The organism is Flavobacterium sp. PL12 (assembly GCF_039123485.1).
Lineage (GTDB): Bacteria > Bacteroidota > Bacteroidia > Flavobacteriales > Flavobacteriaceae > Flavobacterium > Flavobacterium weaverense.
Window position 1 is genome coordinate 1 of the sequence record NZ_JBANDI010000022.1, and the last position, 57,671, is coordinate 57,671.

The 57,671-nt window shown below is 32.4% G+C and carries 59 protein-coding genes (1 of these 59 running past the window's edge); 27 read left to right on the forward strand and 32 right to left on the reverse strand.

Annotated features, from left to right (window positions below; translation table 11 throughout):
* Window positions 1-159 precede the first annotated feature (159 nt).
* Genes rlmH through RCH19_RS10860 form a run of 4 tightly spaced genes read right to left on the reverse strand, consistent with a single transcriptional unit; the run spans window position 160 to window position 2,893 of the window.
* A complete protein-coding gene (gene rlmH, locus RCH19_RS10845; protein WP_343023237.1) occupies window positions 160-633 on the reverse strand; it encodes a 23S rRNA (pseudouridine(1915)-N(3))-methyltransferase RlmH in 474 nt (157 codons plus the stop codon).
* Between the two features lie 36 nt (window positions 634-669).
* Window positions 670-1,908, reverse strand: a complete 1,239-nt coding sequence (locus RCH19_RS10850) for an ATP-binding cassette domain-containing protein (protein ID WP_343023238.1) — start codon at window positions 1,906-1,908, stop codon at window positions 670-672.
* A gap of 27 nt (window positions 1,909-1,935) precedes the next feature.
* Window positions 1,936-2,427, reverse strand: coding sequence for a CIA30 family protein (locus RCH19_RS10855; protein ID WP_343023239.1), 492 nt, complete (start codon window positions 2,425-2,427; stop codon window positions 1,936-1,938).
* 34 nt (window positions 2,428-2,461) lie between these two features.
* Window positions 2,462-2,893 carry a hypothetical protein gene (locus RCH19_RS10860; RefSeq protein ID WP_343023240.1) on the reverse strand — a complete coding sequence of 144 codons (432 nt, stop codon included), beginning with the start codon at window positions 2,891-2,893 and terminating at the stop codon, window positions 2,462-2,464.
* A gap of 237 nt (window positions 2,894-3,130) precedes the next feature.
* Between RCH19_RS10860 and nadC the strand changes: the two genes are divergently transcribed.
* The 4 genes from nadC to priA all read left to right on the forward strand — a co-directional run bounded on the left by nadC (window position 3,131) and on the right by priA (window position 7,934).
* Window positions 3,131-3,988 carry a carboxylating nicotinate-nucleotide diphosphorylase gene (nadC, locus tag RCH19_RS10865; protein WP_343023241.1) on the forward strand — a complete coding sequence of 286 codons (858 nt, stop codon included), beginning with the start codon at window positions 3,131-3,133 and terminating at the stop codon, window positions 3,986-3,988.
* Entirely contained in the window at window positions 3,985-4,896 is a 912-nt protein-coding gene (locus RCH19_RS10870; protein WP_121925375.1) for a YihY/virulence factor BrkB family protein, read from the forward strand. Before nadC ends, RCH19_RS10870 begins: the two co-directional genes overlap by 4 nt.
* An 83-nt stretch (window positions 4,897-4,979) precedes the next feature.
* On the forward strand, window positions 4,980-5,408 hold the full coding sequence (locus RCH19_RS10875; protein WP_121925374.1) for a DUF2147 domain-containing protein: 429 nt from the start codon (window positions 4,980-4,982) through the stop codon (window positions 5,406-5,408).
* Window positions 5,409-5,483: 75 nt separating this feature from the next.
* Entirely contained in the window at window positions 5,484-7,934 is a 2,451-nt protein-coding gene (gene priA, locus RCH19_RS10880) for a primosomal protein N' (protein ID WP_343023242.1), read from the forward strand.
* A 146-nt stretch (window positions 7,935-8,080) separates the two neighbouring features.
* Here priA and RCH19_RS10885 read toward each other — a convergent pair whose 3' ends face one another.
* Complete coding sequence (locus tag RCH19_RS10885) at window positions 8,081-8,776, reverse strand: LytTR family DNA-binding domain-containing protein (RefSeq protein WP_121925372.1); 696 nt, start codon at window positions 8,774-8,776, stop codon at window positions 8,081-8,083.
* Window positions 8,777-8,941: 165 nt separating this feature from the next.
* Here RCH19_RS10885 and rpsF point away from each other — a divergent pair, with 165 nt between their 5' ends.
* From rpsF to RCH19_RS10915, 6 genes are all read left to right on the forward strand, one after another.
* The gene (gene rpsF, locus RCH19_RS10890) at window positions 8,942-9,283 is read left to right on the forward strand and encodes a 30S ribosomal protein S6 (protein ID WP_121925371.1); all 342 of its coding nucleotides are present in this window, start codon (window positions 8,942-8,944) and stop codon (window positions 9,281-9,283) included.
* 2 nt (window positions 9,284-9,285) lie between these two features.
* A complete protein-coding gene (rpsR, locus tag RCH19_RS10895; RefSeq protein ID WP_066077030.1) occupies window positions 9,286-9,582 on the forward strand; it encodes a 30S ribosomal protein S18 in 297 nt (98 codons plus the stop codon).
* Between the two features lie 66 nt (window positions 9,583-9,648).
* Window positions 9,649-10,092, forward strand: coding sequence for a 50S ribosomal protein L9 (rplI, locus tag RCH19_RS10900; RefSeq protein WP_121925370.1), 444 nt, complete (start codon window positions 9,649-9,651; stop codon window positions 10,090-10,092).
* Window positions 10,093-10,249: 157 nt separating this feature from the next.
* Complete coding sequence (locus RCH19_RS10905; protein ID WP_121925369.1) at window positions 10,250-10,723, forward strand: DUF6495 family protein; 474 nt, start codon at window positions 10,250-10,252, stop codon at window positions 10,721-10,723.
* A gap of 77 nt (window positions 10,724-10,800) precedes the next feature.
* Window positions 10,801-12,798, forward strand: coding sequence for an NAD-dependent DNA ligase LigA (ligA, locus tag RCH19_RS10910; protein ID WP_343023243.1), 1,998 nt, complete (start codon window positions 10,801-10,803; stop codon window positions 12,796-12,798).
* A 95-nt stretch (window positions 12,799-12,893) separates the two neighbouring features.
* Entirely contained in the window at window positions 12,894-13,607 is a 714-nt protein-coding gene (locus RCH19_RS10915) for a hypothetical protein (RefSeq protein ID WP_343023244.1), read from the forward strand.
* Here RCH19_RS10915 and RCH19_RS10920 read toward each other — a convergent pair.
* Complete coding sequence (locus tag RCH19_RS10920; protein ID WP_343023245.1) at window positions 13,593-14,504, reverse strand: metallophosphatase; 912 nt, start codon at window positions 14,502-14,504, stop codon at window positions 13,593-13,595. The two genes, RCH19_RS10915 and RCH19_RS10920, sit on opposite strands and share 15 nt — an antisense overlap.
* Window positions 14,505-14,659: 155 nt before the next feature.
* Window positions 14,660-15,436 carry a 5'-nucleotidase gene (locus RCH19_RS10925; protein ID WP_343023246.1) on the reverse strand — a complete coding sequence of 259 codons (777 nt, stop codon included), beginning with the start codon at window positions 15,434-15,436 and terminating at the stop codon, window positions 14,660-14,662.
* 110 nt (window positions 15,437-15,546) lie between these two features.
* Between RCH19_RS10925 and RCH19_RS10930 the strand changes: the two genes are divergently transcribed.
* From RCH19_RS10930 to RCH19_RS10985, 12 genes are all read left to right on the forward strand, one after another.
* Window positions 15,547-16,002, forward strand: a complete 456-nt coding sequence (locus RCH19_RS10930) for a hypothetical protein (protein ID WP_343023247.1) — start codon at window positions 15,547-15,549, stop codon at window positions 16,000-16,002.
* An 8-nt stretch (window positions 16,003-16,010) separates the two neighbouring features.
* On the forward strand, window positions 16,011-16,898 hold the full coding sequence (dapA, locus tag RCH19_RS10935; protein WP_343023248.1) for a 4-hydroxy-tetrahydrodipicolinate synthase: 888 nt from the start codon (window positions 16,011-16,013) through the stop codon (window positions 16,896-16,898).
* A gap of 128 nt (window positions 16,899-17,026) precedes the next feature.
* Window positions 17,027-17,821, forward strand: coding sequence for an outer membrane protein assembly factor BamD (bamD, locus tag RCH19_RS10940; protein ID WP_121925688.1), 795 nt, complete (start codon window positions 17,027-17,029; stop codon window positions 17,819-17,821).
* A gap of 8 nt (window positions 17,822-17,829) precedes the next feature.
* Window positions 17,830-18,147 carry a DNA-directed RNA polymerase subunit omega gene (locus RCH19_RS10945; protein ID WP_026709525.1) on the forward strand — a complete coding sequence of 106 codons (318 nt, stop codon included), beginning with the start codon at window positions 17,830-17,832 and terminating at the stop codon, window positions 18,145-18,147.
* Between the two features lie 7 nt (window positions 18,148-18,154).
* Window positions 18,155-19,369, forward strand: coding sequence for a bifunctional phosphopantothenoylcysteine decarboxylase/phosphopantothenate--cysteine ligase CoaBC (gene coaBC / locus RCH19_RS10950; RefSeq protein WP_343023249.1), 1,215 nt, complete (start codon window positions 18,155-18,157; stop codon window positions 19,367-19,369).
* A 75-nt stretch (window positions 19,370-19,444) separates the two neighbouring features.
* Window positions 19,445-20,329, forward strand: a complete 885-nt coding sequence (locus RCH19_RS10955; protein ID WP_343023250.1) for a DUF4835 family protein — start codon at window positions 19,445-19,447, stop codon at window positions 20,327-20,329.
* Between the two features lie 54 nt (window positions 20,330-20,383).
* On the forward strand, window positions 20,384-22,036 hold the full coding sequence (recN, locus tag RCH19_RS10960; RefSeq protein ID WP_343023251.1) for a DNA repair protein RecN: 1,653 nt from the start codon (window positions 20,384-20,386) through the stop codon (window positions 22,034-22,036).
* Window positions 22,037-22,125: 89 nt separating this feature from the next.
* Window positions 22,126-23,316, forward strand: a complete 1,191-nt coding sequence (gene fabV / locus RCH19_RS10965) for an enoyl-ACP reductase FabV (RefSeq protein ID WP_343023252.1) — start codon at window positions 22,126-22,128, stop codon at window positions 23,314-23,316.
* Window positions 23,317-23,467: 151 nt separating this feature from the next.
* Window positions 23,468-24,469, forward strand: a complete 1,002-nt coding sequence (locus RCH19_RS10970; protein ID WP_343023253.1) for a glycosyltransferase — start codon at window positions 23,468-23,470, stop codon at window positions 24,467-24,469.
* A gap of 2 nt (window positions 24,470-24,471) precedes the next feature.
* Window positions 24,472-25,059 carry a dephospho-CoA kinase gene (gene coaE / locus RCH19_RS10975; protein ID WP_343023254.1) on the forward strand — a complete coding sequence of 196 codons (588 nt, stop codon included), beginning with the start codon at window positions 24,472-24,474 and terminating at the stop codon, window positions 25,057-25,059.
* 68 nt (window positions 25,060-25,127) lie between these two features.
* Entirely contained in the window at window positions 25,128-26,711 is a 1,584-nt protein-coding gene (locus RCH19_RS10980) for a HAMP domain-containing sensor histidine kinase (RefSeq protein WP_121925357.1), read from the forward strand.
* Window positions 26,712-26,714: 3 nt separating this feature from the next.
* Window positions 26,715-27,431, forward strand: coding sequence for a response regulator transcription factor (locus tag RCH19_RS10985; RefSeq protein WP_343023255.1), 717 nt, complete (start codon window positions 26,715-26,717; stop codon window positions 27,429-27,431).
* A 146-nt stretch (window positions 27,432-27,577) separates the two neighbouring features.
* On the opposite strand, the gene RCH19_RS10990 is transcribed toward RCH19_RS10985, so the two are convergent.
* The 8 genes from RCH19_RS10990 to RCH19_RS11025 all read right to left on the reverse strand — a co-directional run bounded on the left by RCH19_RS10990 (window position 27,578) and on the right by RCH19_RS11025 (window position 35,660).
* On the reverse strand, window positions 27,578-28,318 hold the full coding sequence (locus tag RCH19_RS10990; protein WP_343023256.1) for an acyl-ACP thioesterase domain-containing protein: 741 nt from the start codon (window positions 28,316-28,318) through the stop codon (window positions 27,578-27,580).
* Between the two features lie 44 nt (window positions 28,319-28,362).
* On the reverse strand, window positions 28,363-29,280 hold the full coding sequence (gene miaA / locus RCH19_RS10995) for a tRNA (adenosine(37)-N6)-dimethylallyltransferase MiaA (protein ID WP_343023257.1): 918 nt from the start codon (window positions 29,278-29,280) through the stop codon (window positions 28,363-28,365).
* 157 nt (window positions 29,281-29,437) lie between these two features.
* Window positions 29,438-30,268, reverse strand: a complete 831-nt coding sequence (locus RCH19_RS11000; RefSeq protein ID WP_343023258.1) for an ion transporter — start codon at window positions 30,266-30,268, stop codon at window positions 29,438-29,440.
* A gap of 25 nt (window positions 30,269-30,293) precedes the next feature.
* Complete coding sequence (locus tag RCH19_RS11005; protein ID WP_343023259.1) at window positions 30,294-31,655, reverse strand: exonuclease domain-containing protein; 1,362 nt, start codon at window positions 31,653-31,655, stop codon at window positions 30,294-30,296.
* A 120-nt stretch (window positions 31,656-31,775) separates the two neighbouring features.
* On the reverse strand, window positions 31,776-32,438 hold the full coding sequence (locus RCH19_RS11010; RefSeq protein ID WP_343023260.1) for a YggS family pyridoxal phosphate-dependent enzyme: 663 nt from the start codon (window positions 32,436-32,438) through the stop codon (window positions 31,776-31,778).
* Between the two features lie 34 nt (window positions 32,439-32,472).
* Window positions 32,473-33,687: a DUF1015 domain-containing protein gene (locus RCH19_RS11015; protein WP_343023261.1), complete on the reverse strand. Its 1,215-nt coding sequence runs from the start codon at window positions 33,685-33,687 to the stop codon at window positions 32,473-32,475.
* A 79-nt stretch (window positions 33,688-33,766) separates the two neighbouring features.
* Window positions 33,767-34,654 carry a 3-hydroxybutyryl-CoA dehydrogenase gene (locus RCH19_RS11020; protein WP_343023262.1) on the reverse strand — a complete coding sequence of 296 codons (888 nt, stop codon included), beginning with the start codon at window positions 34,652-34,654 and terminating at the stop codon, window positions 33,767-33,769.
* 40 nt (window positions 34,655-34,694) lie between these two features.
* Complete coding sequence (locus RCH19_RS11025) at window positions 34,695-35,660, reverse strand: Gfo/Idh/MocA family oxidoreductase (protein WP_343023263.1); 966 nt, start codon at window positions 35,658-35,660, stop codon at window positions 34,695-34,697.
* Between the two features lie 154 nt (window positions 35,661-35,814).
* Here RCH19_RS11025 and RCH19_RS11030 point away from each other — a divergent pair, with 154 nt between their 5' ends.
* The gene (locus RCH19_RS11030) at window positions 35,815-36,456 is read left to right on the forward strand and encodes a protein-L-isoaspartate(D-aspartate) O-methyltransferase (RefSeq protein WP_343023264.1); all 642 of its coding nucleotides are present in this window, start codon (window positions 35,815-35,817) and stop codon (window positions 36,454-36,456) included.
* A 48-nt stretch (window positions 36,457-36,504) separates the two neighbouring features.
* Here RCH19_RS11030 and RCH19_RS11035 read toward each other — a convergent pair whose 3' ends face one another.
* The 3 genes from RCH19_RS11035 to RCH19_RS11045 form a co-directional block, all read right to left on the reverse strand.
* Window positions 36,505-37,554, reverse strand: a complete 1,050-nt coding sequence (locus RCH19_RS11035) for a Fic family protein (protein WP_343023265.1) — start codon at window positions 37,552-37,554, stop codon at window positions 36,505-36,507.
* 82 nt (window positions 37,555-37,636) lie between these two features.
* Window positions 37,637-38,089 (reverse strand): SsrA-binding protein SmpB, encoded by a 453-nt coding sequence (smpB, locus tag RCH19_RS11040; RefSeq protein WP_073017636.1) that lies wholly within the window; start codon window positions 38,087-38,089, stop codon window positions 37,637-37,639.
* A 92-nt stretch (window positions 38,090-38,181) separates the two neighbouring features.
* Window positions 38,182-38,661: a phosphoglycerate mutase family protein gene (locus RCH19_RS11045; protein ID WP_343023266.1), complete on the reverse strand. Its 480-nt coding sequence runs from the start codon at window positions 38,659-38,661 to the stop codon at window positions 38,182-38,184.
* 49 nt (window positions 38,662-38,710) lie between these two features.
* Between RCH19_RS11045 and RCH19_RS11050 the strand changes: the two genes are divergently transcribed.
* Complete coding sequence (locus tag RCH19_RS11050) at window positions 38,711-38,938, forward strand: VF530 family protein (RefSeq protein WP_121925343.1); 228 nt, start codon at window positions 38,711-38,713, stop codon at window positions 38,936-38,938.
* Here the strand turns inward: RCH19_RS11050 and RCH19_RS11055 are convergent.
* The 3 genes from RCH19_RS11055 to RCH19_RS11065 all read right to left on the reverse strand — a co-directional run bounded on the left by RCH19_RS11055 (window position 38,935) and on the right by RCH19_RS11065 (window position 40,970).
* Window positions 38,935-39,486, reverse strand: a complete 552-nt coding sequence (locus tag RCH19_RS11055) for a DUF3575 domain-containing protein (RefSeq protein ID WP_343023267.1) — start codon at window positions 39,484-39,486, stop codon at window positions 38,935-38,937. The genes RCH19_RS11050 and RCH19_RS11055 overlap by 4 nt on opposite strands.
* A 70-nt stretch (window positions 39,487-39,556) precedes the next feature.
* Window positions 39,557-40,108, reverse strand: coding sequence for a GNAT family N-acetyltransferase (locus tag RCH19_RS11060; protein WP_343023268.1), 552 nt, complete (start codon window positions 40,106-40,108; stop codon window positions 39,557-39,559).
* A gap of 7 nt (window positions 40,109-40,115) precedes the next feature.
* Window positions 40,116-40,970 carry an aldose 1-epimerase family protein gene (locus tag RCH19_RS11065; RefSeq protein ID WP_343023269.1) on the reverse strand — a complete coding sequence of 285 codons (855 nt, stop codon included), beginning with the start codon at window positions 40,968-40,970 and terminating at the stop codon, window positions 40,116-40,118.
* A 179-nt stretch (window positions 40,971-41,149) separates the two neighbouring features.
* Here RCH19_RS11065 and RCH19_RS11070 point away from each other — a divergent pair, with 179 nt between their 5' ends.
* Complete coding sequence (locus RCH19_RS11070; protein ID WP_343023270.1) at window positions 41,150-43,417, forward strand: M1 family metallopeptidase; 2,268 nt, start codon at window positions 41,150-41,152, stop codon at window positions 43,415-43,417.
* An 85-nt stretch (window positions 43,418-43,502) separates the two neighbouring features.
* On the opposite strand, the gene RCH19_RS11075 is transcribed toward RCH19_RS11070, so the two are convergent.
* Entirely contained in the window at window positions 43,503-44,543 is a 1,041-nt protein-coding gene (locus RCH19_RS11075) for an agmatine deiminase family protein (protein WP_343023271.1), read from the reverse strand.
* 2 nt (window positions 44,544-44,545) lie between these two features.
* The gene (locus tag RCH19_RS11080) at window positions 44,546-45,433 is read right to left on the reverse strand and encodes a carbon-nitrogen hydrolase (protein WP_343023272.1); all 888 of its coding nucleotides are present in this window, start codon (window positions 45,431-45,433) and stop codon (window positions 44,546-44,548) included.
* A gap of 309 nt (window positions 45,434-45,742) precedes the next feature.
* Between RCH19_RS11080 and RCH19_RS11085 the strand changes: the two genes are divergently transcribed.
* On the forward strand, window positions 45,743-46,024 hold the full coding sequence (locus tag RCH19_RS11085) for a hypothetical protein (protein ID WP_121925336.1): 282 nt from the start codon (window positions 45,743-45,745) through the stop codon (window positions 46,022-46,024).
* Between the two features lie 99 nt (window positions 46,025-46,123).
* Here the strand turns inward: RCH19_RS11085 and clpB are convergent, their stop codons facing one another.
* Window positions 46,124-48,727 carry an ATP-dependent chaperone ClpB gene (gene clpB / locus RCH19_RS11090; protein WP_343023273.1) on the reverse strand — a complete coding sequence of 868 codons (2,604 nt, stop codon included), beginning with the start codon at window positions 48,725-48,727 and terminating at the stop codon, window positions 46,124-46,126.
* A gap of 145 nt (window positions 48,728-48,872) precedes the next feature.
* Between clpB and ytxJ the strand changes: the two genes are divergently transcribed.
* Entirely contained in the window at window positions 48,873-49,262 is a 390-nt protein-coding gene (gene ytxJ / locus RCH19_RS11095) for a bacillithiol system redox-active protein YtxJ (RefSeq protein ID WP_343023274.1), read from the forward strand.
* Window positions 49,263-49,323: 61 nt separating this feature from the next.
* Here the strand turns inward: ytxJ and RCH19_RS11100 are convergent, their stop codons facing one another.
* The 8 genes from RCH19_RS11100 to RCH19_RS11135 all read right to left on the reverse strand — a co-directional run.
* Window positions 49,324-50,487 (reverse strand): hypothetical protein, encoded by a 1,164-nt coding sequence (locus RCH19_RS11100; protein WP_343023275.1) that lies wholly within the window; start codon window positions 50,485-50,487, stop codon window positions 49,324-49,326.
* Window positions 50,484-51,473, reverse strand: coding sequence for a DUF2157 domain-containing protein (locus RCH19_RS11105; protein WP_343023276.1), 990 nt, complete (start codon window positions 51,471-51,473; stop codon window positions 50,484-50,486). Before RCH19_RS11105 ends, RCH19_RS11100 begins: the two co-directional genes overlap by 4 nt.
* Window positions 51,474-51,564: 91 nt before the next feature.
* Window positions 51,565-52,845 (reverse strand): argininosuccinate lyase, encoded by a 1,281-nt coding sequence (argH, locus tag RCH19_RS11110; RefSeq protein WP_343023277.1) that lies wholly within the window; start codon window positions 52,843-52,845, stop codon window positions 51,565-51,567.
* A 191-nt stretch (window positions 52,846-53,036) separates the two neighbouring features.
* Window positions 53,037-54,107, reverse strand: a complete 1,071-nt coding sequence (locus tag RCH19_RS11115; protein ID WP_343023278.1) for a M20 family metallo-hydrolase — start codon at window positions 54,105-54,107, stop codon at window positions 53,037-53,039.
* Between the two features lie 99 nt (window positions 54,108-54,206).
* Window positions 54,207-55,001 carry an acetylglutamate kinase gene (gene argB / locus RCH19_RS11120; protein WP_343023293.1) on the reverse strand — a complete coding sequence of 265 codons (795 nt, stop codon included), beginning with the start codon at window positions 54,999-55,001 and terminating at the stop codon, window positions 54,207-54,209.
* An 83-nt stretch (window positions 55,002-55,084) separates the two neighbouring features.
* Window positions 55,085-56,074 carry an N-acetylornithine carbamoyltransferase gene (locus RCH19_RS11125; protein ID WP_343023279.1) on the reverse strand — a complete coding sequence of 330 codons (990 nt, stop codon included), beginning with the start codon at window positions 56,072-56,074 and terminating at the stop codon, window positions 55,085-55,087.
* An 8-nt stretch (window positions 56,075-56,082) separates the two neighbouring features.
* Window positions 56,083-56,844 carry a glutamate 5-kinase gene (gene proB / locus RCH19_RS11130; RefSeq protein WP_343023280.1) on the reverse strand — a complete coding sequence of 254 codons (762 nt, stop codon included), beginning with the start codon at window positions 56,842-56,844 and terminating at the stop codon, window positions 56,083-56,085.
* A 131-nt stretch (window positions 56,845-56,975) separates the two neighbouring features.
* Window positions 56,976-57,671, reverse strand: the 3' portion of a protein-coding gene (locus RCH19_RS11135) for a glutamate-5-semialdehyde dehydrogenase (RefSeq protein WP_343023281.1). The gene runs 501 nt beyond the window's last position; the window shows 696 of its 1,197 coding nt (coding positions 502-1,197); the start codon falls outside the window, past its right edge; its stop codon occupies window positions 56,976-56,978.

Sequence of the window (57,671 nt, forward strand, 5' to 3'; positions counted from 1 at the left end):
TGGTTGTTTAGCGACTTCAAGATACTGAATTTCAGTATCTTGACCAATATCTAAGTCATTTATTTTACTTTAAATAATTACACCCAACGGGTTTAAAGAAATAAAAATGATACCAATTTATTGTGTTTGCTTTATGTAGTAATTCGAATGTAAAGCGTTTTATTGATGATGATACGGTTCGTTTTTCAAAATAGTAAAGCCTCTATATAATTGTTCGATAAAAAACAAGCGCACCATTTGATGTGAAAAAGTCATTAAAGAAAGTGAAATTTTTCCTTGCGCTTTTGCATAAACTGTATCTGAAAAACCATAAGGTCCACCGATTGTAAATACTAAAGTTTTAACTCCTGAATTCATTTTTTTTTGAAGTTCCTCTGAAAAAGCGACGCTAGAAAATGTTTTCCCGTTTTCATCCAATAAAATTAGTTGATCCGTGGGAGTTATCTTTGCTAATATCAGTTCGCCCTCTTTTTCTTTTTGTTGACTTTCTGATAAGTTTTTTACGTTTTTGATATCTGGAATTATATCCAAATCAAATTTGATATAAAAAGAGAGGCGTTTTGTATAATCGTCTATTAAAGTTTGAAGAGCTTTATTATCCGTTTTACCAATAGCAATTAATTTGATATTCATCAGTTCGTTTTTCAATAAGAATACAAAGATAGTAAACTAGTTTTGGAATTTAATTCGGCCTTCTGAACCGGTCGGTTTTGGAGTTAATTCGAAAATTAAATTTGGTGATAATAAGTCTTCTTTTCGATGAGAAACAAAAATAATAGCGATAGAAGTTTCCTTAGCTAGCGCAGAAATAAGCTGCGTAACTAACGAGACATTTTCATCATCTAAACCTTCAGTAGGTTCGTCTAAAATTAATAAAGGTGGATGTTTTAAAACGGCTCGCACGATCATGATAACTCGCTGTTGACCCGCAGAAAGATGAATGAATGCCGTTTTTTTCAAGTGACTCATGCTGAGAAATTCTAACCACTCATTCATAAGCTTTATTTGCAATGTGCTAGGTTGAAGATAAAGCCCGACTGAGTCAAAAAAACCAGAAAGAATCATTTGTTCTACTGTATGGCTCTTTTGAAATAAGTCTATCATTGCCGTTGAAAACTGACCAATATTTTTCTTGATGTCCCAAATAGTTTCGCCAGTTCCTTTTTTTCTTCCAAATAAATACAATTCTTGTCCGTAGCCTTTTGCGTTATCACCTGTAATCAGCGAAAGTATTGTGCTTTTACCAGAGCCATTCGGACCTATAAGTTGCCAAAATTCTCCTTTTTTAATCGTCCAATTAATATCTTTTAATATTGCTTTTTCATCATAGCTTACATTGAGATTTATCATCTCAACTAAATTTGATTCAGGAAGATTGATCTTATCAAGTGGTTGTGGAATTGACTTTAGTGAAAAGAGTTCTACTGCTGGCAACTCTGTAAAAGGAATTAATTTAAAAGAGTTTTCTAGAATTTGTCTCCTGTTAATTACAAAAGGAAATATATCTACACTTCGATTTACAATTTGAATTAGACTAACTTTTTTAGAAAGCTGTTCCAATTCAATATGCAACTGTACTCTTGAATTGTAGTCTAAATGATCTAAAGCATTATCTAGAATTATATAATCAGTATTCTGACTGATACAATATCTTAAAAACGCTTTTTTACGTTCACCAGAGGAAAAAGTGCGCAATTGTCTTTTAGTTTCTGGAGCTGCTTCAATTGAATCGTATTGGTATTCTTTCTCTATAAAATCTTCAATTGCTAAGTCAGAAAACAAGATGCCTTTTTGATTGTTGAAAATATTTAGTTCAATAGGAGCTTCGCGATTAAGAATTTTATCAATAAATTTCTTTTTAGCGACCTGATTGCTGAGAAGTATGGCCCAATGACTACTATTTTGCATTTTAAAATTTTAAGAAGATCAAAATTATTATTTGGCTTCAATTTTTGAAATTAACAACTGAAATTTTTCTTCTTGCTTATTTCCTATTAAAAATGCGACTTCTTCGAGATTTGAGCCATCATAATTGGGTAAATCTAATTTTTTTCCTCTAAAAGATGGATGCAATTGTATAATAGGAATTTCAATATCTTCCCAGTTTCCAGATGTTTGAAAATGATAAATATAGGAGTGCGAATCGTCTTTTTTAGATTTTACTCTAAATTGATATTCTTTTCCATCACCTTTCAATCGAATGGTAAACGCATTGCTATTTGATAAATCTAAAGCTTTTGCGTCCATCTTTACCGAGCAAAACCCACCATTGTTCTTCAGCGAAACTGCGCCTTCAAATATTCCATTTCCTTCAGCATCTAAATGGAAGGTGCTCTGCGATTTTCCTCCCATTACCCCGTCGTTCACAACGATCCAAGCACTAGAATTAGCATTCGAACTAGAATCAAAAATTTCTATTGTATTCATAATTATATTTTTTTATGCTGAATTTAGAAAATGATTAGGGCGTTAATGGCGCACCTACAGCAATATCGCATCTATGATTAGCTTGACCATGAGGTGGATTCATTCCTTCGGATGTAACAACTGTTTCAGCTGGAGCTGCAGTGGTTGTCACTGTTGGAGTTGGCGCTGCTACTTTTTGTGGCATATTTGACGGCGCAGCTCCGTTTAAAGGTGCACCAACAGGAATTTCGCAGCGATGAGCGGGTTGTCCGTGAGCAGGATTCATTCCTGCAGCAACAGCCGATGGATTCATATTTTGTGAATTTTGATCTGTTGTTGCTGATTGTGACTGCGCTTTCATTTGGTTACCGACTTCTGTAAAGGGAACCACAGTGCCACGAACGTTGCTATTTTTTTCTTCAGTACCGTTTTTACAAGAAGTAATTAATAATGACGATGCGAAGAGGAGGCTTATATAATATTTCATAAAAGTGTATTTATTTTAGTATTTTCAAATATATGATTTTAAATAGCAAAGCCAAAACTAATGATATTCATTTCTGATCTTCTACCGGTCGTTAAAGATTAGATTACGCAATTTGATCATTATTTTATTTTTGCAAAGGCGTACATTTTTTGGATTCAGAATCGTGAATTACATAATAACAAATTTTCAAATCCATAAAATATACATTACTTTAGCATTCCATAAATTTTTTATAAAATGATTAGCGATATACAATTCCAAAAGGAACTAGATTTAATTATTGAAAATGCGATTAGGGAAGATGTTGGTCCTGGCGATTATAGTTCGTTAGCATGTATTCCTGATTCTGCGCAAGGAAAAGCGAAATTGCTTGTAAAAGAAGATGGTATAATTGCTGGCGTAGTTTTTGCTAAAATGGTGTTTAAGTACGTAGATGCTAATTTGGAAATAGAGACTTTCATCGAAGATGGGACTCAAGTTAAGAAAGGCGATATAGTTTTTCACGTTTCTGGAAGTTCTCAATCCATTTTGAAAGCAGAACGATTAGTGTTGAATTCAATGCAGCGAATGTCAGCCATTGCGACAAAGACAAATAAATACGTTCAGCTTTTAGAGGGTACAAACACTAAAGTTTTAGATACTAGAAAAACCACTCCGGGTTTTAGAGCTTGTGAAAAATGGGCTGTAAAAATAGGTGGTGGAGAAAACCATCGTTTTGCCTTATATGATATGATTATGTTAAAAGATAATCACAATGATTTTGCAGGCGGAATTACTTTGGCTATAGCCAAAACAAAAGCATATTTAAAAAAAAACAATCTTGATTTAAAAATCATCATCGAAGCTAGAAACTTAGACGAGATACAAGAGATTTTAAAAAGCGATGGAATTTATCGAATTTTAATTGACAATTTTAATTTTGAAGATACTAGGAAAGCAGTTGAACTTATAGGTTCTAAATGTTTAACAGAATCTTCTGGAAATATTAATGAAAGTACAATACGGAGTTATGCGGAATGTGGTGTTGATTATATTTCATCTGGTGCGTTAACACATTCAGTTTACAACATGGATTTGAGCTTAAAAGCAATATGAGTAAAGAAATTGAAGCGAAACTAGAGAGAATTCCTATTGTAAGGAATCTAGTTCACGGTTTACAAAAGATAAAACTTCCGTGGTTAGAAGGATTATCTTTATATGATCTGCTAGAGCTTTATGGTTTAGGAATCGTAGAAAGTGCATTAACTTATCACGCAAGTGCTATTGCATTTAGCTTTTTTATGGCACTTTTTCCATTTGCTTTATTTATCTTAAATCTTATTCCATTTATACCAATTGTAGGATTTCAAGAGGATTTCCTGATGTTTGTTAAAGATGGCGTTCCACCTAATACGTATGACGCTATTTACCAAATCATAACAGACATTCTTAATAATAGTGATTCCGGTTTGCTGTCTTCCGGTTTTATGTTGTCTATATTTTTAATGGCAAATGGATTAAATGGAATTTTAGGTGGATTTGAAACATCGAGACATGTTCTAATAAAACGAGGTTTTATCAATCAATATTTAGTCGCGTTAGCAATGTCAATGTTGCTATCTTTATTGTTAATAGTAACGGTATCGATAATTGTAGTTTTTGAAGTGATATTACAAATGACCGTTTTTAGTGATCAAGTTCAGCTAATTGTGATTGGACGTTATGCATTCGTTATTTTAATGATTTTGATAACGACTTCAGTACTATTTAAATTTGGTACAAAACATGATAAAAACCGAGCATTTATTTCAATTGGATCTGTATTTACAACGATTTTGATCGTGCTAGATTCTTACTTTTTTGGAATATGGGTAACAAAGTTTTCACAGTACAATGAATTATATGGGTCGATAGGAACATTATTGGTTTTGATGTTTTATATTTGGATCAATTGTATGATACTTTTATTAGGTTTCGAATTGAATGCAACAGTAAATAAATTAAAGGCAAAAAATAGTATTTGATTAAATAAAATCAAGCGATATAAGTCCTTGAAAGCAATATTTTTAATCATAATCATAATCAAAAACAAAAAAAAACAAATAATATGAAAAACACACTAACAATTCTCGCCTTATTTATTTCAATGGCATTTTATGCACAAGGAAATTCAGTTATTGGAAAATGGAAAACTATCGATGATGAAACAGGTAAACCAAAATCGGTTGTGGAGATATATGAAAATTCAGGTAAAATTTACGGAAAAGTGGTTGATATTTTAGATGCCGATAAGAAGAAGAATCTTTGTACTAATTGTCCAGGAGCTGACAAGAATAAACCAGTAATGGGGCTTGTTATCATAAAAGGACTTAAGAAAGATGGTTCTGAGTATAACGGTGGAAAAATCATTGATCCAGTAAGTGGGAAAACATACAAATGCTTTCTAGCATTAGACGGAAACGATAAATTAAATGTGCGTGGTTACATAGGTCTTTCTTTATTTGGAAGAACACAAACTTGGCAAAGAGTAAAATAATAGTAAATTGTGAGTTATGAGTTCAGAGTAAAGATCCAAATCATAACTCAAATCATAACTCATAATTAATTTAAGATGTATTTCGTCGAAGTAATTTTACCACTTTCTTTATCCAAAACATTTACATACAGTATATCTGAAGCTGAGTTTTTTTATATAAAACCAGGAATGCGTGTTGCAGTCCCTTTTGGCAAAAGTAAAATTTATACTGCATTAGTTATAGAAATTCATCGAAATCAACCCACTTTATACGAGGCTAAAGAAATTCATCAAATCTTAGATGAAAATCCTATTGTCACATTAATACAAATTGCCCATTGGCAATGGATTGCTTCTTACTATATGTGCGCCATAGGCGATGTTTATAGAGGAGCTATGCCTAGTGCACTTTTATTAGAAAGTGAAACTTTAATTTCTCAAAAAACTGATATTTTTGTAGATTCTTCTCTTCTTAGTGATGAAGAGTTTCTCGTTTACGAAGCACTCCAACAGCAAAGTTCATTAAAGGTTCAAGATATTATTGCCATCTTAAACAAGAAAAATATATTTCCTGTTATCCAGAAATTAATTGATAAAAACATCTTGGTTCTACAAGAGGAAATTCAAGAGACTTACAAACCAAAGTTAGTTCGATATGTTCGTTTGCACGAAAAGTATAATTCGAATCAAGGTCTAAGTGAATTATTAGAAATCTTAAAAAGCGCTGCCAAACAAAAGGAAATTGTTATGCGCTACTTTCAGTTAAGCGCGTCAGAAAAAAAACCTATAACAGTTAAAAAGTTGATTGAAGAAGCAAACTCTTCATCAGCGATTGTAAAAGCTTTAATTGAGAAAGAGATTTTTGAAGATTATTTACTGCAAGAAGATCGCGTAAATTTTGACGGTAACTTTCTCAACAAAGAATTGAAATTAAGTGAAGCGCAGAACGAAGCATTTGTTGCAATTAAAGATAATTTTGATAGTAAGGAAGTTTGCTTGCTTCATGGCGTTACATCCAGCGGGAAAACCGAAATCTACATAAAGCTTATTGAAGAGCATCTTGCGACAGGAAAGCAAATTTTATATTTATTGCCTGAGATCGCTTTGACGACACAATTAGTTGGACGTTTAAGTGCTTATTTTGGAAATAAAGTAGCTGTTTTTCATTCGAAATATAATAATAATGAACGTATTGAGGTTTGGAACCAAGTGTTGCAGAACTCTGAAAAAGCGCAAGTAGTAATAGGGGCAAGGTCTGCTTTGTTTTTACCTTTTAATAGTCTTGGACTAATCATTGTTGATGAAGAACATGAGCAAACATTCAAACAAGCTGATCCTGCACCAAGATATCATGCCCGTGATGCGGCAATAGTTTTAGCGTATTCTCATAAAGCTAAAGTTTTACTAGGATCTGCCACACCAAGTATTGAAACCTATTTTAATGCTAAATCAGAAAAATTTGGTTTAGTTGAAATTACTAAGCGATATGGAAATGTATTGATGCCTGCAATTGAGCTTGTAGATTTGAAAGATAAATACTTTCGAAAAAAGATGACAGGACATTTCAGTGATATTTTGATAGCTGAAATGACCAGCGCGTTATCCTTAGGAGAGCAAGTTATTTTATTTCAAAATAGAAGAGGTTATTCTCCTATAATAGAATGTCTCACTTGCGGACACGTGCCTCAATGTCAGCAATGCGATGTAAGTTTGACGTATCATAAACATAAAAATCAGTTACGCTGTCACTATTGTGGTTACAGCATGGCAAAGCCAACAAATTGTCACGCCTGCTCAAGTGTAGATTTAACGACAAAGGGTTTTGGAACTGAGCAAATTGAGCAAGAATTAGTAAGTATATTTCCAAGTTCGAAAATAGGACGGATGGATCAAGATACAACTCGAGGGAAATTTGGTTTCGAAAAAATAATTGACAGTTTTAAAAATAGAGAAATTGACATATTAGTAGGAACTCAAATGTTGGCAAAAGGATTAGATTTTGATAACGTAAGTTTAGTAGGTGTGATGAATGCTGACAATATGTTGTATCATCCCGATTTTAGGGCCTTTGAGAGAAGTTTCCAAATGTTAACACAGGTTGCTGGAAGAGCAGGAAGATCTGAGAAACAAGGAAAAGTGATTATTCAAACGTATAATCCTAATCATAATACAATACAACAAGTTACTAATAATGATTACCTAGGAATGTACAACGAGCAATTGTATGATAGGCAAATTTATAAATATCCTCCCTATTTCAGAATTATAAAGATAACATTGAAGCAACGCGATTACGATAAGTTGAAAAGCGGTTCGATGTGGCTGTATCAAGTAATGAGTCAGAACTTGCAAATGCCAGTATTAGGTCCTGAAGAGCCACTTATAAGTAGAATTAGGAATGAATACATTCGTACGATCATTATTAAAATTCCTCAAAATGTACATATAGGAAATACTAAAGACGCTATTCAAAAAATGCTAAATAGTTTTGAAGCTGTAGCTCAATTTAGAGCGATAAAAGTAACTCTTAATGTAGATTTTTATTAAGGATAATTTATTATGTGTATTTATTCGAAAAACAAATAGTATAAAAATTGAAATTCCTATTTATCCACTTACTTAAAAAGTAGTGGATAGATAGGAATTCTTGTAAAGCGCCAAACTCTAATTAAATTTTATTTTAGAAAAAGTATTTATGAAAACGCTAGTGCCTTAACTAAGTCTTCTTTTTTATGTCGGCTTAATGGAATTTTAGTCATTCCAATTTCAGCATATTTACTGTTAAAACGTTCTACTTTATCAATGTTGATGATGTACGACTTGTGTACTCTAACAAATTTCTCTTTTGACAAATCATTTTCAAAAGACTTCATAGTTGATAGTACTAGATTACTATCATCCTCTGTAACCACTCTTACATAGTCACCAAAAGCCTCAATCCACTTTATTTTAGAAGTAAAGATTTTCAATTTCTTTAAATTGCTCTTGATAAAGATATGCTCGCCTTCTTCCTCCTTACTGTCTTTCTTTAATAAATGAAAGTCGATTGCTCTTTTAACAGAAGCATTAAAACGATCAATTGCTATTGGTTTTTGAAGATAATCCGTAGCGTCATAATCAAAAGCTTTCATAGCATATTCGGCCTTTGATGTAATAAAAATAATTTGTGGTTTTATTTTTAATCCATCAAGGAAATCAAATCCATTAATAACAGGCATTTCAATGTCAAGAAAAATTAAATCTACATTATGCAAAGACATGCAACTTTTAGCTTCGATAGCATTGGAAAAATCTCCTATTAAGTTCAAATTTTGATGATTATTGACTAATTTAGCAATTATCATTCTCTGGATAGAACTATCATCCACGACAACACAGTTGAGTTTCATAAATAAAAGAATTTAGATTTGGCTACGTAAACATACTTTTTTTATTTGAAAAAAAACTACTTAATGGCTTTTTTTTTGTCATTCGTCGAATAAAAGGAGTTTAGCATTGTTTGTTCAGAATTAATGTTTACTTTTGCACCCAAATTAACATTAAATACATTTTTTATGAATCATTATGAAACTGTTTTCATTTTAAATCCCGTTTTATCTGACACACAGGTAAAGGAAACAGTAAGCAAATTTGAAGATTTTCTTACTAGTAGAGGAGCAGAAATGGTGTCTAAAGAAGATTGGGGCCTTAAAAAAATGGCTTACGAAATTCAAAACAAAAAATCTGGTTTTTACCATTTATTCGAATTCAAAGTATCTGGAGAAGTTCTTATTGCTTTTGAAACTGAATTTAGACGTGACGAGAGAATTATGCGTTTCTTAACTGTAAGTTTAGATAAACACGCAATTTCTTGGGCTGAGAGAAGAAGAACTAAATTAAAAGCAACAAAAGCATAATCATGGCTACACTACAACAATCGGCTTCAGGAAAAAAAGACGGAGATATCAGATATCTTACGCCTTTAAACATAGAGACAAATAAACAAAAAAAGTATTGTCGTTTCAAAAAATCAGGTATCAAATATATTGATTATAAAGATGCTGATTTCTTATTGAAATTCGTAAACGAACAAGGGAAAATTCTTCCTCGTCGTTTAACAGGAACTTCATTAAAATACCAAAGAAAAGTTTCAGTTGCTGTGAAAAGAGCACGTCACTTAGCTTTAATGCCATACGTGGCGGATTTACTAAAATAATATTTAACAAAGTTTGTTGGTTTTCTGAAATATGAAACCTAACTTCTATAATACAAGGACAACAACATGGAACTTATTTTAAGACAAGATGTTCAAAATTTAGGATTTAAAGATGATATCGTTACGGTAAAAAATGGTTACGGTCGTAACTTTTTGATCCCAACTGGTCAAGCACATTTAGCTACTTCTTCTGCAAAGAAAGTATTAGCTGAAAACCTAAAACAAAGAGCACACAAAGAAGCTAAAGTAGTTGCAGATGCAAAAGCATTAGCAGAAGCTTTAAAAGCTATCGAAATTAAAATCTTTGCAAAAGCAGGTGGTGAAAAATTATTCGGTTCAATCACGAATATTGATATCGCTGAAGCTTTAGCTAAAGGTGGACAAACAATCGAAAGAAAATTCATCACTAGCGGAATTGTTAAACGTACTGGTAAATATACTGCTAGCGTTCGTTTACACAGAGATGTTATAGTTGAATTAGATTATGAAATCGTTGCTGAAAACGCATAATTTCTATCTAAATAGATCTAAATCCCGATGTAAGTCGGGATTTTTTTTGTTTAATGTCATTGCGAGGGACGAAGCAATCACATTAAAATGAAAACATAAATACAAGTCATAAAAAATTGCTTTACGCTTTAGTGCGTTAGCTGCAAAATTTACTATTATGAAATATTCAAGATTAACTAAGGAGCAGTTTGAAGAGCTACATCAGGAATTCAGCACATTTCTGGCTACTCAAACGATTGACAAAGCGGAATGGGATACCATAAAAAGAGAGAAGCCTGAAGTTGCTGAGCAAGAGCTAGATGTATTCTCTGATTTAGTATGGGAAGGAGTCCTAGGAAAAGCGGAATTTTTAGAGCACTTTTCTAAAAATCATATTTTTCTCTTTCATTGTTTTGAAACTTACGTTCATTCAATTGTTTTGAAATCTTTAGTTCCAGAAACTGATTTTCTTTCTAGAGAAGGATTACAATGGTTAAGCGATAATATGTTTACTGATACAATCGAAATGAAAGTTGGTAAAAAGGAATTTACAGAAGAGCGCAATACTTCGATATTTGCATTAATTCAGCAAGGTGCCTTTTTAAGCGATGGTCTTTTATACAACCAAATAAATTCAATTATTGAATCGTAAAATTTATTGTTATTACTTTTTAATTGGTTATTTTAGTACTCTTTTACAGAAACTAAAATAGCCAATTTTTATTTTATATGAATATTCAAAATACAATTCAAGTTTTAAGAGAGGAATTAAATCAGCACAACTATAATTACTACGTGTTAGATACACCCACAATTTCTGATTATGAATTTGATTTGAAATTAAAAGAACTTCAAACACTTGAAGATCAAAATCCTGAATATTTTGACGAAAGTTCTCCTACGCAAAGAGTGGGCGGAACAATTACTAAAAATTTCCAAACTGTTCCGCATGAATACCGAATGTATTCTCTCGACAATTCTTATTCAAAAGAGGAGTTAATCGAGTGGGAGAAACGTGTTCAGAAAGTATTAGGTGATATGCCTTTAGAATACACTTGCGAATTAAAATACGATGGTGCTTCAATTAGTATTGCTTATGAAAATGGAGTTCTTAAACGTGCTGTAACGCGCGGTGATGGATTCCAGGGTGATGATGTAACGAGCAACATTAAAACTATTAAATCTGTCCCACTTAAATTAAAAGGTAATTTCCCTTCTAAATTTGATATTCGTGGAGAGATTATTTTGCCGTTTGCAGGTTTTGAGAAAATGAATCAGGATTTGATAGAAATAGGTGAAGCACCATATTCGAATCCCAGGAATACAGCATCAGGAAGTTTAAAGTTACAAGATAGTGCTGAAGTAGCTAAACGTCCACTTGATTGTTTGCTTTACTTTATAGTGGGTAGTAATTTGCCTTTCACATCGCAGTTTGAAGGATTAGAAACGGCTAGGAGTTGGGGGTTTAAAGCACCTAAAGAAGCAAAATTAGCTCATAATTTAGAGGGAGTCTTTGAATTTATTGATTATTGGGATGTTCATAGGCATAATCTACCTTATGAGACTGACGGAGTAGTAGTGAAGGTAAATTCTTTTTATCATCAAGATGAATTGGGTTTTACTGCTAAATCACCACGTTGGGCTATCGCATACAAATTTAAATCTGAGCAAGTTTCAACAATTCTAAATTCAATTTCTTATCAAGTAGGACGTACCGGCGCTATAACTCCAGTTGCAAATTTAGAAGCGGTACAACTTGCTGGTACTATTGTAAAAAGGGCTTCACTGCACAATGCAGACCAAATTGAGAAATTAGATATCCGTGTTGGTGATACTGTTTTCGTAGAAAAAGGTGGTGAAATTATCCCAAAAATTATAGCTGTAGATGTCACAAAGCGTCCTAAGAACTCAGAACCAACGCAGTACATCACTAATTGTCCAGAATGTCAAACATTGCTTATTCGGAATGAAGGGGAAGCCAATCATTATTGTCCCAATTTTTATGGATGTCCTCCACAAATTATAGGTAGGATCCAACATTACATTTCGAGGAAAGCCATGGATATTGAAGGTTTAGGAGGAGAAACAGTTGCACTCTTATTCAATAATGGATTGGTTCATAATTATGCAGATCTATATGATTTGACTGTAGAGCAAATTCTTCCTTTAGAACGAATGGCGCTAAAATCTGCTGAAAATTTAGTTACAGGTGTTCGTAATTCTACTAAAATTCCATTCGAGAGTGTTCTATTTGCATTGGGTATTCGATTCGTGGGAGAAACTGTGGCTAAAAAATTAGCAAAACATTACAGAAATGTTGACGCACTGAGTAAAGCAAGTTTGGCTGATCTGATTTTAGTGGATGAGATAGGTGATCGAATTGCTAAAAGTGTTATCGAGTTTTTTGACAATGAAGAAAATAGAAGGAGTATTGAAAGACTGAAAAGTTATGGTGTTCAATTTGAAATCATTGAAAAAATAAATCTCGATGCTACTGATAAATTAAAAGGAAAAATCTTCGTCGTTTCTGGTATTTTTGAAAAATTTTCGAGAGATGATTTGAAAAAAGCTATTGAAGATAATGGTGCTAAGGTAGGTAGTTCAATTTCTGCTAAAACAGATTATGTAGTTGCAGGAGATAATATGGGTCCAGCTAAGTTAGAAAAAGCAAGTAAACTTAATATTCCTATTATATCTGAAACTGATTTTATGAAACTAATCGAATAAGGAAATTTATAATTGCGATTTATTATTTTTCTTGTGTAAAATGAAGTTTGTCACTCTCAATGTAAATCTATTTAAGTAATTAAAAGATAAAAATTATGCTAACACTTAAATATGAAAATAATGTTGGTCGATGGCTAATTGCATTCTTTTTCGTTACCGTTATCATTGAGATTACATCAGAAGTGCTTCTAGATCATTTGCTGTTATTTATATTTAAGCCATTAATATCGATCGGTATAATGGCACTTTATTGGAACGCATCTACGGAGCGAACAATATTATTTTTTGTAGTCCTGAGTTTATCTTTGGTAACGAACTTGTTTTTTATATCAAAAGTGGAAAATTTGCTACTAATAGGATTGTTGGTTTTCTTAGTACATCGGCTACTAATAATTTATTACGTAGCGCGATTAATAAAACTTACAGATTATGTACCTGTGTTAATCGCTATGACTCCTTTTTTATTTATTTTTTCGTACTTATTACTGATTACTACAGAAATCAATACTAGCAGTTATGTTATTTTAATTTTCCAGAACTTGTTGATTTCAGTAATAGGAGGACTCACTTTGTCGGCTTACGTTATGAATTATAACAAAACAAATTCGTGGTTATTTATATTTGGTTTGCTGTCAGTAATGCAATACTTTATTGTATTTATTGAAAAATACTATCTGTTAAATATGGCGCCAATTGCCTTTAGACCTTTGGCGATGCTACTAAACGCTGGTGTTTATTACACTTTTTATAGATTTGTAATTGATGTAGAAACTAAACCTGTTAAAGGAATTGTGCTAAACAACAATTGATCTTCCATCGTGAATTTTATTTTTATCAGAGTCAAAAAACACATCTATTCTTCCAAGATTTATACCGTAGCATCCTACCTGATTCACTAAAACATCTTTTCCGTCCAAGTTTTTAACAACGGTAGGTTTATCGAGAAAAGTGTGCGTGTGTCCTCCTAGAATCATATCAATATCCTTAGTTAAAGTTGCTAATTTCAAGTCACAAATTTTCTCTGGCTCATTTCTATAATTATATCCTATATGCGATAGGCAAATTACTATATCACATTTTTGCTCTTGTTTCAAAATCCTGACCATGTCTTGAGTCGTTTCAACAGGATCATTGTAAACTGTTTCTCCATACATCTTTTTATCTACTAGACCTTGCAGCTCAACTCCTAATCCAAAAATCCCAACCTTAATTCCGTTTTTATTGAAAATTTTGTACGGCTTTACATGTCCGTCCATTACTGTATTTTTAAAATCGTAATTGGCCGAAACAAAGTCAAAGCTAGCGTGCGGAAGTTGTGCATATAAACCTTGTAGACCATTGTCAAAATCGTGGTTACCAATTGTTGCAAGATCATATTTCATCATACTCATCAATTTGAATTCTAATTCTCCTCCGTAGTAGTTGAAGTAGGGTGTACCTTGAAAAATATCTCCTGCGTCTAAAAGTAAAACGTTTGGATTTTCTTCTCGTATTTTTTCGATTAATGATGCTCTTCTAGCCACACCGCCCATATTAGCGTTTCTAGGGTGATCCGCTGGAAATGGATCAATATAACTATGCACATCATTAGTGTGTAAAATAGTTAATTGTTGAGTTTTTACTGTTTCAAAACTACTTAGTGACAATCCTAGGCTCAATAATGCTGAACCTGCAGCTGTTTTTTCTATAAATTCTCTTCTTTTCATTTTTATTTTTTTTAAACTAATTCTTATAATAAAAATTAGGATCTATTTCCTGCTTAATGAAGATGATACTTACAACTCAAAAGCTATTTCTTTGCTGTTTTATGACAGATAGGATTTCTATTAACGATGAATATATTATTATTTATAGCAATTACTTATTCTACAGTAATTCTAATATCTTTTATAACAGGAATGGTATCTACTTGTTTAAAATAATCAATAAGGATATTTCGTAATTTGTAGTCCAGATCAAATTTTTGAATTCCTTTTTTGAAAAAATTCATGTTGTCTCCTCCGTCAGATAAGTAATCATTTGTTCCTACATAATAAATAGTTTCTTTTTGAATCGGTTTTCCCTGAACTAAAACATTCTTTGATTTATTACTTTTATCAATAGTGAAAGTTATTCCTGATAATGGATGCGATTTTTTATCCGCTATTAAAAAGTCTACCATTTCATTAATTTGTTCTCCTTTTAAGGCGATTACAACCATACTATTTTCAAAGGGCATAATCTCAAATGCATTTCTTGCAGTTATATTTCCTTTGGGAAGTATTGAGCGTATTCCACCACTATTCAGTAAGCATATATCAATTTTTTTCTTCTCTCTAGCTTCAAATACTAGATTACCGCGAATCAAAGAAACATCAGCCATAAGATTTCCAATTGTAGATTGCCATTGGCCACTTTTATCTAAAGTGGTAGGACAGTAGGCTAAAATACTATCTAAATCATTGTTGATATGTTCGCGATAAGGTTTAATAAAATTCTCAATCTGAGCGACTTGATTTTCCTTTTCAGTTATAGGAATTCTTTTACCCTCTATCTTTGTAATGTTGTAGTTCTGTTTGCCACAGGAAACAACAATTAATAATGTTAAGAATATAACAAAAAGTTTAAAAACGTCATTATACTTTTTTAGATTTACCATTTTAAATGCAACTTAATTAATTAATTTTGTAACCAAGTAAAAGTAATATGTTTTTAAATTATATAAAGGATTTTATTGTAAAAAAAACATTAAAACGGAACTTGAAAGATTTGAATACTATTTTTTCAGATAATCTAATTGTTAAGGTTGGATTATTAGTCGACGCAAGTAATTTTTTAGACACTGATAAATTGATTAGTATTTTGATAAGCAATGGAATAAAGCGCGAGAGCATAACGACCATTATTTACTTTGACAATAATAGAAAAGACAATTTGAAAACTGGAAATTCGTTCAGTTATTCATCTCTAAATTGGAAGGGACAAATTGTGGAACCAATGGTAAATGATTTCATCGCAGAAAAATTTGATTTATTAATCAATTATTATGAAGTTGAGAAAGCGATATTAATACAAATAACTAAAGATTCTCAAGCAGAATTTAAAGTTGGTTTTGCGTCGGTGGATAAGAGATTAAATCACTTTATAATCAAAACAGATGCTAATACTCCAGCTGTTTTTACAGATGAATTATTTAAATATTTAAAATTATTAAACAAAATATAACGCTAACTATGCAAGCATTAATAGGAACAGGTGTCGCTCTGGTTACTCCATTTAAAGTGGATTTTTCTGTTGACACAGAAGCATTAAAAAGAATTGTAAATTTCTCTATCGATGGGGGAATTGAGTACTTAGTTGTGATGGGTACAACTGCTGAGAACGCTACTTTGTCTTCCAATGAAAAGGAGTTAGTAATTAAGACTGTTATAGAAGCGAATAATAATCGACTACCTTTAGTTTTAGGAGTGGGTGGGAACAATACTATGGAAATAGTAGAAGAACTAAAAACTAGAGATTTGTCGGCTTTTGTCGCTATATTATCAGTTTCACCTTATTACAACAAACCAACACAGGAAGGAATTTACCAGCATTTTAAAGCGATTGCACAAGCTTCGCCAATCCCAGTTATTTTATATAACGTTCCTGGACGAACTGGTAGTAATATGTTGCCTTCAACAGTATTGCGTTTAGCAAATGATTTTAAGAACGTTGTAGGTATAAAAGAGGCGGCCGGAGATATTGTGCAAGCAATGCAGTTGCTAAAAAATAAACCATCTGATTTTCTTGTAATTTCGGGTGATGATATGATTGCTTTACCAATGGTTTTAGCAGGAGGAGCGGGTGTAATTTCAGTAATAGGACAAGGTTTTCCGAAAGAGTTTTCAGAAATGATTCGTTTAGGCCTTAATAGAAAGGTAGATGAAGCTTTTAAATATCAATATCTTCTATCTGATTCTATTGATATGATTTTCGAACAAGGAAATCCAGCTGGTATCAAGCAAGTCTTTCTATCACAAGGGATTTCAGAAAATGTTGTTCGTTTACCCTTAGTAAAAGTCGACGATTCTCTAGCAGAACGATTAGATCTATTTGTAAAAAAAATTAATACTTTAGCTTAAAAAAGCAGTCTTTTTTTAAACAAAAAATATATTTTGAAGTCGCTAAATTAATAACTAAATTTGCCACCGAAACTTCGGTATGATTTCGTAGGTTGTTCCAACTAAGAAATCATCAAAAAAGTAAAAAAATGAAAAAAATAATATCTCTATTACTTCTTATCGCTGTTTTTAGTTCTTGTAATGAGTATCAAAAAGCATTAAAAACTGAAGATGTCGCTGTTAAATTTGAAATGGCAACTAAATTATACGACGCAGGAAAATATTCGAAAGCAATTCGAATTTTTGAACAGATAGCTCCGGCCTATAGAGGAAAGCCTCAAGCAGAGAAACTGTTCTATATGTTTTCACAGTCTTACTATAAAACAAAACAATATTATTTAGCAGGTTACCAATTTGAAAGCTTTGTTTCAGGTTACCCAAAAAGCGAAAAATTACAAGAAGCAGCTTATTTAGGAGCTAAAAGTTACTCGATGCTTTCTCCTGTTTATAGTTTAGATCAAACAGATACGTATAAAGCATTAGATAAATTGCAAACATTTATTGACAATTATCCTAATTCTCAATATTTGGCAGAAGCTAATACTGCTGTAAAAGCATTGAGCGATAAAATTGAAAAGAAAGTTTATGAAAATGCTAAAGGATACAACACCATATCTGATTACAAAGCAGCCATTGTAGCTTTAGATAACTTTATATCAGATTATCCAGGAACTCCATACAAAGAAGACGCATTATTTTACAAGTTTGATTCAGCGTATCAATTAGGTATCAATAGTGTTCCTGCAAAAATGGAAGAGAGATTACTTGTTGCTAAAACTGCTCAGTCAAATTTGATGAAGTTTAATGCTGAAACAAAATACAAAAAAGTAGCTAACGAAATGTTAGTACGAATAGAAAAAGATTTACAAAAATTTACTAAATAAATAAAGCCATGGATTTAAAAAAGACGAATGCTCCAGTAAATACAATAACGTACAACAAAACAGTTATTGAAGAACCTACTGGTAATGTGTATGAAGCGATAACCATTATGGCTAAAAGAGCAAACCAAATCAATTCTGAAATTAAAAAAGAACTGACTGAAAAGTTGGAAGAGTTTGCTACATATAATGACAGTCTAGAAGAAGTTTTTGAAAATAAAGAACAAATTGAGGTTTCTAAATTTTACGAAAAACTACCTAAACCGCACGCTTTAGCAGTTCAAGAATGGTTAGATGGTAAAATTTACCATAGAGATTCTAACAAATAATAGTACGATGTCAGTTTTAAATGGTAAGAAAATTTTACTAGGAATTTCTGGTGGAATTGCAGCCTATAAAACAGCCTCATTAGTCCGACTCTTTATAAAAGCAGGTGCACATGTCCAAGTGATAATGACACCTGCTTCTAAGGATTTTATAACGCCGCTTACGTTATCTACTTTATCAAAAAATCCTGTATTTTCTAGTTTCTATAATGAAGAAAACGAAAATGAAAAATGGAATAATCATGTAGAATTAGCTCTTTGGGCCGATTTGATGGTTATTGCTCCCGCTACAGCAAATACATTATCTAAAATGGTAAATGGAACTTGCGACAACTTATTACTTGCAGCATACTTATCAGCTAAATGTCCTGTTTATTTTGCTCCCGCAATGGATTTAGATATGTACAAGCATTCTTCTACGATTAATAATTTTACTTCCTTAAATCATTTTGGAAACATTATAATTCCCGCTGAAAACGGTGAACTAGCTAGTGGTTTATCTGGCGAAGGAAGAATGGCTGAACCTTCAACAATAGTTTCTTTTATCGAAGCTGATTTAGAAAGTAAACTTCCTTTAAAAGGAAAAAAAATATTAATTACCGCCGGACCTACTTATGAAGCAATCGATCCCGTGCGTTTCATTGGAAATCATTCGTCTGGAAAAATGGGTTTTGATATTGCTAATAGTGCTGCCAACTTAGGAGCATCAGTAACTTTAGTATCTGGACCTACGCACTGTAAAGTGTCAAATCCTTTAATACATTTAATTGAAGTAGTTTCTGCCGAGGAAATGTATAATGCTTGTCACGACCTTTACGATGATGTTGATGTAATGATTGCAGCAGCAGCCGTTGCTGATTACAGACCAAAGTATGTTGCGGAGCAAAAGATTAAAAAGGCAGCCGATAGTTTTGTCATCGAATTAGAAAAAACAAAAGACATTTTAGCTTCTCTAGGATCCCAAAAGAAAAATCAATTTCTCATTGGTTTTGCTTTGGAAACTGAAAATGAAATTGAAAATGCAAAGTTGAAAATTCAGAAAAAAAACTTAGATTTGATAGTTCTGAATTCTTTACAAGATGAAGGTGCTGGTTTTGGTAAAGAAACAAATAAAGTAACTTTTATAGATAATTCTTTTCGCATCGAAGCCATGGAATTAAAGTCTAAACAAGCGGTTGCAGATGATATTTTGAAAAAAGTAATAGCTCATTTTGGAATTAAATAGTAATAAAGTATTTAAAACTAAGCTCAAATTATTTGCCATTTCTAGGATGTACAACTGAAAAACAAAAAACGTAAAATGAATAAAATAGTTACTTTTCTAATTTTCTTAACAGTTGGATTTGCTCAAGCTCAGCAATTGAATTGTACTGTGACTGTCGATTCGCAAAGATTGAGTGTTACTAATCAGCAAGTTTTTAAAACTTTAGAAACATCCATAACTGAATTTGTCAATAAAACGGATTGGACAGGAGTTGCTTTTAAACAAAATGAAAAAGTGAATTGTTCGATGTACATTACGATCAACTCGAACGCTTCTGATCAGTTTACAGCGACTATCCAAGTTCAATCAGCAAGACCAATTTATAATTCCTCGTATTCTTCTCCTGTTTTAAATTTTAATGATAAAGATTTTAATTTTAGATATACAGAATTTGAAAGCTTAACAATTAACCCTACGACATTTGACTCGAACTTAGTTTCAGTGCTTGCTTTTTACAGCTATGTTATATTGGGGCTGGATTCAGATACTTTCGCATTGCAATCAGGAGACAGTAGTTTAGAAATTGCGCAGAATATTGCAAATGTTGCACAGCAAAGCGGTTCAAAAGGTTGGGGACAAGGTGATGGAAATCAAACACGTTTCTTTTTAATAAACGATCTTCTATCTCCAACATTTAAACAAGTTAGACAAACAATGTTTGATTATCATACTGGGATGGATTTAATGACTAAGGATTTGAAAGCTTCAAAAGAAAAGATAAAAACAGCTTTTGTTAACCTATCAAAACTAAATGCCACAAGGCCGAACGCTTTTTTAACCAGGGTATTTTTTGATGCTAAATCAGATGAAATCGTCAATGTTTTCTCAGGTGGACCAAGTATAGCGATTTCTGATTTAACTGATAATTTGAATAGAATATCTCCTTTGAACACGAGTAAATGGTCATCAATTACTTTTTAATTGATTTCAAGAAATTCTTATAAATCCACTGTTCATTTCAATAAAAAAATATAAATGATAACGTCACTTTCGATTAAGAACTATGCTTTAATAGAAAAGCTTAGCATTGATTTTTCCAAGGGCTTCTCTACTATTACAGGAGAAACAGGTGCGGGAAAATCTATAATTTTAGGCGCAATAGGGTTAGTTTTAGGAAAAAGAGCTGATTTGACTTCGCTAAAGAATAAGGAAGAAAAATGTATTATTGAAGCGCATTTTGATATTGCAAAATATAATTTGGAATCCTTTTTTGAAACCAATGATTTAGATTATGAAAATGATACTATTATAAGACGTGAAATTTTACCTTCAGGTAAGTCGCGAGCTTTTATCAATGACAGTCCCGTAAATCTTCAGGAATTGCAGGAGTTAAGTTTATTTCTAATTGATATTCATTCGCAGCAGCAAACTCAAGAATTATCTGATGAGAATGTACAATTTAAAATAATTGATGCTGTTGCTAATAATAAAGAAACCATTAGTGACTACCAATTGATTTTAAAAAGTTTTAAAGCCGATAAAGCTAAATTAAATGGATTTATTAAAAGACAGGCTGAATCACAAAAAGAGCAAGATTACAATAATTTCTTATTAGATGAATTAGTTGCAGCGCAATTGAAAGTGGGTGAGCAAGAAATTTTAGAATCAGAATTTGAGAAATTAAATAACGTTGAAATTATTAAAGAGTCTATTGATAAAGCTTTGGCTGTTGCCAATGAGGAACAAATAGGCGTCAGTAATAATTTGAAGGAAATTAAGGTTGCGCTACAAAAAATCGCGGCATTTTCTTCTGATTATAGTTCGCTATTAGAGCGAATCACGAGCTTAACAATTGAGTTTGATGACATCTCACAAGAAATGAATCGTTGTTGTGAAAAGTTAGTCAATGATCCAGAACAACTTGACTTAATTAGTCAAAAGCTGCAAGTTATTTTTACATTACAAAAAAAGCACCAAGTTGCAACTGTAGAAGGTCTTATCGAAATTCAAACTAATCTTGAAAATTCGGTTTTAGAATTGGGAAATATTGAAGAAGAAATTTTAAAGTTGACCATTACAATTGAAAAACACGGAAGTAAATTAGATAAGTTAGCTGATACAATTCATAATAATAGAATTAAATTTATTCCAGTTTTATCTGAAAAACTAATATCTATTTTGGCGACTCTAGGAATGCCAAATGTTCGATTCCAAATTGATATAACGCAAAGCGAAAGTTATTATAATAATGGAAAAGATGAACTTCAGTTTTTATTTTCAGCTAATAAAGGAACTGATTTTGGAATATTAAAAAAAGTAGCTTCAGGAGGAGAGATGTCTCGAATAATGTTAGCTGTGAAGGCAATATTAGCTAAATATTCGAAACTCCCTACACTTATTTTTGACGAAATTGACACTGGAGTTTCTGGCGAAATTGCGATACGAATGGGTGAAATAATGAAGGAAATGAGTAAAGAAATGCAGATTTTTGCTATTACGCATTTACCACAAATTGCGGCTAAAGGTGACGCTCATTATAAAGTTTCTAAGTCTACTATAGGTGATGATACACAATCAGAATTAAAGTTGCTGAATGATGATGATAGAATAGTCGAAATTGCACAAATGTTGTCTGGAACTGTTGTTTCCGCCTCCGCCTTAAATCACGCAAAAGCCTTGCTCAACTAATATTTTACTTTATATTTGTTTCCTATTGGCAAAAAAAATATAAGAATTTAAAAATACATATAAAATATTAAATTTAAAGAATACCAAATATGATTATAGAACCTAGAATGAGAGGATTTATTTGTACGACATCTCACCCAGACGGATGCGCACAAAATGTTAAAAATCAGATAGAATATATAAAATCAAAGGGTGCTATTGATGGCGCAAAAAAAGTATTGGTAATTGGAGCGTCAACAGGTTTTGGATTAGCATCTAGAATCACAAGTGCTTTTGGTTGTGATGCTGCTACAATTGGTGTGTTCTTTGAAAAAGAACCATCAGAAGGAAAAACTGCTTCTCCAGGTTGGTACAATTCTGCTGCATTTGAAACTGAAGCTCACAAAGCAGGTTTGTATGCTAAAAGTATAAATGGAGATGCTTTTTCACATGAAATTAAAAAACAAACATTAGATTTAATAAAAGCTGATCTAGGACAAGTAGACTTAATTATCTACAGTTTAGCATCACCAGTTCGTATGAATCCTGAAACTGCAGTATTGCATCGTTCCGTTTTGAAACCTATTGGAGACGTTTTTACAAATAAAACGGTTGATTTTCACTCCGGTAAAGTTTCCGACATTTCTATTCAACCAAGTAGTGGTGACGATATTGAAAACACAGTCGCTGTAATGGGTGGAGAAGACTGGTTGATGTGGATTGAAGCATTAAAAGCTCAAAACTTATTAGCTCCTGGAGCTACCACTGTTGCTTACTCTTACATCGGGCCATCTTTAACAGAGGCAGTTTATAGAAAAGGTACGATAGGAAGAGCTAAAGATCATCTCGAAGCTACAGCTTTTGCTATTACCGAAAAACTTGCTGACATTGATGGTAAGGCTTTTGTATCTGTAAATAAAGCATTAGTAACTCAAGCGAGTTCTGCAATTCCAGTTATTCCTTTATATATTTCTTTATTGTACAAAATAATGAAAGAAGAAGGAATTCACGAAGGTTGTATTGAGCAAATCCAACGTTTGTACCAAGAAAGATTGTTTACAGGAAATGAAGTTCCTGTAGATGAGAAAGGTAGGATTCGTGTAGACGATTTAGAAATGCGAGCTGATGTACAAGCAAAAATTGCTATGTTGTGGGCTGAAGCAGTAACTGAAAACCTATCTGAATTAGGTGACTTAGAAGGGTATAGAAAAGATTTTTATAATTTATTTGGTTTTGATGTTGATGGTGTAGATTATAAAGCTGACGCGAATGAACTAGTAAATATTGAAAGTATTGCATAATTATTTAATATTCTTCTTAAAGGAATATAGAAATAATGTCTAAAAATATTTTAAAACCATCAACTTTTAGTTGGTGGTTTTTTTATGGATAAAGATTACATTTGTTAAAATTTTTGAAGTCTAAAAAATAAAATAATACCCAATCCAATTTATGTTTTTCTCCTTAATAATACCTGTTTATAATCGTCCAGATGAAGTGGATGAACTGTTGGAAAGTTTAGCACAATCTACTTATAAAGACATTTTCGAAATCGTACTTGTTGAAGATGGTTCCACTTTATTGTGTAACGATGTGGCAGAAAAATACAGCGATCGTTTAACAATCTCCTATTACTTTAAGGAAAATTCAGGACCTGGTGACTCGCGCAATTATGGAATGAGAAAAGCGCGTGGTGATTATTTTATCATTTTTGATTCTGATTGCATTATTCCATCTAACTATTTAGTTGAAGTCGATAAGGCTTTGAAGCAAAATTATGTGGACTGTTTTGGAGGTCCGGACAGAGCACTAGATAGCTTTTCAGATATCCAAAAAGCGATTAATTTTGCTATGACTTCTTTCCTTACAACAGGAGGAATTAGAGGTGGTTCAGAAAAATTAGACAAGTTTCAACCTCGAAGTTTTAATATGGGATTGTCTAAAAAAGCTTTTGAAGCATCTCACGGCTTTGGAAATATCCATCCAGGAGAAGATCCCGACTTAACAATTCGATTATGGAATTTAGGTTTTGAAACTAAACTCTTTCCAACTGCGTATGTATACCATAAGAGAAGAATAGATTGGCAGAAGTTTTCTACACAGGTAAACAAATTTGGTAAAGCGAGACCTATATTGAACAGTTGGTACCCAAAATATAATAAATTAACTTTTTTCTTTCCTTCTGCATTTTTAATAGGACTGATAGTATCTATATTTTTAATGTTGTTTTATAATTTTGATTATTTACTGCAACTGTACTTTGTTTACTTTTTGGTATTGTTCTTGGTGTCCTCTTACCAGAATAAGAGTATTAAAATTGGTTATTTATCGCTCATCGCCGTTTGGAATCAATTTTATGGATACGGAACTGGATTTATGAAATCCTACTTTAAAGTTATTATTTTAAAACAAAAACCGCAAGAAGCTTTTCCAGAATTATTTTTCAAAATATAGTTATGACTAAAATTATTGGATTGACAGGTGGAATAGGAAGCGGTAAAACAACGATTGCTAATTACTTTCATTCTTTTGGTATTCCGCTTTATATCGCTGATGATGAAGCTCGGAAATTAATGCAGTCTGTAGAGATAGTAAATTCCATAAAAGACGCTTTTGGAGAATCAATTTTTGAAAACGATATTCTCGTTAGAGAGAAATTGGCTAAAATCGTATTTGATAATCCTGAAAAATTACAAATATTGAACGCAATTGTTCACCCTGCGGTAAAAAGTCATTTCAAGAATTGGTTACTGCAGCATCAATCAAATTCATTTGTAATATATGAGGCAGCAATTTTGTTTGAAAGCGGGAGTTATAAAAATTGTGACTTTGTGATAGCGGTTACAGCGCCAGTGGACATTAGGATTGAGCGCGTGATGAAGCGCGATAAAATCACTCGCGAACTTATATTAAAAAGGATGGAAGCGCAATGGACTGATGAGCAGCGAATTTCCAAAAGCGATTTTGTTATAGAAAATATCTCACTTGAGAAGGCTAAACAAAAAGCAGAAGAAATTCTTAAAATTTTAGAGAAAAGACAATAAGAGTGTTTGGTGTTAATGTTTGGTTAATGTATTATTTAATATATTGTTAAAATACTAATTTTGTTTCGATGAATAAACTTTTTTTTAGATTACTTGTTTTGTTGATGAGTTTATCCCTAATTGGGATCATTCTTGTTCAGGTGTATTGGTTTAATACTTCTTTCAAGAATAACGATGAGCAATTTAAGTTTCATGTAAAGCAAGTCATTGGCAATGTCGCTGATAAGATTCAGAAACAGGAAGCCTATAATTTTTATGATAAAATAAATCGTATTAAGGATAGTACGGGAAAAATGCCTCAAAAGGACGAAATAACAAAGTTTACATATATTCAAAAAAATCTTAAAACGAATAAAACAATAGTTTATTCAAACAGTATAACAGCTGAAGATTTTAAAATTTCGCCCACGTTCTTTGATAAAAAATTTGATAGCGAAAAGTTTAGAAGTTTTAGTTCTAAGCGTGTAACAGAAGTATATAATGATAATTCTGTTGATAAATCGAGTGTGTCAAAAAGTTTGATCCCAGATGTTAGAGTTGAAAAGATGGGTAATTTAGATGTCCTTGACAACGCATCATTCGAAATTTACTATAAAGATTTTGCTTCAGTGTTACCTATACAAGATCGTGTTACTAAGGAAGTATTAAGCAAACTTATTAGAAAGGAATTAGAAGAATCTGGTGTGAATACTAAATTTGAATTTAGTATTTACAGTAATAATCTAGCAACAAAAGTAAAATCTAATGATTTTAAATACGATAAAGATGCTACTTATTCAATTCCAATTTTTTCTGACAATGAAGGAAATAGTAAATATCAATTATTAGTAACATTTCCTTACAAAAAGAAATTTTTACTATCAGAGTTAGTTAGTATCACTATTCTTTCAATAGTTTTTACATTGATTATTTTAATAGCTTATACAAGCGCATTAAATCAATTAATTAGACAGAGACAAATATCTGAGATAAAGAATGACTTTATAAATAATATGACGCACGAGTTTAAAACTCCTATTGCGACTATTAATTTAGCTTTGGATGCCATTAGAAATCCAAAAATAATTGATGACAAGGAAAAGGTTTTGCGATACCTTCAAATGATTAAGGATGAGAATAAGCGTATGCATGCACAAGTAGAAAATGTGTTGCGTATCTCAAAATTAGAGAAAAAAGAATTAGACATAATTAAGGAGTCGCATAATGTTCATGATGTGATAAATGATGCGGTTGAGCATGTTAATTTAATTTTAGAAGATAGAGAGGGAACAATTACAACTCATTTTGATGCTTTAAGAAATACAGTATTGATTAATGACGTGCATTTTACGAATGTGATTGTAAATATTTTAGAGAATGCAATTAAGTATTCTCCGAATATTCCTGAAATCGAAATTTTTACCGAGAATATCAAGGATATGATTATTGTAAAAATTAAAGATAAAGGTTTAGGAATGAGTAAGATAGCTCAAAAAAGAATTTTTGAAAAATTTTATAGAGAACATACAGGAGACATACACAATGTCAAAGGACACGGTTTAGGTTTAGCGTATGTAAAAAGAATTGTTGATGACCACAACGGTCAAGTTTATGTAGAAAGTGAAAAGGGAAAAGGAAGTACCTTCATAATAAAATTACCACTAATAAATTAGTATATGGAAAATGTAAATAAAAAAATACTTCTTGTAGAAGACGATCTTAATTTTGGAGCAGTATTAAAAGACTATTTAATGTTAAATGACTTTGACGTTACTCTAGCTAAGAACGGAATGGAAGGATTTGAAAAATTCAAAAAAGATACTTTTGATCTATGTATTCTGGATGTGATGATGCCGTACAAAGATGGATACACATTAGCGAAGGAAATCAGAGAGAAAAATAATGAAGTGCCTATCATTTTCCTAACTGCTAAATCAATGAAGGAAGACGTTTTAAAAGGATACAAAGCAGGTGCTGATGATTATTTGAACAAACCATTTGATTCAGAGGTATTGTTGATGAAAATTAAAGCAATAATTCAAAGAAAATCTTCTGATACTAAGGCTGAACAAGTTCAGTTTGAGTTCAACATTGGAAAATTTCATTTAAATTCAAAGTTGCGTTTCTTGACCTTCAATAACGAAGAGCCAATAAAGTTATCACCTAAAGAGAATGAGTTGCTTAAAATGCTTATTCTTCATGAAAATGACTTAATGCCAAGAGAATTAGCGTTGACAAAAATATGGAGAGATGACAACTATTTTACTTCAAGAAGTATGGATGTTTATATCGCTAAGTTGAGAAAGTATTTAAAACTTGATGAAGATGTCGAAATCTTAAACATTCACGGAGAAGGTTTTAGATTAGTCGTTAAAAACAAGAAAACAGTATAATAGAGTAGAGAAGGCTTCAAGAAATTGGAGCCTTTTTTTTTGGAGCTATTTCCCGCTTTCCACTATATCTTTTTCTTTTTGCTATCGCAGCAAGAAAAAGGATGTTGTTACCATCGGGGCTAGGTTTTATTAGAAATATAGAAATTCTACTTCCAGTTCAATTGTAAAGCAAAGCTAATTTTTTCTTCTTTTGTAATGCTAAATACGGTTTCATTGTCTTCAATACTCTCGTGAATTACAACAGTATCTTTTAATGATAACTCTCTCAAAAAGTTCATCTCAAAACTTTTCATTTTCTGATTTAAAATTAAGTTATCGTCAGCTAAATCCAGACACCATTCTAAATATTTTACGTTATTCACGTGATTCACAATATCTAAATCAGACAAGAATACTGTTTTTTCAAACACTATTTCCTTTTCGTTATTTAAACTTATTTTAGAAAAACCTTCATTTGTAGCTTTTCGTTCCGGATATAATTCAAAGTGCTCGAAAGGAATTGCCAAGGCTTCTGGACGACGTCTTTTTGTATTAAAAACTGCCCAAAACGTTTCTGAGCCAATAATCTTTTCACCATTTAAATGCATTTCGAGAGCACGAACAGATCGTGAATTTTCAAGAGAATTTATCCAAGTTGTCACAGTTACAATATCTCCTGATTTAGGAAGCTTGGTGATTTCAACACGCATCCGACTTAAAACCCAAGCCTGATCAAATTCCTGCATATCCATAAAGCTAATTCCACCTATTTCCGAATGAGCTGCAGCGGTTAGTTGTAAAAGATTGCATAAATCAGTATATTTTAGATAGCCGTTTGGCGCACATTGCGTAAAGTTAATATTCCAATCTTTGCTTAATACTGAAGTGAAATTAGGTGCTATAGGCATATATAGTTTTTATTTGAGAATTTGAATTTTCTAACTTCTTTTATCTATTTAAAGGATTTTATATAAGTTATCAATTCGTCCACTTTAGTTTCGTAATCAAACCATTTTGTATCACTATTCCTTTCAAACCAGGTCAATTGTCGTTTAGAAAAACGTCTTGTGTTTTTTTTAATTTCCTCAATCGCAAAATCAAGTGAAATTTCATTATTAAAATAGCTAAAAAGCTCTCTGTAACCCACTGTTTGAAGTGCATTTAAATCTTTATTGGGATATAATTTTTTAGCTTCAATAAGTAATCCTTCGTTCATCATAATATCGACACGCCTATTTATTCGGTCGTAAATTATCTTCCTGTCTGCTTCTAATCCAATTAAAATAGGAGTGAAGTTGCGAATCTTTTGCTTCTGATTTAAATAAGAAGAATAGGGATTCCCAGCTCCGATGCAAACTTCTACAAATCGCATCATTCTTTGAGGGTTTTGTAAGGTTTGCGGATTTTCCTGTAAAAGCGTATTGTAATATTGTGGATCTAAATCGAGTAATTGACTTTGCAAGTAACCAATACCTAATTTTTCGTAGCTAGAATTCACTGCTGATCTAACTTCAATATCTATATCTGGAAATTCATCAAAACCTTTAAGAACTGCATCTACATATAAACCGGATCCGCCAACTAATATAGCGTAGTCATTTGTTCGAAACAATTCATCTAATTTAGTAATAGCCTCCTTTTCAAAATCACCAACGGTGTAATTCTCGAATATCGATTTATTTTGAATGAAGTGATGTTTCGCGGCTGCCAATTCCAAATCGTTTGGAACCGCTGTACCTAAAGTCATTTCTTTAAAAAACTGTCGGCTATCGCAGGAAACAATTTCGCAATTGAAATGTTTGGCCAAAATGATACTCCAAGAAGTTTTTCCTATTGCTGTTGGTCCTACTATTGTAATTAGATATTTCATATGTTTTAGCCCAGATAGAAGTGGAAACCCCGGAATTTTATAGTTTAATTTTCTTAGTTTAAAAGAGCGATCAGAGGAAGCTTTTTTAAATATTAGAAAATTTACTGCAAAGATGAGGAGTTGAAGTATATAGCTGGATTAGCTTCAAGTTATTAAATTATAGTGCTTCACCGCAATTATTGCAGTATTTCGCATTAAATTCATGTCCGTCCACTCCACAATTTGGGCATGGATTAACTCTCTCCGGTATTGATTTTTTAAAATTAAAACTAGCAAATTCAGCCGAAACTATCCCTGTTGGCACTGCAATGATTCCATATCCCATTATCATCACTATCGACGCAATTGATTGTCCTAAAGGAGTTGCAGGGGAAATATCTCCGTAACCAACGGTTGTTAAAGTTACTATTGTCCAGTAAATACTAACGGGTATACTAGTAAACGCTCCTTGACTTCCTTCTACAACATACATTAGCGAGCCAATAATAACGCTACTAACTAACATGAAGTACATAAAAATAAGAATTTTCCCTTTACTAGCCACTAACGCTTGATGTAAGTGGCTAGATTGATTTGAAAATTTAGGATGTTTTAAAATTTTGAATAATCTTAAAAGACGCACTGCTCGTAAAACGGATAGTACACTTGCACCTGCAAAAAACAGGGAGAAATACATCGGTAATGTCGCTAACAAGTCAATTATTCCATAAAAACTAAAGATATAGCGTATTGGTTTTTTAATTGAAATAATACGAAGAATGTATTCAATAGTAAAAAAAATAGTTATAATCCACTCTAAAACAAGTAGCTCTACATGGTACTTCTGATCAAAACCTTTTACTGTTTCCAGCATCACAATTATTACACTTACCACAATAACACCTAAAAGTACTAGATCAAATAAACGACCGTAAGCTGTATTAGTTCCGTATATTATGATATTTACTTTTTGTCTGAAGGTGTCAAATCTTGACTTCATTCTTTCCATAAATTTTTTATTAATTAATATACGCTTAAAATTTTAAGGTTTTTAATGTTTTACTTTTTCTAATGTGCCCTTGAATAATATTCTTTGTGTCTCGATTGTTTTGCATCGGAATAATAATATTTCTTAATATTTCGATGTTATTGATTTGGTAGTTTAAATCATAGAAAGCGTACCCTTTATAGATTCCGTTTTCAATTAAAACCGCCGATCTTTCGCTAATGCCTCTACCTTTATCAATCAAAATCATATTTTGATTTTCAAAAGTATTTTTTTCTATAAACTCTTGTACTCGTGCATTGTATACTTCGGGCGATACAGCACCAATACAAGCACCATCGCACTCTTTTATACTATACTGAAAGCAACTTGTTTTCGTTTCATATAATCCCGTTAATTTCTGACACAAATTATAATGGGAAGTAATTCTGAACAATGCATTCTTAGCTTCTTGCAATGAGGCAAAAGAAGTAATCTCTCTTTTTCTACCGTCAGCTTTTTGTATTCGAAGATTTATATATCCCTTTTCATCTTTTTCCGCGTATAGCGCAGATTGAAATACGCTTTTGCGCTGCGCTCTATTTAAAATTGGTTTATTTACTTTTATCTCTTCGCTTTCCTTCAATAATGCTATCAATTCGCTTCCAGTCTCATCATAAGTTACGGTGTAAACCTGCGCTTGAATTTTTTTACATTTTGCTGATGTGCCTGTAAAATGTTGATTGATGCGCTTTTTTATATTTCGACTTTTCCCAATATATATTAAATTACCTTTCTCATTGTGAATGTAATACACTCCCGTAGTTGAAGGTAAGCTCGAGATTAAATCTCGTAATTTTGGAGCAATTCCTTTCTCTACTTCTAACTTGATAAAGTCCTTTACAATTTCTTTTTCTAAGTCTTTTTCAAGTAAAATCTTAAACAGTTTGATAGTTGCAAGCGCATCACCACTTGCTCTATGCCGATCTGCCATTGGAATTCCAAGAGCGCGAACTAGTTTTCCTAAACTATGAGAAGGTTGTTCTGGTAATAATTTTTTTGATAATTCTACGGTGCAAAGTGTTCGAGCTTGAAAGTCGTATCCTAATCGTCTAAATTCTGTTCTTAGGATTCGATAATCAAATGATGCATTGTGTGCTACAATAACACAATTTGTGGTAATTTCTATAATTCGCTTAGCTACTTCAAAAAACTTAGGAGCTGAACTCAACATGGCATTATTAATACCAGTTAGCTTAACCACAAAAGGTTGAATCGGAATTTCAGGATTCACTAAACTAATGAATTGGTCCACAACTTCATGCCCATCAAATTTATAAATGGCGATTTCAGTGATTCCCTCTTCGTTAAATTGTCCTCCAGTGGTTTCTATGTCGAGTATTGCGTACAAATTTCAGTATTCAGTGTTCAGTTTTACTTTATGAGTTTCTAGTAATTGATGATTACTAATTCTTCTAAAAAATCAAATTTCTAAAATCTCACATCAGTAATTTAATTATCAAGTCATCAATCAATTTCTCCCGCCAAAGATACTACTTCCTATTCGAACCATTGTACTTCCGCAGTCAATTGCAATCTGATAATCTCCTGACATACCCATAGAGAGCGTTTTGGGTTGAAGGTTATCTTCTTTTGAATCTTGTAGTTTATCAAAAATTGATTTTAAATGGGTAAACTCTTTTTTTATTTGTTCTTTATTATCAGTAAATGTTGCCATTCCCATTATGCCACTTACTTTAATATTTTTCATTTCGTGAAATGTTGTTGAACATAGCAGTTCTTTTAGTTCTTCTTCATTTAATCCAAACTTAGTCTCTTCTTCAGCGATATGAATTTGTAACAAACAATCAATTGTCCGATCGTTCTTTTTAGCTTGCTTGTCAATTTCCTGCAATAACTTTAGGCTATCCACTCCATGAATTAAATTTACAAAAGGCGCCATAAATTTAACTTTATTAGATTGTACATGGCCTATCATTTGCCATTGAATATCTTTTGGCATCTCTTCCCATTTTTCAGCCATTTCTTGTATTTTATTTTCTCCAAAAATACGCTGACCAGCATCATAGGCTTGCATCAAGTCGGAAACAGGTTTAGTCTTAGAAACAGCAACAAGTGTAACGTGCTCCGGTAAAGTAGATTTTATTGAAAGTAAATTTTCAGCTATTGACATTTTTTAATCTTTTAATTATATTATTAATTTCATTTTAGAACTCATAGATAACTAATCCGCTTCTAAATTTGGGCTCTATAAATGTGCTTTTAGGAGGCATAATTTGATTGGCATCTGCTAATGCTTTTATTTCTCCAATGTTTGAAGGATATAATAAAAAACCAACTTCAAACTCGCCTTGATCAATTTTATTCTTGACTTCTAAAATAGATTGCTTTCCTGAAAGGTATTCAATTCTTTCATCATTTCGTAAATCTTCTATTCCTAAAAGCGGTAAAAGCACTTTTTTATACAAAATTTGTGTATCTAATGTCTCTAGTGCAGTTTCCAATAAATCAGCATCCTTCTTTAATTCTAAACTATAAAATTCATTATCGAGATACATTCCAAATTGATGTTTTTTTAAAGGTTGGAAAGGTTGTTGAAATTTATTTTCAATTTTAAAATCCTTCGCGAGTTCCATAATAAAATCACTTTTAGAAAATCCATTAAGATCTTTTATTAAACGATTGAATTCGTATATCTTAACATTGTTTTCCGAAATTAGATAACTCAAAATATGATCTTGAGAAGTGTTTTCAGAATTCTCTTCAGAGAGTAGTTTTAAAGCTTCAGTTCTGTGATGACCGTCTGCTATATAAAGACTTTCTGTTTTTTCAAATATATTTTGTAGCCAATTAATTTCTAATGTATCTTCAATTTTCCACAAATAATGAATTTCTTTTTTAGTAGTAGAAAATTCAAAATCAGCAAGTTTGTGGCAACAGTTGAAAATCCAGTTTTCGATCGTTTTGTTATCGGGATACGTCATTAACACGGGTTCTGTATTAAACTCTGAAAACTTCATATAATCTTTAAGTAGTTGAACTCGGAACTCAAGAATATCTTCGTGCTTTTTGATTATATTATTGCAATAATCTTTAACGCTAGTCCCCACTATAATTCCAGTAAAAGAGTGCGTTTTAGTTACAATTTTATGAATATATATCGCAGGTTTTTTATCCTTTATTAGAATAATTTCATTTTTAAAATCTTGATATTTTTGATGTACTTGCTTGTATCTTTTTTCGAAAGAAACAGTTTCCTGATTGGTGTAAGCAGGTTTTAAAATATGTAAAAAAGACAATGGATTAAAGTCTAATTGCGCGGCTAATTCTGCATTTACATATTCTTCATACGAGCGACAGGTTACTAAGCACACTTTATCGCGAGTAGGTCGAACTGCTTGAAAAGGAAATATTTTAGCCATAATTTTTGGAAAGTAAAAAATAAATGTCGGAAGCCTTTGTAAATTAACACATAGGCTTTCGACATTTAAAATTGAAAAATTATATAAATTGTTTCGAGATTTTTTCTGCTTTTTTACTCTCTGAGTAATCGTAGAAGCCTTCTCCAGATTTAACACCTAGTTTTCCTGCGCGAACCATATTTACTAATAATGGGCAAGGCGCGTATTTTGGGTTTTTAAATCCATCATACATTACGTTCAAGATTGCTAGACATACATCAAGTCCAATAAAATCAGCAAGTTGTAAGGGGCCCATTGGGTGACCCATTCCAAGTTTCATTACTGTATCGATTTCATAAACGCCTGCAACTTTGTTATACAAGGTTTCAATTGCTTCATTTATCATAGGCATCAAAATTCTATTAGCAACAAATCCAGGATAGTCGTTTACTTCAACAGGAGTTTTGCCTAATTTTTCGGATAGCTCCATTATCGTTTTAGTCACTTCATTTGAAGTGTTGTATCCGCGAATAATCTCTACTAATTTCATTATTGGCACTGGATTCATAAAGTGCATACCAATAACGCGCTCAGGATGCGAAACAACAGATCCTATTTGAGTAATTGAAATTGAAGAAGTATTGGTAGCTAAAATCGTGTCGTGTGAACATGCTTCGTTTAACTGCTTAAAAATATTTAATTTTAATTCTACATTTTCAGTTGCCGCCTCCACAACCAGATCAGCTCCTACAACACCATCTTTTATATCAGTGTAAGTGATAATATTTGTGATCGTTTTAGCCTTATCTTCTTGAGTAATTGTTCCTTTTGAAAGCATTCTGTCAAGATTAGCTGCGATTGTTGCCATTCCTTTATCTAATGATTTTTCAGAGACGTCAATTAGTTTAACCGTGAAACCACTTTGCGCAAATGTATGAGCAATTCCGTTACCCATTGTTCCTGCACCAATAACTGCAATTGTTTTCATTCTTATTTTTTTTAAAATATTTGAATAGTGTTCTTTAATATTATTTGTTGAAACAGTCGATTATTCTATATGCTACCCTCAAGGCTTCAGTAGCTTGCTCTAATGTAACAACAGGAGTGGTATCATTAGTAATAGCGTCTGCAAAAGATTCTAATTCATCCAAGATTGCATTATTTTGCTCAACATCAGGATTAGAGAAATAAATTTGCTTTTTCACACCTTCGGCATTTTGCAAAATCATATCAAAATCACCAGGAATTTCTGGCGCATCTTTCATTTTTACAACTTCGCATTTCTTTTCCAGAAAATCTACAGAGATGTAAGCATCTTTTTGAAAAAATCGGGACTTGCGCATGTTTTTCATCGAAATTCTACTCGCTGTTAAGTTCGCTACACATCCGTTTTCAAACTCTATGCGAGCGTTAGCAATATCAGGCGTATCGCTAATAACAGAAACACCGCTAGCGCTAATATTTTTAACTTTAGATTTTACAACGCTTAAAATTGCATCTATATCATGAATCATCAAATCTAAAACGACAGGAACATCAGTTCCACGTGGATTAAATTCAGCTAAACGATGCGCTTCTATAAACATTGGATTATCAATCATATTTTTAGTGGCGATAAAAGCTGGGTTAAATCGCTCCACATGACCAACTTGACCTTTTACATTATACTCAATTGCCAAAGCGATTATTTCGTCAGCTTCTTCGACAGTATTTGAAATTGGTTTCTCTATAAATACATGTTTGCCAGATTTAATTGCAACCTTAGCGCATTTGTAATGAGAAAGAGTAGGGGTAACAATATCAATTACATCAACGGCATGAATTAGAGTAGCTATAGTGCTGAAATGTTTATAGCCAAATTCTTTAGCAACTTTTTCAGCGTTCTCTTGGTTAGGGTCGTAAAAACCCACTAATTCATATTTTTCGGATTGTTGTAATAAGCGCAAATGTATTTTTCCTAGGTGGCCCGCACCCAATACTCCAATTTTTAGCATAATGATGTTCTTTCTACAAAAATAGGAATAAAAATTAAAATTCAATTTTTTAAAATAACGAATTCTATTGAAATCATAATAAATTCATCTGTAATTTGCTACTTGCTTATTGCTTTAATTACCTCTATTTTTACCAAAAAAATAATATCAAATTTTGAAAGATACAGCCAAACATCAAGGACTTCGGAATCAATTAGTAAGTCTTTTAGAACAAAAAGGTATTACTGACAAAAGTGTTTTGGAGGCTATAAAAAAAATACCAAGGCATTTGTTTTTGAACTCTAGTTTTGAAGATTATGCGTATCAAGACAAAGCATTTCCAATAGGAGCTGGACAAACTATTTCGCAACCTTACACTGTAGCTTTTCAATCCCAATTATTAGAAGTTAAAAAAGAGCACAAAATATTAGAAATAGGAACAGGTTCTGGATATCAAACTGCTGTTTTGTGCAGTATGGGTGCCAAAGTGTTTAGTATTGAAAGACAAAATGAGTTGTTTAAGAAAACTTCTAATTTATTTCCAAAGCTTAACATTCGACCAAAGCATATTTCTTTTGGTGATGGTTACAAAGGTTTACCAGGATACGCGCCATTTGACAGTATTATTGTAACTGCAGGAGCTCCGTTTATTCCGCAACCGTTAATGGCACAATTAAAAGTGGGAGGAAGGCTCGTAATTCCTTTAGGAGAAGAGGTGCAGATTATGACTTTGTTAATTAGAGTCAGCGAAACTCAATTTGAGAAACATGAATTTGGAGAATTCCGATTCGTTCCTTTATTAGAACATAAAAATTAAGTACCATCCTAAACCCTTCCCAAAAGAAGGGCTTTATAAAATTGTTAATTATTGACCAATAATACTAATGTAGCGCTCTAAACTTTCTTTTTCCATTTGAGCGATAAAAAGAATGAAATCGTCTTTGTTGTTTTTAGTTTGAGCAGTTTCAAGTGATTGATAGTACTGCATTCTACTTTCATAATCACCTTTGATATTGGCAATTATATAGCCATGTTGCAATAAAATCAAATTCATTACTAAGCGTGAAGTCCTTCCGTTTCCATCAATAAATGGATGAATAGTTACTAAACGCTCGTGCATTTCAGCAGCTAAAACAATAGGATGAATTTTATTTTTGTTAGTTTCATACCATATAAAAAAAACCTCCATTTCCTTAGCAATCATATACGGTTGTGGCGGCATGTAAGTGCTTCCTTTGATCATTACTTGTACTTTTCTGTAGCTGCCAGCGTCTTGAGGATGAATACCTCTCAAAATTAGATTGTGTATGGATAAAACTTCGCGCTCATGTAGCGGTGTGTTTTTTCGCACTACATCTTTTATAAAAGCAATTGCTTCTTGATGATTAATTGCTTCCAAATGCTCGCGCATGCTTTTACCAGAAATAGTCAAACCTTCATTGATGACTAAATCAGTTTCGCGAAGTGTCATTGTATTTCCCTCTATTCGATTGCTTTCAAAAGTATACTCTAGGTCTAATGCTTGAGCAATCCGATAACTATCATATTGACGGAAAGTATCTAGTTTTGCTTTTAGACCGTCAATTTCATGTAATAATTTCTGTAAGGCTAAAGATAATTTTTTAGTCGTTGACTTACTTTGGTGTCTAATTTCTTGTTCAGCAATTATTAGCGCTTTTAAAGCAAATTCATCTTGACCAATTTCATAAAGAATTTTTTCTTTTAGCCAAGCGACCATTATTGTTTCTAAATCTATTTCTAGTAATGAAGCTAGTTTTATCACTTGATCTCGTGTAGGTTTTCGAGAGCCACTTTCAAATTTACTTATTAAAGCTTGATCAATCCCTAAAAGTTGAGCCACTTCTCTGGTTTTGAGACCTTTTTTTTCTCTAGCATTTTTAAGAAGCATTTTCATTTTAGGACTTGATTAAATTGTCTTGACAAATTTAGTCATTTTTTATAGTTAAAATAAATACTTTACTCTTTTTAAATGTAATTTAAAATGCTTTTTTGATTCTATCGAGGTCTCTTTTGGTATCTTGTTCTTTTAAAGATTCACGCTTGTCGTAGGTTTTCTTTCCTTTACAAAGACCAATTTGAAGTTTTGCCAATCCTTTTTCATTGGTAAACAATTTTAGAGGAACGATTGTCAATCCTTTGGCTTGCACACTTTTCAATAAACCTTTCAGTTCTTTTTTATTTAAAAGCAGTTTACGTTCGCTTCTAGCTTTATGGTTGAATTGGTTACCAAAAGTATATTCTTCAATGTAGGTGTTAATAGCAAAAAGTTCGTTATTGCTAAATTCGCAAAAACTCTCCGTTATATTAGCTTTCCCTAATCGTATAGATTTGATTTCAGTTCCAGCTAACACAATTCCAGCAGTAAATGTTTCGATTATTTCGTAGTCGAATTTTGCCCTTTTATTGAATATATTTATTGTTTTTAACATAGTGTGGCAAAGGTAGGATAAAAAAGAAAATATTAATAATATTGAATGCTAATTAGGTCTTAAAAGAATTTAGCTATAAGTATAATTACTGCTTACTTTAGTTTTAATAATTGAGAGCTAACATTGTCGTCCAATAGAGTGACAATATATAAGTTACCAAAAACATCATCTTCAATGTCAGAATATTTTTTTTGACCAATAATTTGATTTACAAAACTAGGTATTGTGTTGCTGTGACCCACGATCAGGACTTTTTTTCCTAAATTATCTTTTTTAAAAGTTTCAGTAGCTTTCGGATTATACTTGGTGATGCTAATATTTTTGCTTAACGCTGTAGGTGAAACCGTTTGTATTGTTCTTTTATAATCAGTGGAATAAATTACATCAAACTGTATGTCAGCAAATAAATCATTCCACATTATGGCTCTTTCATATCCACTTTTAGATAAATCTGGATTTTTAGAATTATCAATTTTTTCTCCATGACGGATAAAATAATAAGTACTTGTATTGTTCTGACTAAAGATAGTTTGCAAAACAAAAAGAGCTATAATTAATAAATACTTTTTCATTTAAACTTATTTTAAAATTTGTTAGTTGTCGATTTTATATATTTGCAAAATGGAAAATTTAAAATCAAAAGATCCACTTCACGGAATCACTTTATCAAAAATTGTTGAGCAATTAGTGGCGCATTATGGATTTGATACTTTAAGCGAATTGATAAAAATCAAATGCTTTACTGATAATCCTAGTGTGAAATCTTCTCTGACATTTCTTCGCAAAACAGATTGGGCTAGAAAGCAAGTAGAAGAGCTGTATATTAAGTCTTTACCTAAATTATCTTAGTTTAATTTATAGGAAACCATAATTCCTCCTCGATAAGGAAACCATTCACCACTTTTATTAAAATTGACGGCCTTGTCGTATCGATTTCCTGTACTTATTTCGTATCCCTTATAAAAACCTTGGTGCCAACCACCGCCTAAGAAACAATCCAACATAAATTTATCATTAAGCTTTACTTGATATCCAATAGTTGACCCAATAAAATAACCAACTCCCTTCTCATAATAATCAGTGTTTATATAATTCCATTTTTGGAAATTGTAGATACTAGCGCCAATATGCGCTCCTAAATAAAAACCATTGTATTTTCCTGTAAAATGGTAGCGATATTCAGGAGTAAAAGTTAGAAACTGTCTTGGAATCCCATTTACTGATTTCCATAAAGATGTGATAACATCAACATTTATGGTGGATTTTTCGCCAATGCTAGTCTCAAAACCAACATTAGGCATTGTTAATAAAGTAGTGAAGACATTCGCTTTTATATAAGTTTGTGCATTCGATAAAAAAGATAAAATAAGGAAAAATGCAATGTATATTTTTTTCATAGTTGTACTTTAGGTAGCTTTTTATGTATAAATTCCGCTATCACAAATGTAGAGAATAATGTTAGTTTTTCTATTTTTTGTTTAGGATAGAGTAAATAACACTATCAATAAAACGACCATCATAAAACTCATTCTCTTTTAAATGTACTTCTTTTATAAATCCATTTTTTTCTAAAACTTTTGCTGAAGCCAAATTATCAGGTTCAATAATCGCTTCGATAGAATGTAATTTCATGACTTCAAATCCATATTTAACTGCTTCTCTTACAGCTTCAGTTACAATACCTCTTCCATTATATTCTGGAAGAATCATGTATCCAATCTCGGCGCGGTAGTGTTCGTTTTTTATTCGATAGTGACCAATTACACCTATTAGTCTTGGATCTCCTTTGATAGTTATGGCCCAATTGATACCTTCATTGCTTTCAATTTTTTCATCAATCATTGCAATGTGGGCAAGCGCGTCTTCATCATTTTTAAGTAATGGTCGCGGAATATATTTCATAGTTTCAGCATTAGAGCGCAACGCTAAAACTTCTTTAATATCATTACTATTAACACGTCTTAAAATTAAACGTTCTGTTTCGAGATTGTGGAAAGGGTTAAAATTTACAGTCAACATGCTTTATTTATTTTAGGATTTCAATAGTGAATTGTGAATGAAAAACTGCATCGTTTTTTAAAACCACAATACCTTCTTTCTCATAAAGATTTCCATTACATTCCTTAGTATCTGAATAACCAAACCAAGGTTCGATACATAGAAAAGGAGCATCTAATTTGGTCCATAATCCTAAACTTGGAAAATCTTTAAAATGAACTTTTAAAAAAGGCACTTCATTTTGTAAAATCGTTAATGATTTAGACTGCATCGTTTTAAAAACTAATGCGTCATTTTTAAATAAGTCATAATTTAAGCTTAGTTCTTTGTTTTCCAATTCTAAATTTTCTGTTTCATCTGAAATCAGATTGTCTTGTAAAAGAAAATATTTTAATAACTCCTGTTTTTCGAATTTAACAGAATAGCTTTCAAATGCAGATGGTAAAGCAAATGCAGGATGTGCTCCAATTGAAAAAGGTAAATCTACCTTACTATTATTAATAATTTTGTATTCAACACTTAAAGAATTGTTATTTAAAGTATAGCTTATTAGTAGTTCAAATTCAAAAGGATATAATTTAAAAGTTTCTTCAGAAGATTGTAACGAAAAAACAACTTGATCTTCTTTTTGCTCTTTAATATCAAACATCATTTCTCTCGCAAATCCATGTCGAAACATATGATAAATCTTATTGTCAAGAGTATAGGAGTCATTAGCTAAGGTACCAACAATCGGAAATAGAATAGGAGAGTGTTTTCCCCAAAATTTAGGATCGCCCTCCCATATATACTCTCTTTCTGATTTGTCTTTCAAGGAACATAATTCAGCACCAAGGCTTTTTATAGTTGCTGTTAACTGCGAGTTTTTAATAGTTATATCCAAAATTATAATTTGTAAAAATAGTAATACGTTTAAGATGTAAATATATTTTAAATTTTAATCACTAGATACTATATGACAATTGAATTTTTCATAAAAATTTCCTAATTCTAATTCAAACATTTAATTATAATCTGAGATTAAGAATATTTTTCATTAATTTGGTAATTAAATTTATAAAAATGAAAAACATTCGCTTAAGAGTCATTTTGCATCTGACTTTATTATTGGGAATTACCTCTACATGGGCACAGCAAAGCCCGAAAAGCACTTCAACAAATCCTGTTTCTAATTACAATTATCATGATGCATTTGCACCGTTTTTTTATTCGAACAACGGCACAAGTACTCGTTCAGCAAGTGGACAGCCAGGAGCAGAGTATTGGCAAAACAGAGCCGACTACAAATTGACGGCCAAATTAAATGAGGCTACTAATGAGATCGTTGGATCAGGTGTAATTACGTATACAAACAATAGTCCTGATAAAATGAACTTTGTTTGGATGCACTTAGATCAAAATTTATTTAAAGCAGACTCTCGTGGAAATGAAATTGTTCCGTTAACTGGAAGTCGCAATGGAGCAAGAGGTCAAATTTTTGACGGTGGTCATAAAATAAAATCTGTCAAAGTAGTTAGCACAGTTAAAGGAAAGACTACAGAAACTGAAGCTAAATACTTAATTACTGATACAAGAATGCAAGTTTTTCTTCCGCAAGAACTTAATTCTAAAGGTGGAAAAGTTAAGATAAAAATTGATTTTTCTTATATCTCTCCATTAGAAGGTTCTGATAGAACGGGAGTTTTAGAAACAAAAAATGGAAAAATATTTACAATCGCACAATGGTATCCTAGAATGTGTGTTTATGACGATATAAAAGGATGGAATACAAATCCTTATTTAGGAGCTTCCGAATTTTATTTAGAATACGGTGATTTTGATGTAAGTATTACTGCTCCTGCAAATCATATTGTTGTGAGTTCAGGTGAATTATTAAATCCTACAGCTGTATACACTGCAGAAGAGCAAAAACGTTTATCGCAAGCAAAACAAAGTGATAAAACTGTTTTTATTCGTACTGCAGATGAAGTTGAGAAAACATCAAAAAATGTTTCTGCAACAACAAAAACTTGGAACTTTAAGATGAAAAATTCTCGTGATGTATCATGGGCATCTTCAGCAGCATTTATATTAGATGGTGCTAAAATTAATTTACCAAGTGGTAAGAAATCGCTAGCATTGTCAGCTTATCCAGTAGAAAGCGCAGGCAATGATGCATGGGGACGTTCAACTGAATATACAAAAGGTTCTATAGAAAACTACTCTAAAAGATGGATGGAATATCCTTATCCAGTAGCTACAAATGTGGCCGGAAATGAAGGTGGAATGGAGTATCCTGGTATTGTTTTCTGTAGTTGGGAATCAAAAGGAGCTGATTTATGGGGAGTTACTGATCACGAATTTGGTCATATCTGGTTTCCTATGATTGTTGGTTCAAATGAAAGAGTATTTGGGTGGATGGACGAAGGTTTCAATACGTTCTTAAATTCTGTTAGTTCTGCTGATTTTAATAATGGTGAGTACAAAGAACCAAATGCAGATATGCATCAAAGAGCAGAATATTACACAAGTCCTAATCTGGAAACGATAATGAGTTCTCCTGATAATATGAAGGAAGCTAACATTGGTGTTCTTGCATATGCAAAACCAAGTTCAGGACTTATTATTTTGCGCGAACACATATTAGGCGAGGAACGTTTTGATAGAGCGTTAAGAACGTATATTGATCGTTGGGCTTACAAACACCCTATGCCAGATGATTTCTTTAGAACTATTGAGAACGTTGCGGGTGAAGATTTAAGTTGGTTTTGGAGAGGTTGGTTTCAATACAACTGGCGTTTAGATCAAGGAATAAATAGTATGAAGTACGTTAAGAATGATCCAAAACAAGGTATCGTTATTACAATAGAAAACTTCGAAAAAATGGCTATGCCTGTAGCTATAGATGTGAAAACTAAAACTGGAAAAATTACTCGTTTAAATTTACCAGTAGAAGTATGGCAGAAAAATAAAACGTGGTCTTTCAAACATGATTCGACAGAAGAAATTGAAAGTATCACTATTGATCCTGACCACATTTTACCAGATAGCAATACTGCAAATAACATTTGGACAGCTGATAAAGGTTTGCTTGAAAAAGATATTATTTTAGATGGTTATTTAGGAGTTTATTCTACTAAAATGGCACCTTTAAAAATAACTTTTACTGAGAAAAATGGTGCTTTGACTGCGTCAATAACTAATTACCCTAGCTTTTCAGTTGAGCCTATTGGTAAAAATACTTTTGAATCAAAACAAGCAGGTCTTAAATTTGAATTCAACGACAATCTAAATGGATTTAATATGCTTACATCAGATGGTAAAAAGATAGAATTTTCGAGAGATAAATAATATTTAAAACCTCAAATAAAAAAGACTTGTAGATATTATATCTACAAGTCTTTTTTTTATCTCAGAATTTGTAATTCCTCTGTCTTTATTCAGGAATTTGCTGGCTTAAGCAATGCAATGTTCCAAAACCCCATATAAAATCAGTACAACTAATACCAATGATTTCTCTATCAGGAAAACATTCAGATAGTATATTTAAAGCAACTCTATCATTTGAATCATTGAATGTAGGAACAAGTACTGAGTTATTTAAAATCAAGAAATTGGCGTAACTCGCTGGTAATCTCAATCCTTCGAAGTCTACACGTTTAGGCATAGGTAAAACTACAATTGTTGGAGATTTACCATCTTCAAGTTTAGCGTTCTGCAATCTTTTTAAATTATCTTGCAACGGTTTGTAATTGTGATCTTTTGGATCTGTTTCTACAATTGTAACAATGGTATCTTCATTAACAAAACGGCACAAGTCATCAATATGTCCGTGAGTATCATCACCTTCAACACCGTCGCCTAGCCAAATTACATTAGTAATACCAAGATATTCTTTAAATACTGCTTCGTAATCCTTTTTAGTGAAATTTGGATTACGTACTTGAATATTTGGATGCATTAAACATTCTTCTGATGTAAGTAATGTACCTCTTCCGTTGCTATCAATGGCTCCACCCTCTACAATTACCGGTTTTCCTTTATACATCACTTGCGTAACAGGAATGTTTAGAAATTCTCCTACTGTATTGGGAACATGTTTATCTAGCTGTATGTTTTTATACTTTGCCCAACCATTAAAATTAAAATTTAGTGCTTCTCTTTCAGTTCCGTTTTTTACGATAATCGGTCCCGAATCACGCATCCAACTTCTATTCGTTTTTTGAATAACATAAGAAACTTTGCTCAGATCAACGTGAGCAGTTTCAAGCAATACATTAACTTTTTCTTTTTGATTCTCATCAGCAACCATCAAAAATACTTCTTCGAACGTAGCTACTTTTTTGATAAATTCGACAAAAGCCCATTTAACAGCTTCGTATTTTCCTGGCCAATCGTTACCATTGTGAGGAAAGCAAAGTAAAACACCTTGTTGTTTTTCCCACTCCGCAGGAAATCTTCTATTAATTGTGCTCATAATTAATCTATTGCTCTTTTAGTAATATCCCCAAAAGCGTCAATTCTTCTGTCTCTAAAAAATGGCCAATTCTGACGAACATTTTCTTGTAGATCTAGATCAACTTCCGCGATAAGAATCTCTTCTTTATCGTGTGAGGCTTGCGCCAAAATTTCGCCTTGTGGTCCCGCAATAAACGAAGCACCCCAGAACTGAATTCCATCTGTATTTGGTAAATATTGCTCTAAACCAATTCTATTTGCAGCAGCAACATAAACACCGTTAGCAACAGCGTGTCCCTTCATAACATTCATCCAAGCTCCATATTGGTTTTCACCATATTGCTCTTTTTCTCCGGGATGCCATCCAATTGCTGTTGGATAAAATAAAACTTCAGCACCTTTAAGAGCTGTAATTCTTGCAGCTTCTGGATACCATTGATCCCAACAAATTAAAGTTCCAATTTTTCCTTTCTGAGTTGGTATTGATTTAAATCCTAAATCTCCAGGAGTAAAGTAAAATTTTTCGTAGAAATGAGGGTCATCTGGAATATGCATTTTTCTATATAATCCTGCTTCAGATCCATCAGTATCGATAATGTAGGCGCTATTATGATAGATTCCAGCCATTCTTTTTTCGAAGAAAGGCACAATAATAACTACTCCCAACTCTTTTGCTAATGCGCTGAACGCAATAAACGATGTGCTATACAATGGTTCTGCTAATGCAAAATTGTCTACGTCCTCACTTTGGCAGAAATAATGACTGCTGTAAAGTTCTGGCAACGAAATAACTTCGGCACCAAGTTTAGCTGCATCACGAACCCAACTTAAACATTTTTTTAAATTGTTTTCAGCAATATCGTTAAGGTTCAGTTGGATAACTGCTATTTTGTATTTCTTATTTGGCATGACTAAAAATTTAACAGCAAAAATAGTGAATTTAATAATGAGTAAAAAATAGGCATAGCTTTATTTAGTTTTTTAAGCTCAGTATTTGGAAGAAGATAGCCTGAAAAAAAAGTTAACAAAATTTATATTTTTTTCCTTTAAATAAGTAGCTTTACGGTAGAATTAAGCTAAATTATTCATTTGTTAAATTAATATAATATTGGCATTAAGAAAGGAAGTAAGCTTTAATTTTGTAGGTTATTATTGTGTAAAAAAAGCGATGATTTTTAAAATTGTCAGATAAAATAAAATTAATTAAAATATTAAATTATGACCGAAGATTTCATTTCCATAGATAAAGAAGATATCGCTCTTCTTAAATTTCCATCAACAGACGTTCTTGACGATGTTACCGAAATTAAAACCCGAATAGGTGAAATTAATAGAGCACTTTCTCTAGGTAATTTAGAGCATTCTAAAATCAAAATTTTCTTTGAAGATATTGAATCAAAAAAAGTAGTCGATACTACTGTGTGGGCGGTGACAGATAAAAATGTTTTATTGAAGCAGGGAGTAATGATCCCAATCCATAGAATTCATAAATTATTTTAGGAAGACATTATTACGTAAAATAAAAAAATCGCCAGACTTTCATCTGACGATTATGAAAAACTTTGCCAAAGCTCAGCGCTTTGGCAAATTTTTTTTTATTTAATTAACTAACTCAGTTTGATTTCTAAAAACTAGTTTTCCATCAAAAGCGTCTATTAAAACAATACTATCTGTAGTTATTTTTCCACCCAGAATTTCTTTCGAAAGTTCGTTAAGAACATCTCTCTGAATCACTCTCTTAACAGGTCGAGCTCCGAATTGCGGATCGTAACCTTTCTCACTCAAGTACGCAATCGCTTCCGGCGTTGCATCCATAGTAATTCCCTGTAGTGCTAACATTTTAGTAACACTTTTCAATTGTAAGCCAACAATCTTTGCAATGTTCTCCGTAGTTAACGGCGTGAACATTACGATTTCATCTATACGATTGATAAATTCTGGTCGAACGGTCTGTTTCAATAATGCTAAAACTTCCACCTTTGCAGCTTCGGTCGCAGCTTCTACACCGCCTTTCAAATTTTCAAATTTCTCTTGAATAATTTGGCTTCCCATATTAGAAGTCATTATAATTATTGTGTTTTTAAAATCTGCTAATCTTCCTTTGTTATCAGTTAAACGTCCTTCATCTAAAACTTGCAATAAGATGTTAAAAGTATCAGGGTGCGCTTTTTCAATTTCATCTAATAAAATAACAGAGTACGGTTTTCTGCGCACGGCCTCAGTTAATTGTCCACCTTCATCATAACCAACATATCCCGGAGGCGCACCAACTAAACGGCTTACGCTGTGACGTTCCTGATATTCACTCATATCAATTCGGGTCATTGCATTTTCATCGTCAAATAAATATTCGGCTAGTGCTTTTGCCAATTCGGTTTTTCCAACTCCAGTTGTTCCCAAGAAAAGGAAAGTTCCCACAGGTTTTTTCATATCTTGAAGTCCAGCGCGACTTCTGCGAACTGCATCACTTACTGCTTCAATAGCTTCTTCTTGACCTACAACTCTTTGATGTAATTCATCTTCTAGTTTTAGTAGTTTTTCACGTTCCCCTTGAAGCATTTTCATAACTGGAATACCAGTCCATTTCGCTACCACTTCAGCAATATCCTCACGAGTCACTTCCTCTTTTATCAATGAAGTTCCAGATTGATTTTCTTGTAATTCCTTAACTAATATGTCTAACCGCTCTTGTGCCTCTTTTATTTTTCCGTAACGAATTTCAGCTACTTTTCCATAATCACCATCACGTTCTGCGCGTTCTGCTTCATATTTAAAGTCTTCAATTTCTGTTTTTACCGCTTGAATATTATCAACTACATCTTTTTCAGATTTCCATTTAGCGTAGATTTCGTTGCGATCTTCTTTCAGGTTTGCTAAATCCATTCCTAAAATCTTAAGCTTACTTTCGTCTTTTTCACGTTTAATCGCTTCAATTTCGATTTCTAATTGCATTACTTTTCGATCCAAAACATCCAATTCTTCAGGTTTTGAATTGATTTCCATACGAAGTTTTGAAGCGGCTTCGTCCATCAAGTCAATCGCTTTGTCTGGAAGAAAACGATTCGTTATATACCTTTGCGATAGTTCTACAGCAGCAATAATAGCGTCATCTTTAATTTGCACTTTATGATGCGTTTCGTATTTTTCTTTAATTCCACGCAAAATAGAAATAGCACTTTCAGTGTCTGGTTCTTCCACAATTATTTTTTGGAAACGTCTTTCAAGAGCTTTATCTTTTTCAAAATATTTTTGATATTCGTCTAATGTTGTTGCTCCAATAGCACGAAGTTCACCACGAGCTAAAGCAGGTTTTAGAATATTAGCAGCATCCATTGCACCTTCGCCACCACCAGCTCCAACTAATGTATGAATTTCATCAATAAATAATACGATGTCACCTTCTGAAGAAGTTACCTCTTTTACAACGGCTTTTAATCGTTCTTCAAATTCTCCTTTAAATTTAGCACCAGCAATAAGTGCTCCCATATCAAGAGAATAAACGATTTTATCCTTTAAATTATCAGGTACATCGCCATCAACAATTCTATGTGCTAAACCTTCAGCAATAGCAGTTTTTCCTACTCCAGGTTCTCCCACTAACATAGGGTTGTTCTTAGTTCTACGCGTCAAAATTTGCAAAACACGACGTATTTCTTCATCACGTCCAATAACTGGATCAAGTTTACCATTGCGCGCTAATTCATTTAGATTTTTGGCGTATTTATTTAAAGAATTGTAAGTTTCCTCAGCCGATGCAGAAGTCACTCTTTCACCTTTTCGCAATTCTTGGATAGCGGCTTTCAAACCTTTTCCAGTAACTCCTTGGTCTTTTAATATTTGTGCCGCTTTTGTTTTCGAATCAAAAATTGCTAAAACTAAGTGTTCAATAGAAACGAATTCATCATTCATTTTCTGAGCAATAATTTCAGCATCATTTAAGGTTGTGTTTGCAGTGCGTGAAAGCATTATTTCACCACCTGAAACTTTTGGAAAACTTTGAATAGTACTTTCTAATATTTGAATAAACAGTGGCACATTAACATTCAGCTTTTTTAATAAAAAAGGAGCAACATTTTCATCGACTTCAAAGATTGCCTTAAAAATATGTTCATTTTCTATTTGTTGTTGGCCGTGACTTTGAGCCAATTGTTGTGAAAGCTGAATGGCTTCCTGAGATTTTATTGTGAATTTATTTATGTTCATGATTTTACAGAGTTTAATTGTTATTTTACTAACTTTGAATTTTAGTATTCAATTTATATTCCATCACAAAAATACGGACAAATTGACAGAATTTTCATGATTATTATCATGTTTAAATGTCAAACTGTCTTAAAATAAGACAATTATGAGTTTTTTTAAAAACATTTTTAGCAGTTCAGACGACAGTGGAGCAAAAGAAAGCAAAATTGATTGGATCGAACTTAATGATTTAGGTCAGTTAAATGAAATTAGTTCAATATCAGCTGAAAAGCCGGTTGCGATTTTTAAACACAGCACCCGTTGTAGTATCAGTAGGATGGCACTGAAACAGTTTGAAAACGAGTTTAATAGCTCAGATAAAGTTACTCTTTATTTTTTAGACTTAATTTCGCATCGCGATGTTTCTAATGAAATTGCAAATCGTTTTGGTGTAGCACATCAATCGCCTCAATTAATTTTAATTAAAGATGGCAAAGCTGTTTACAATGTTTCACATAACGAGATAGACGCTGAAGCATTAGCAACTAAACTTTAAGTATCATAATGCTCAAATCCACAATGTTAATATTTGTATTGACTTTGTGGATTTTTTGTTTTTAGTAGCCTCCAGTAGAACCTCCACCACTAAATCCTCCACCTCCAAATTCCATAGGAGAGTCTATTGTCGTCTCTGGCTTTAAGCCAAATTGAGAAGTTAGAATTAAAGCTTCAGTGTGAAGAAAGTCACTTGAATTGATAAATCGATCCGGTTGAAATGTTATGCCTTCTTTTTTATCTTTTAACTTTTTAATGCTAAAATATGCTATTGCGAAAAGAAGTAATCCTGCTGTAATTAAATATATTTCCCCTGCTACTTCTAAAAAGTAAAAGTCTACTGTATATAATGCAAAAACAAAGCACAAGAAACCAATCCACACTAATGCGCGATCAAGTAGTTTTACACCATAAAATATATACGTAGTGGGAACTATAAAAGTGAAAGCGTAGAAAAACCAGGCAAATGAAATATCAGAGTTAGTTGGAATTTCGCTTCCTAACAATTCTACTGAAAGTTCACGAACTATTAAATAATTTCCAGAGAAGTAAAATAAAATAAGACCAAAATATTTTACTAAAAGTATTCCTTTTTGATAAAACGGGAATTGTAAATTTATGGCAATTTTATCGCAGATGAAATAAAGCCCTATTCCGTAAATCATTAAAACAAACGGTAAAATACTTTTACCAATGACTCCTATCTCAAATAAACTGAAGGCAATAGTGGCTGTGCTTGCAGTACAAAAAATCACAACTGACGCTCGATTTATATATCTCAAATACGTTAGTACAGAAACGATTGTGGCAAATAACGCTATGATCATTTCGTAACCATCAGTGACTGTTGCTATCGCTCCTGCTAAAAGTAATTGAGCACCGATGAGAAAGCTATCGTCTAGTCCTTGTTCAGAGTAATTTTGTTTTGCAAAAAACTCGGCTCCAGCAAAACCAACAGCCGCGAAAATAAAAAGAAACACTTCAAAACTATCATCTATAAAAGATAATCCCAAAAGTGAAATAAATCCGCAAATAGAAGAATATAAGAGAATTCCTAAAAACGCAAACCCAAGACGGAGCAAAATGTTTTTCTGTTTTTTAGGTGTGGGATGTGATTTCTGAACAATCTTAAATTGTTCTTCTGATATAAATCTAGCTTTATAAAGCGCGTGCGCTTCCTCAACTAACAGCTGATTTTCTACTTTTATTTTTTCTAATGCTATCATTTTTTAATTTCGGAATTAAATTTTTTAATCATCATTATAAACAGAATAATCGCTCCAATGAAATAAAATGGACTAAGGACCAAAATGAATTCAAAAATATCCGTCAAATTCATATAGTCAATAATTTTAAATAGCGTAATATTTAAGCCTATAAAGCCATAAAGAACTGCGAAAATAAATAAAGAAATAGACCTGATTTTGTAACTAGATATGTAGAAAAAATAGGTTGATAATCCCAAAATTACAGAAAATACTAAATAGTAATCGCTATCAATAATATTATTAATGCATGAAATACTAATAAGATGAAGTGCAAAAGTTAAAAATATTAATGCAAAATGTGTTTTGAGTTTGATTATAGAACTATAATAATTCCACAAAATTAATACTACACCTAACCCAATGGCAGCGTAACTTAGAGAATCTGTATTATAGATTTCATTTTGCAAAAGGGATTGTGGTGAAACAGTTAATCCTATGTAAGCAGCTAATCCTGTGATTGCGATGGAAAGTACGTTCTTGTTATCAAAATAATAACCTGAAAACAATCCTATTGTAGTTGGGATTATTGTTGCTAGACCGTAATGAGTTCCAAAAGTATTGAATTGAATTTGTAAATAACCTATTAATATACAAGTGAGTAAATTAGCAGTAAGGACAATATATTCCATTACCGGACTTTCAAAATACGTCTGACTTTTATTAAATGCGGGAGCTCTTTTGAAACTAAAGTAATAACACACTACAGTAACAATTGAAATTAATGAAATGATTATGGAATGCCCAATTGTATCAATATTTTGATAAATTAAAATTCCAATTCCAGAAGTGAACAATAGTACAGATAAGTAAAGAAAAATTTTTAATTCTGCATTTAAGGAAAATATATTTAAGCTTCTATAGCTTACAATTTGTTCATGTTGCTCTTCTGTAATTAACTGTTTATCAAAAAGAGTTTGGGTAGCCCTTTGATGAATATTTTCCATTTAGCTTAGATTAGTAAACCAAATGTAAGTAAATTATAGATTAAAAAAGCGCATTAAGAATCTCAATGCGCTCTAATGTATTTAGAAACGATTAATAAGCACTTTTCATTTTTTCTTTAATTTCATTCAAACATAAATTATTAATACTACCTTCATGAGTGTGCTTAGTTTCTTTTGGTGATTGAAATGTACCATTTTCCAATTGTTCTGCAACAGCTTTATAAGCATCTCTAAAAGGCATTCCAGCAACAACCATCTCATTTAAAGAATCCACTGTAAACAAATAATCGTATTTTTTATCGTTTAAAATACCTTCTTTAACTGTAATGTCTTTTATCGAAAATATAGCAATATCCAAACAAGCTTTTAAATTTTGAATGGCTGGAAATAATCCTTCTTTCAATAGTTGTAAATCTCTGTGATAGCCACTTGGAAGATTATTCGTGATCAAAGTAATTTCGTATGGCAAAGCTTGAATTTTGTTGCATTTTCCGCGAATCAATTCAAAAACATCTGGGTTTTTCTTGTGAGGCATTATGCTCGAACCCGTTGTAAGATGAGCTGGTAGGCTGATAAAATCAAAATTCTGACTCATATACAAACACACATCCATAGAGAATTTGGCCAAAGTTGCTGCAACACTGCTCATAGCAAATGCAACCGTTTTCTCTGACTTTCCTCGGCTCATTTGAGCCGCAACAGAATTGTATTTGAGGGTTTCGAAACCTAATTCTTTAGTTGTGAACGTTCTATCAATAGGGAAGGAGCTTCCATATCCCGCAGCGGAACCTAATGGATTTTGGTCCACGATTTTCAGTGCTGCGTTTAACATTGTAATATCATCAATCAAAGTTTCAGCATAAGCGGAAAACCACATTCCAAAAGATGATGGCATTGCAATTTGTAAATGCGTATATCCTGGTAATAAAACATTCTGATGTTTCTCTGCTAATTGCATCAGTATATCAAAAAGCGTTTTTACCTGGCTTTTAAATTCTTTTACAACGTCTTTTAGATATAAATTCACGTCAACTAAAACTTGATCATTACGTGAACGAGCCGTGTGAATTTTTTTTCCAGCATCGCCTAGTTTTGCCGTCAGCAAATATTCGATTTTAGAATGTACGTCTTCAAAGCTATCTTCTATTTCGAAATTGCCATTCTCCACATCTATTATAATATCCTCTAAAGCTAAAACTAAAGAAAGTGTTTCTGATTCTGTTAAAAGACCAATTTGTCCCAACATTTTAGCATGTGCAATAGAACCTAATGAATCATATCTAGCTAGAACTAAATCTAATTCTCTATCGTTTCCAACAGTGAACTGCTCGATTTGTTTATCTGTTGGTATTCCTTTTTCCCAAAGTTTCATAGTTGTATTTTTATTGTTCCGCAAAGATACTCGGAGATTACTCAGAGATTCGCGAAGTTTTTATTTTTTGAATTGCTCGAATTTCTAGAATAGTTGGAATTCTCTTAATTTCCTATACTTCCTAGCCCCGACAGTAGCGGCATCCTTTGCTTGCCGTCTTTAGGCAAGGAAAGATACAGCGGATTGCGGGATTAGCTCCTAAAGAAATCCTCCAATATTTTAATATACAATTGAATACCTTCCTCAATTTCGCTAATATAGATAAATTCGTCAGCTGAATGTGAACGCAGTGTTTCGCCAGGTCCTAGTTTTAAAGATTTGCAACTTAAAACCGATTGATCTGAAAGGGTAGGTGAGCCGTAGGTTGTTCTTCCTAAAGCGATTCCTGCTTTTACTAAGCCATGATTTAATGGAATTGAAGAAGCGTTTAAGTGCATAGAACGTGGATTTACTTCAGCGTTTACATGCTTTATTACTATTTCTAAAATTTCGGAATTATTATAGCAATCATTAACTCTTATATCGATCACTAAATCGCATTGTGATGGTACTACATTGTGTTGTTTTCCAGCATTAATAGCGGTTACGGTCATTTTTACAGGACCTAAAACATCAGATATTTTCTCGAATTTAAAGCTGTTGAACCATTCAATTACGGGAATTGCATTGTAGATAGGATTGTCTAGATTATTGTGAGCTGCGTGACTTGCAGTTCCTTTTACAATAATATCTAGAACTAGTAATCCTTTTTCGGCCACAGCTAATTGCATCAATGTTGGTTCTCCCACAATGGCACAGTCGAGTTCTGGTAAATGTTTTAAAACACTATTTAAACCCTTTTTTCCGCTACTTTCTTCTTCCGCGGAAGCTACTATAACAATATTATAACTAAGGTTTTCATTTGAATAGAAATGGACAAAAGTCGCTAGTAAAGAAACCAAACAGCCGCCAGCATCATTACTTCCTAGGCCAAATAGTTTTCCGTTTTCAACGAATGCTTTAAAAGGATCATTAGTATAACCTTGATTTGGTTTTACCGTATCATGATGCGAATTTAGTAAGAGCGTAGGTTTGTTTTTATCAAAATGCTTATTGAAAGCCCAAACATTATTATTTTCTCTTTCGAAAGGAATATCATTTTGTGTGAACCAATTTTCGATTAAAATGGCCGTTTGATCCTCTTCACTTGAAAAGGAAGGTGTTTCAATTAGCGATTTTAATAATGCAATAGCTTCTTGCGTTAGGATCTCTATACTTTTCATATTTTATTATTTTGCCATAAAGGCGATATTTTTGCCACGAAATAACAAGGGCGCAAAACTTTAAATCTTTGTAAAATTGTAAAAACCGTGTCTACTATTTTATAATTCTATAGTCGTACAAATTGTATTTTCATTATTCAGCATCTTGTGATGACCAATTTTTATTTTCTGAACTCCTTTGGTTAAGCTGTTGAAACAGTTATCCAGTTTTGGAATCATCCCTGAATGTATTACTTTATCATTTTTTAATTTCGAATATAATTCTTTATTCATCACTTCAATAACTGAAGAATCGTCATCCGAATCATATAGAACTCCGGGTTTTTCGAAACAATAATTTAAAGTAACTTCATATCTGTTTGATAAAGCAATGGCTAATTCACTCGCAATCGTATCGGCATTTGTGTTTAATAATTGACCTTTTCCATCATGTGTTATCGCACAAAAAACAGGAATGATTCCATTAGAAAGCAAACTACTTAATAATTCACCATTCACATATTTGACATCACCCACAAAACCGTAATCGATTGTTGGATGGTTTCTTTTTTCAGATTGAATCAAATTACCATCAGCGCCAGAAAATCCAATTGCATTACAATGATTAGCTTGTAATTGAGCAACGATATTTTTATTGATTTGTCCTGCATAAATCATCACAGCAACATCGAGCATTGGCGCATCCGTAATTCGTCTACCATCAATCATTTGCGGAGTAAAACCTATACTTTCTGCCATTTTAGTAGCTGATTTTCCACCACCATGCACAAGAACTTTGTAACCTTCAATTTTAGAAAAGTCAGCTAAGAATTGTGCTAATTCTACTGGATTGTCGATAATGTTGCCGCCAATTTTAATTATCCTCACCCCTCCTGGAGTTTTGGGACTCTCCATTGCTTCGTTCCTCGCAAAAACAGGAGAGGGAGTTGGGTCTTGAATATTGGAGGTTTGTGATTGTATAGTCATAGTACAATTTCTTATTTTGCTGATTTACTTTTAAAAAGCCCCTCCTTCGGAGGGGTTGGGGAGGATTTTAATATTTTTTGCAACACTAACTGTGCTGCATAAGTCCTATTATTAGCTTGTTCAATCACAATTGAATTTTCGCTGTCTAGTACTTCATCTGTTACAATTACATTTCTCCTTACCGGTAAACAATGCATGAATTTAGCATTATTAGTTAGTTTCATTTTTTCAGCAGTTACAGTCCAATTTGAGTCTGAATTTGTGATTTTACCATATTCGTTGTAGTTACTCCAGTTTTTGGTGTAGATAAAATCAGCATTTTCAAAGGCTTTATTTTGGTCATATTCAATCGTAGAATGTTTTGTGATTTCAGAGTTGAGTTCGTATCCTTCAGGATGAGTTATTACAAATTCAGCATCTTGTAACTGCATCATTTCAACGAAAGAATTAGCGACAGCTTGTGGCAATGCTTTTGGATGCGGAGCCCACGAAAGAACTACTTTAGGTCTGTGCTTTGTTTTGTATTCAGCCATTGTGATTGCATCTGCTAATGACTGTAATGGATGTCCTGTTGCACTTTCCATATTAACAATAGGAACAGTAGCGTGTTTTAAGAAACCGCTAAGAACTATTTCTGCATTGTCTTTTTCTTTGTCAATTAAACCTGCAAAAGCTCTAATTGCAATGATATCGCAATATTGAGACACAACTGCTGCAGCTTCTTTAATATGTTCAGATGAGCCCGAGTTCATAACGGCGCCATCTTCAAATTCAAGTGTCCAACCTTCGGTAGTAAAATTCATAACCATCACGTTCATTCCTAAATTTAATGCTGCTTTTTGAGTGCTCAAACGCGTTCTTAAACTAGAATTAAAAAACAACATTCCTAAGGTTTTGTTCTTACCTAGTTTTTTGTTTTTTAAAGGTTTTTTCTTAATTTTTAATGCTTGTTTGACCCACTTTTCAAGCAAATCTATATTTTGTATTGAGATGTAGTTCATTTTAGTATTTATATGATTTTTGTAAATGGAATTTCGTTTTTCAAAGCTTTCAGTATAAAATTATCTTCCAGTCCATTAATAATCCAAGTTTCAATATTAGCTGCTTTTGCGATAGCAGTGGCTTCAATTTTTGATTGCATTCCGCCAGTTCCGTGAGATGATTTAGAATCTCCTATTTCTTTTTCCATCAATTGCAAATCAGTAACCAATGGAATTGTTTCTGGATTAGCATTGTTGATTGATGATTTTCTGTAAATCCCGTTTGTATTGGTTGCTATGATTAAAATATCAGCTTTTAATAGAACTGCTGTTAGTGCCGCTAATTTATCATTATCACCAAAGCGAATTTCGTCGGTTGCCACAGTATCGTTTTCGTTAATGATTGGGATATAATTATTCTTAACTAGCACATTAATCGTGTTGACAATATTAACTTTAGATTGCTCTTTTTCAAAATCAGAATAAGATAGCAAGCACTGCGAAATCAATAATCCTAAATCGCTAAAGCTTTCATGATAAATCCGCATTAAATGGGGCTGACCAATCGAAGCTAATGCCTGTTTTACAAAAACATCTTTATCCTGATTTTCAAGTTTTACAAATTGTTTGGCTGCTGCAATTGCTCCAGAACTCACAATTATAAATTCATAATCTTCTTGTAATTCAGCTATTTGTACTCCGATATCTTCAATTTTTCCTCTCGAAATATGATTGGTTTCCTTAGTTAAAGTATTACTTCCTAACTTTAATAATATTCTTTTCTTAGCCATAATTGTTTAACCACAAAGGGCACAAAGTTTAATTTATCCTTTATTAACGCAAAAGTCACAAAGCTTTTTTAAATTCTTATATAGTAGTTGAGAATGTTTAAAATTGAACAATAATAACTGTTCATTGACTACTATCGTATTTGCCCATCTCCGTAAACATACCATTTATTAGTAACCAAATGTTGTAATCCAATTGGTCCCCGCTGGTGTAATTTATCAGTACTAATTGCTAATTCGCCTCCAAGACCAAACTGTCCTCCATCTGTAAATCGGGTAGAGGCGTTTTGATAAACTGCTGCAGTATCGACATTATCCATAAAATTTTGAGCAACAGCATCGTTTTTAGTTATAATTGAGGCCGAATGTCCGCCACAATATTTATTAATTTTATCAATAGCCTCTTGATCAGAATTTGTGGTTCCAATTACAATTTTATAATCTAAAAACTCTTCGTGCCAAATTAAATCGGATTTAATTTGGGGAACATTCGATATTTTAGAAATGTTTTCATCTCCTAAAACAATCACATTTTTGTGTTGTAATTCGGCTATTATTTGTTTTGCAAAGACTTCCCAATTAGGTAAATTAGTATCAATTAATACTTTATCTAAAGCGTTGCAAACTGATATGTTTGAGGTTTTTCCGTTTATTATAATAGCGAGTGCTTGGTCTAAATCAGCTTCAGCATTTACATAAACAAAATTATTTCCTCGACCACTTATGATTACGGGACAGGTAGCGTGTTTTTTTACAAACGCAATTAATTTTTCGCCACCACGAGGAATAATTAAATCTACTTTCTGCGTTGGTTTTTCTAAAAAAGCCTG

Bases quoted from the DNA above. Each gene is read 5' to 3' on its own strand.
- rlmH (WP_343023237.1), bottom strand. From the start codon at position 633: ATGAATATCAAATTAATTGCTATTGGTAAAACGGATAATAAAGCTCTT.
- RCH19_RS10850 (WP_343023238.1), bottom strand. From the start codon at position 1,908: ATGCAAAATAGTAGTCATTGGGCCATACTTCTCAGCAATCAGGTCGCT.
- RCH19_RS10855 (WP_343023239.1), bottom strand. From the start codon at position 2,427: ATGAATACAATAGAAATTTTTGATTCTAGTTCGAATGCTAATTCTAGT.
- RCH19_RS10860 (WP_343023240.1), bottom strand. From the start codon at position 2,893: ATGAAATATTATATAAGCCTCCTCTTCGCATCGTCATTATTAATTACT.
- nadC (WP_343023241.1), top strand. From the start codon at position 3,131: ATGATTAGCGATATACAATTCCAAAAGGAACTAGATTTAATTATTGAA.
- RCH19_RS10870 (WP_121925375.1), top strand. From the start codon at position 3,985: ATGAGTAAAGAAATTGAAGCGAAACTAGAGAGAATTCCTATTGTAAGG.
- RCH19_RS10875 (WP_121925374.1), top strand. From the start codon at position 4,980: ATGAAAAACACACTAACAATTCTCGCCTTATTTATTTCAATGGCATTT.
- priA (WP_343023242.1), top strand. From the start codon at position 5,484: ATGTATTTCGTCGAAGTAATTTTACCACTTTCTTTATCCAAAACATTT.
- RCH19_RS10885 (WP_121925372.1), bottom strand. From the start codon at position 8,776: ATGAAACTCAACTGTGTTGTCGTGGATGATAGTTCTATCCAGAGAATG.
- rpsF (WP_121925371.1), top strand. From the start codon at position 8,942: ATGAATCATTATGAAACTGTTTTCATTTTAAATCCCGTTTTATCTGAC.
- rpsR (WP_066077030.1), top strand. From the start codon at position 9,286: ATGGCTACACTACAACAATCGGCTTCAGGAAAAAAAGACGGAGATATC.
- rplI (WP_121925370.1), top strand. From the start codon at position 9,649: ATGGAACTTATTTTAAGACAAGATGTTCAAAATTTAGGATTTAAAGAT.
- RCH19_RS10905 (WP_121925369.1), top strand. From the start codon at position 10,250: ATGAAATATTCAAGATTAACTAAGGAGCAGTTTGAAGAGCTACATCAG.
- ligA (WP_343023243.1), top strand. From the start codon at position 10,801: ATGAATATTCAAAATACAATTCAAGTTTTAAGAGAGGAATTAAATCAG.
- RCH19_RS10915 (WP_343023244.1), top strand. From the start codon at position 12,894: ATGCTAACACTTAAATATGAAAATAATGTTGGTCGATGGCTAATTGCA.
- RCH19_RS10920 (WP_343023245.1), bottom strand. From the start codon at position 14,504: ATGAAAAGAAGAGAATTTATAGAAAAAACAGCTGCAGGTTCAGCATTA.
- RCH19_RS10925 (WP_343023246.1), bottom strand. From the start codon at position 15,436: ATGGTAAATCTAAAAAAGTATAATGACGTTTTTAAACTTTTTGTTATA.
- dapA (WP_343023248.1), top strand. From the start codon at position 16,011: ATGCAAGCATTAATAGGAACAGGTGTCGCTCTGGTTACTCCATTTAAA.
- bamD (WP_121925688.1), top strand. From the start codon at position 17,027: ATGAAAAAAATAATATCTCTATTACTTCTTATCGCTGTTTTTAGTTCT.
- RCH19_RS10945 (WP_026709525.1), top strand. From the start codon at position 17,830: ATGGATTTAAAAAAGACGAATGCTCCAGTAAATACAATAACGTACAAC.
- coaBC (WP_343023249.1), top strand. From the start codon at position 18,155: ATGTCAGTTTTAAATGGTAAGAAAATTTTACTAGGAATTTCTGGTGGA.
- RCH19_RS10955 (WP_343023250.1), top strand. From the start codon at position 19,445: ATGAATAAAATAGTTACTTTTCTAATTTTCTTAACAGTTGGATTTGCT.
- recN (WP_343023251.1), top strand. From the start codon at position 20,384: ATGATAACGTCACTTTCGATTAAGAACTATGCTTTAATAGAAAAGCTT.
- fabV (WP_343023252.1), top strand. From the start codon at position 22,126: ATGATTATAGAACCTAGAATGAGAGGATTTATTTGTACGACATCTCAC.
- RCH19_RS10970 (WP_343023253.1), top strand. From the start codon at position 23,468: ATGTTTTTCTCCTTAATAATACCTGTTTATAATCGTCCAGATGAAGTG.
- coaE (WP_343023254.1), top strand. From the start codon at position 24,472: ATGACTAAAATTATTGGATTGACAGGTGGAATAGGAAGCGGTAAAACA.
- RCH19_RS10980 (WP_121925357.1), top strand. From the start codon at position 25,128: ATGAATAAACTTTTTTTTAGATTACTTGTTTTGTTGATGAGTTTATCC.
- RCH19_RS10985 (WP_343023255.1), top strand. From the start codon at position 26,715: ATGGAAAATGTAAATAAAAAAATACTTCTTGTAGAAGACGATCTTAAT.
- RCH19_RS10990 (WP_343023256.1), bottom strand. From the start codon at position 28,318: ATGCCTATAGCACCTAATTTCACTTCAGTATTAAGCAAAGATTGGAAT.
- miaA (WP_343023257.1), bottom strand. From the start codon at position 29,280: ATGAAATATCTAATTACAATAGTAGGACCAACAGCAATAGGAAAAACT.
- RCH19_RS11000 (WP_343023258.1), bottom strand. From the start codon at position 30,268: ATGGAAAGAATGAAGTCAAGATTTGACACCTTCAGACAAAAAGTAAAT.
- RCH19_RS11010 (WP_343023260.1), bottom strand. From the start codon at position 32,438: ATGTCAATAGCTGAAAATTTACTTTCAATAAAATCTACTTTACCGGAG.
- RCH19_RS11015 (WP_343023261.1), bottom strand. From the start codon at position 33,687: ATGGCTAAAATATTTCCTTTTCAAGCAGTTCGACCTACTCGCGATAAA.
- RCH19_RS11020 (WP_343023262.1), bottom strand. From the start codon at position 34,654: ATGAAAACAATTGCAGTTATTGGTGCAGGAACAATGGGTAACGGAATT.
- RCH19_RS11025 (WP_343023263.1), bottom strand. From the start codon at position 35,660: ATGCTAAAAATTGGAGTATTGGGTGCGGGCCACCTAGGAAAAATACAT.
- RCH19_RS11035 (WP_343023265.1), bottom strand. From the start codon at position 37,554: ATGAAAATGCTTCTTAAAAATGCTAGAGAAAAAAAAGGTCTCAAAACC.
- smpB (WP_073017636.1), bottom strand. From the start codon at position 38,089: ATGTTAAAAACAATAAATATATTCAATAAAAGGGCAAAATTCGACTAC.
- RCH19_RS11045 (WP_343023266.1), bottom strand. From the start codon at position 38,661: ATGAAAAAGTATTTATTAATTATAGCTCTTTTTGTTTTGCAAACTATC.
- RCH19_RS11050 (WP_121925343.1), top strand. From the start codon at position 38,711: ATGGAAAATTTAAAATCAAAAGATCCACTTCACGGAATCACTTTATCA.
- RCH19_RS11055 (WP_343023267.1), bottom strand. From the start codon at position 39,486: ATGAAAAAAATATACATTGCATTTTTCCTTATTTTATCTTTTTTATCG.
- RCH19_RS11060 (WP_343023268.1), bottom strand. From the start codon at position 40,108: ATGTTGACTGTAAATTTTAACCCTTTCCACAATCTCGAAACAGAACGT.
- RCH19_RS11070 (WP_343023270.1), top strand. From the start codon at position 41,150: ATGAAAAACATTCGCTTAAGAGTCATTTTGCATCTGACTTTATTATTG.
- RCH19_RS11075 (WP_343023271.1), bottom strand. From the start codon at position 44,543: ATGAGCACAATTAATAGAAGATTTCCTGCGGAGTGGGAAAAACAACAA.
- RCH19_RS11080 (WP_343023272.1), bottom strand. From the start codon at position 45,433: ATGCCAAATAAGAAATACAAAATAGCAGTTATCCAACTGAACCTTAAC.
- RCH19_RS11085 (WP_121925336.1), top strand. From the start codon at position 45,743: ATGACCGAAGATTTCATTTCCATAGATAAAGAAGATATCGCTCTTCTT.
- clpB (WP_343023273.1), bottom strand. From the start codon at position 48,727: ATGAACATAAATAAATTCACAATAAAATCTCAGGAAGCCATTCAGCTT.
- ytxJ (WP_343023274.1), top strand. From the start codon at position 48,873: ATGAGTTTTTTTAAAAACATTTTTAGCAGTTCAGACGACAGTGGAGCA.
- RCH19_RS11100 (WP_343023275.1), bottom strand. From the start codon at position 50,487: ATGATAGCATTAGAAAAAATAAAAGTAGAAAATCAGCTGTTAGTTGAG.
- RCH19_RS11105 (WP_343023276.1), bottom strand. From the start codon at position 51,473: ATGGAAAATATTCATCAAAGGGCTACCCAAACTCTTTTTGATAAACAG.
- argH (WP_343023277.1), bottom strand. From the start codon at position 52,845: ATGAAACTTTGGGAAAAAGGAATACCAACAGATAAACAAATCGAGCAG.
- RCH19_RS11115 (WP_343023278.1), bottom strand. From the start codon at position 54,107: ATGAAAAGTATAGAGATCCTAACGCAAGAAGCTATTGCATTATTAAAA.
- argB (WP_343023293.1), bottom strand. From the start codon at position 55,001: ATGGAGAGTCCCAAAACTCCAGGAGGGGTGAGGATAATTAAAATTGGC.
- RCH19_RS11125 (WP_343023279.1), bottom strand. From the start codon at position 56,074: ATGAACTACATCTCAATACAAAATATAGATTTGCTTGAAAAGTGGGTC.
- proB (WP_343023280.1), bottom strand. From the start codon at position 56,844: ATGGCTAAGAAAAGAATATTATTAAAGTTAGGAAGTAATACTTTAACT.